General features: G+C 61.8%; 54 protein-coding genes (1 of these 54 only partly in view). 37 read left to right on the top strand and 17 right to left on the bottom strand.

The annotated features are described in order from the left end of the window. The 4 genes from glmU to F3H95_RS20205 all read left to right on the top strand — a co-directional run. Positions 1–1,122, top strand: partial view of a bifunctional UDP-N-acetylglucosamine diphosphorylase/glucosamine-1-phosphate N-acetyltransferase GlmU gene (gene glmU / locus F3H95_RS20220; protein ID WP_149747333.1) — the 3' portion only. The gene continues 246 nt to the left of window position 1, outside the view; the window shows 1,122 of its 1,368 coding nt (coding positions 247–1,368); its start codon lies off the left edge, out of view; the stop codon is at positions 1,120–1,122. Positions 1,123–1,233: 111 nt separating this feature from the next. Beyond that, positions 1,234–3,060, top strand: a complete 1,827-nt coding sequence (gene glmS, locus F3H95_RS20215) for a glutamine--fructose-6-phosphate transaminase (isomerizing) (protein ID WP_149747332.1) — start codon at positions 1,234–1,236, stop codon at positions 3,058–3,060. A gap of 130 nt (positions 3,061–3,190) precedes the next feature. Beyond that, positions 3,191–3,853 carry a DUF502 domain-containing protein gene (locus F3H95_RS20210; protein WP_142880872.1) on the top strand — a complete coding sequence of 221 codons (663 nt, stop codon included), beginning with the start codon at positions 3,191–3,193 and terminating at the stop codon, positions 3,851–3,853. A gap of 160 nt (positions 3,854–4,013) precedes the next feature. After that, positions 4,014–5,495, top strand: coding sequence for an esterase-like activity of phytase family protein (locus tag F3H95_RS20205; protein ID WP_149747331.1), 1,482 nt, complete (start codon positions 4,014–4,016; stop codon positions 5,493–5,495). 36 nt (positions 5,496–5,531) lie between these two features. On the opposite strand, the gene recG is transcribed toward F3H95_RS20205, so the two are convergent. Continuing rightward, positions 5,532–7,646 carry an ATP-dependent DNA helicase RecG gene (gene recG / locus F3H95_RS20200; protein ID WP_149747330.1) on the bottom strand — a complete coding sequence of 705 codons (2,115 nt, stop codon included), beginning with the start codon at positions 7,644–7,646 and terminating at the stop codon, positions 5,532–5,534. A gap of 93 nt (positions 7,647–7,739) precedes the next feature. Here recG and F3H95_RS20195 point away from each other — a divergent pair, with 93 nt between their 5' ends. Further along, the gene (locus tag F3H95_RS20195; RefSeq protein ID WP_149747329.1) at positions 7,740–8,069 is read left to right on the top strand and encodes a succinate dehydrogenase assembly factor 2; all 330 of its coding nucleotides are present in this window, start codon (positions 7,740–7,742) and stop codon (positions 8,067–8,069) included. Further along, entirely contained in the window at positions 8,066–11,581 is a 3,516-nt protein-coding gene (gene mfd / locus F3H95_RS20190) for a transcription-repair coupling factor (RefSeq protein WP_149747328.1), read from the top strand. Before F3H95_RS20195 ends, mfd begins: the two co-directional genes overlap by 4 nt. A 16-nt stretch (positions 11,582–11,597) precedes the next feature. Here mfd and F3H95_RS20185 read toward each other — a convergent pair whose 3' ends face one another. From F3H95_RS20185 to F3H95_RS20175, 3 genes are read right to left on the bottom strand one after another with little or no spacing between them, the layout of a single operon-like run. Further along, positions 11,598–12,533 carry a DMT family transporter gene (locus F3H95_RS20185; protein WP_149747327.1) on the bottom strand — a complete coding sequence of 312 codons (936 nt, stop codon included), beginning with the start codon at positions 12,531–12,533 and terminating at the stop codon, positions 11,598–11,600. A 58-nt stretch (positions 12,534–12,591) separates the two neighbouring features. Continuing rightward, a complete protein-coding gene (locus tag F3H95_RS20180) occupies positions 12,592–13,263 on the bottom strand; it encodes a DsbA family oxidoreductase (protein ID WP_149747326.1) in 672 nt (223 codons plus the stop codon). 39 nt (positions 13,264–13,302) lie between these two features. Continuing rightward, the gene (locus F3H95_RS20175) at positions 13,303–15,111 is read right to left on the bottom strand and encodes an extracellular solute-binding protein (protein ID WP_149747325.1); all 1,809 of its coding nucleotides are present in this window, start codon (positions 15,109–15,111) and stop codon (positions 13,303–13,305) included. Between the two features lie 274 nt (positions 15,112–15,385). On the opposite strand from F3H95_RS20175, the gene F3H95_RS20170 reads away from it, so the two are divergent. Continuing rightward, a complete protein-coding gene (locus tag F3H95_RS20170; RefSeq protein WP_142880962.1) occupies positions 15,386–16,018 on the top strand; it encodes an invasion associated locus B family protein in 633 nt (210 codons plus the stop codon). A 106-nt stretch (positions 16,019–16,124) separates the two neighbouring features. Here F3H95_RS20170 and hspQ read toward each other — a convergent pair whose 3' ends face one another. From hspQ to F3H95_RS20150, 4 genes are all read right to left on the bottom strand, one after another. Then, entirely contained in the window at positions 16,125–16,454 is a 330-nt protein-coding gene (gene hspQ / locus F3H95_RS20165; RefSeq protein WP_142880880.1) for a heat shock protein HspQ, read from the bottom strand. Between the two features lie 78 nt (positions 16,455–16,532). Continuing rightward, positions 16,533–17,459, bottom strand: a complete 927-nt coding sequence (locus tag F3H95_RS20160) for a DMT family transporter (RefSeq protein ID WP_149747324.1) — start codon at positions 17,457–17,459, stop codon at positions 16,533–16,535. Between the two features lie 123 nt (positions 17,460–17,582). Further along, a complete protein-coding gene (gene glnA, locus F3H95_RS20155) occupies positions 17,583–18,992 on the bottom strand; it encodes a type I glutamate--ammonia ligase (protein WP_142880882.1) in 1,410 nt (469 codons plus the stop codon). Between the two features lie 61 nt (positions 18,993–19,053). Next, positions 19,054–19,392 carry a P-II family nitrogen regulator gene (locus F3H95_RS20150; protein ID WP_062554525.1) on the bottom strand — a complete coding sequence of 113 codons (339 nt, stop codon included), beginning with the start codon at positions 19,390–19,392 and terminating at the stop codon, positions 19,054–19,056. A 330-nt stretch (positions 19,393–19,722) separates the two neighbouring features. Between F3H95_RS20150 and F3H95_RS20145 the strand changes: the two genes are divergently transcribed. After that, a complete protein-coding gene (locus F3H95_RS20145; RefSeq protein WP_149747323.1) occupies positions 19,723–21,216 on the top strand; it encodes an NAD(P)H-hydrate dehydratase in 1,494 nt (497 codons plus the stop codon). A gap of 5 nt (positions 21,217–21,221) precedes the next feature. On the opposite strand, the gene F3H95_RS20140 is transcribed toward F3H95_RS20145, so the two are convergent. From F3H95_RS20140 to uvrA, 3 genes are all read right to left on the bottom strand, one after another. Further along, entirely contained in the window at positions 21,222–21,770 is a 549-nt protein-coding gene (locus F3H95_RS20140) for a GNAT family N-acetyltransferase (RefSeq protein ID WP_149747322.1), read from the bottom strand. Next, entirely contained in the window at positions 21,770–22,573 is an 804-nt protein-coding gene (locus F3H95_RS20135) for a DUF72 domain-containing protein (RefSeq protein WP_142880885.1), read from the bottom strand. Before F3H95_RS20135 ends, F3H95_RS20140 begins: the two co-directional genes overlap by 1 nt. Positions 22,574–22,658: 85 nt before the next feature. Beyond that, positions 22,659–25,580 (bottom strand): excinuclease ABC subunit UvrA, encoded by a 2,922-nt coding sequence (uvrA, locus tag F3H95_RS20130; RefSeq protein WP_149747321.1) that lies wholly within the window; start codon positions 25,578–25,580, stop codon positions 22,659–22,661. Between the two features lie 265 nt (positions 25,581–25,845). On the opposite strand from uvrA, the gene F3H95_RS20125 reads away from it, so the two are divergent. Further along, positions 25,846–26,403 (top strand): single-stranded DNA-binding protein, encoded by a 558-nt coding sequence (locus F3H95_RS20125; protein ID WP_142880887.1) that lies wholly within the window; start codon positions 25,846–25,848, stop codon positions 26,401–26,403. 10 nt (positions 26,404–26,413) lie between these two features. On the opposite strand, the gene F3H95_RS20120 is transcribed toward F3H95_RS20125, so the two are convergent. Further along, on the bottom strand, positions 26,414–27,601 hold the full coding sequence (locus F3H95_RS20120; protein WP_149747320.1) for an HPP family protein: 1,188 nt from the start codon (positions 27,599–27,601) through the stop codon (positions 26,414–26,416). 113 nt (positions 27,602–27,714) lie between these two features. Beyond that, entirely contained in the window at positions 27,715–28,344 is a 630-nt protein-coding gene (locus tag F3H95_RS20115; RefSeq protein WP_149747319.1) for a MarC family protein, read from the bottom strand. Here F3H95_RS20115 and F3H95_RS20110 point away from each other — a divergent pair. The 7 genes from F3H95_RS20110 (at position 28,322) to tgt (ending at position 36,332) form a co-directional block, all read left to right on the top strand. After that, positions 28,322–28,564, top strand: coding sequence for a hypothetical protein (locus tag F3H95_RS20110; RefSeq protein WP_149747318.1), 243 nt, complete (start codon positions 28,322–28,324; stop codon positions 28,562–28,564). The two genes, F3H95_RS20115 and F3H95_RS20110, sit on opposite strands and share 23 nt — an antisense overlap. Next, positions 28,561–31,386, top strand: a complete 2,826-nt coding sequence (gene gyrA, locus F3H95_RS20105; protein WP_149747317.1) for a DNA gyrase subunit A — start codon at positions 28,561–28,563, stop codon at positions 31,384–31,386. The genes F3H95_RS20110 and gyrA overlap by 4 nt, the downstream gene beginning before the upstream one ends. A gap of 965 nt (positions 31,387–32,351) precedes the next feature. Then, on the top strand, positions 32,352–32,846 hold the full coding sequence (gene coaD / locus F3H95_RS20100) for a pantetheine-phosphate adenylyltransferase (protein ID WP_142880892.1): 495 nt from the start codon (positions 32,352–32,354) through the stop codon (positions 32,844–32,846). A gap of 27 nt (positions 32,847–32,873) precedes the next feature. Continuing rightward, the gene (locus F3H95_RS20095; RefSeq protein ID WP_142880893.1) at positions 32,874–33,440 is read left to right on the top strand and encodes a peptidylprolyl isomerase; all 567 of its coding nucleotides are present in this window, start codon (positions 32,874–32,876) and stop codon (positions 33,438–33,440) included. Positions 33,441–33,475: 35 nt separating this feature from the next. Further along, a complete protein-coding gene (locus F3H95_RS20090; RefSeq protein ID WP_142880894.1) occupies positions 33,476–33,991 on the top strand; it encodes a peptidylprolyl isomerase in 516 nt (171 codons plus the stop codon). A gap of 131 nt (positions 33,992–34,122) precedes the next feature. After that, a complete protein-coding gene (gene queA, locus F3H95_RS20085) occupies positions 34,123–35,208 on the top strand; it encodes a tRNA preQ1(34) S-adenosylmethionine ribosyltransferase-isomerase QueA (protein ID WP_149747316.1) in 1,086 nt (361 codons plus the stop codon). Further along, positions 35,208–36,332, top strand: coding sequence for a tRNA guanosine(34) transglycosylase Tgt (tgt, locus tag F3H95_RS20080; RefSeq protein WP_149747315.1), 1,125 nt, complete (start codon positions 35,208–35,210; stop codon positions 36,330–36,332). The genes queA and tgt overlap by 1 nt, the downstream gene beginning before the upstream one ends. A gap of 9 nt (positions 36,333–36,341) precedes the next feature. Here the strand turns inward: tgt and F3H95_RS20075 are convergent, their stop codons facing one another. Continuing rightward, entirely contained in the window at positions 36,342–36,767 is a 426-nt protein-coding gene (locus F3H95_RS20075; RefSeq protein ID WP_142880897.1) for a DUF4864 domain-containing protein, read from the bottom strand. 221 nt (positions 36,768–36,988) lie between these two features. On the opposite strand from F3H95_RS20075, the gene F3H95_RS20070 reads away from it, so the two are divergent. Together F3H95_RS20070 and F3H95_RS20065 are read left to right on the top strand one after the other, a co-directional pair. Further along, positions 36,989–38,215 carry an MFS transporter gene (locus F3H95_RS20070; RefSeq protein ID WP_188134443.1) on the top strand — a complete coding sequence of 409 codons (1,227 nt, stop codon included), beginning with the start codon at positions 36,989–36,991 and terminating at the stop codon, positions 38,213–38,215. A gap of 79 nt (positions 38,216–38,294) precedes the next feature. Continuing rightward, positions 38,295–38,858, top strand: a complete 564-nt coding sequence (locus F3H95_RS20065; RefSeq protein ID WP_149747428.1) for a J domain-containing protein — start codon at positions 38,295–38,297, stop codon at positions 38,856–38,858. 205 nt (positions 38,859–39,063) lie between these two features. On the opposite strand, the gene F3H95_RS20060 is transcribed toward F3H95_RS20065, so the two are convergent. The 3 genes from F3H95_RS20060 to F3H95_RS20050 all read right to left on the bottom strand — a co-directional run bounded on the left by F3H95_RS20060 (position 39,064) and on the right by F3H95_RS20050 (position 40,986). Continuing rightward, positions 39,064–39,279, bottom strand: coding sequence for a hypothetical protein (locus F3H95_RS20060; RefSeq protein WP_142880899.1), 216 nt, complete (start codon positions 39,277–39,279; stop codon positions 39,064–39,066). A 162-nt stretch (positions 39,280–39,441) separates the two neighbouring features. Further along, positions 39,442–39,636 carry a CrpP-related protein gene (locus tag F3H95_RS20055; protein WP_149747313.1) on the bottom strand — a complete coding sequence of 65 codons (195 nt, stop codon included), beginning with the start codon at positions 39,634–39,636 and terminating at the stop codon, positions 39,442–39,444. Positions 39,637–40,122: 486 nt separating this feature from the next. After that, a complete protein-coding gene (locus F3H95_RS20050; RefSeq protein ID WP_188134442.1) occupies positions 40,123–40,986 on the bottom strand; it encodes an FkbM family methyltransferase in 864 nt (287 codons plus the stop codon). Between the two features lie 203 nt (positions 40,987–41,189). On the opposite strand from F3H95_RS20050, the gene F3H95_RS20045 reads away from it, so the two are divergent. From F3H95_RS20045 to F3H95_RS19950, 19 genes are all read left to right on the top strand, one after another. After that, complete coding sequence (locus tag F3H95_RS20045; protein WP_149747311.1) at positions 41,190–42,284, top strand: GSCFA domain-containing protein; 1,095 nt, start codon at positions 41,190–41,192, stop codon at positions 42,282–42,284. A gap of 206 nt (positions 42,285–42,490) precedes the next feature. Beyond that, entirely contained in the window at positions 42,491–43,708 is a 1,218-nt protein-coding gene (locus F3H95_RS20040) for a site-specific integrase (protein WP_149747310.1), read from the top strand. A gap of 121 nt (positions 43,709–43,829) precedes the next feature. Continuing rightward, positions 43,830–44,015 (top strand): hypothetical protein, encoded by a 186-nt coding sequence (locus F3H95_RS20035; protein WP_149747309.1) that lies wholly within the window; start codon positions 43,830–43,832, stop codon positions 44,013–44,015. Next, complete coding sequence (locus F3H95_RS20030; RefSeq protein WP_149747308.1) at positions 44,012–44,356, top strand: hypothetical protein; 345 nt, start codon at positions 44,012–44,014, stop codon at positions 44,354–44,356. Before F3H95_RS20035 ends, F3H95_RS20030 begins: the two co-directional genes overlap by 4 nt. Continuing rightward, complete coding sequence (locus F3H95_RS20025) at positions 44,353–44,592, top strand: hypothetical protein (protein WP_149747307.1); 240 nt, start codon at positions 44,353–44,355, stop codon at positions 44,590–44,592. The genes F3H95_RS20030 and F3H95_RS20025 overlap by 4 nt, the downstream gene beginning before the upstream one ends. 622 nt (positions 44,593–45,214) lie before the next feature. Continuing rightward, entirely contained in the window at positions 45,215–45,562 is a 348-nt protein-coding gene (locus F3H95_RS20020) for a DUF6074 family protein (RefSeq protein ID WP_149747306.1), read from the top strand. A 53-nt stretch (positions 45,563–45,615) separates the two neighbouring features. Next, the gene (locus F3H95_RS27215) at positions 45,616–45,780 is read left to right on the top strand and encodes a hypothetical protein (RefSeq protein WP_188134441.1); all 165 of its coding nucleotides are present in this window, start codon (positions 45,616–45,618) and stop codon (positions 45,778–45,780) included. A gap of 1,078 nt (positions 45,781–46,858) precedes the next feature. Beyond that, positions 46,859–48,997: a tape measure protein gene (locus F3H95_RS20010; RefSeq protein WP_149747304.1), complete on the top strand. Its 2,139-nt coding sequence runs from the start codon at positions 46,859–46,861 to the stop codon at positions 48,995–48,997. Then, a complete protein-coding gene (locus F3H95_RS20005; protein ID WP_149747303.1) occupies positions 48,994–49,362 on the top strand; it encodes a hypothetical protein in 369 nt (122 codons plus the stop codon). The genes F3H95_RS20010 and F3H95_RS20005 overlap by 4 nt, the downstream gene beginning before the upstream one ends. Positions 49,363–49,600: 238 nt before the next feature. Then, on the top strand, positions 49,601–50,830 hold the full coding sequence (locus F3H95_RS20000) for a phage portal protein (RefSeq protein WP_149747302.1): 1,230 nt from the start codon (positions 49,601–49,603) through the stop codon (positions 50,828–50,830). Then, a complete protein-coding gene (locus F3H95_RS19995) occupies positions 50,817–51,317 on the top strand; it encodes an HK97 family phage prohead protease (protein ID WP_149747301.1) in 501 nt (166 codons plus the stop codon). The genes F3H95_RS20000 and F3H95_RS19995 overlap by 14 nt, the downstream gene beginning before the upstream one ends. Positions 51,318–51,320: 3 nt before the next feature. Further along, entirely contained in the window at positions 51,321–52,508 is a 1,188-nt protein-coding gene (locus F3H95_RS19990; RefSeq protein WP_149747300.1) for a phage major capsid protein, read from the top strand. A 10-nt stretch (positions 52,509–52,518) separates the two neighbouring features. Beyond that, the gene (locus F3H95_RS19985) at positions 52,519–52,947 is read left to right on the top strand and encodes a hypothetical protein (RefSeq protein ID WP_149747299.1); all 429 of its coding nucleotides are present in this window, start codon (positions 52,519–52,521) and stop codon (positions 52,945–52,947) included. A gap of 921 nt (positions 52,948–53,868) precedes the next feature. Next, the gene (locus tag F3H95_RS19975) at positions 53,869–54,081 is read left to right on the top strand and encodes a hypothetical protein (RefSeq protein ID WP_149747297.1); all 213 of its coding nucleotides are present in this window, start codon (positions 53,869–53,871) and stop codon (positions 54,079–54,081) included. Positions 54,082–54,297: 216 nt separating this feature from the next. After that, entirely contained in the window at positions 54,298–54,480 is a 183-nt protein-coding gene (locus tag F3H95_RS27210; RefSeq protein WP_188134440.1) for a phage gp6-like head-tail connector protein, read from the top strand. Further along, positions 54,459–54,935, top strand: coding sequence for an HK97-gp10 family putative phage morphogenesis protein (locus tag F3H95_RS19970; RefSeq protein ID WP_188134439.1), 477 nt, complete (start codon positions 54,459–54,461; stop codon positions 54,933–54,935). The genes F3H95_RS27210 and F3H95_RS19970 overlap by 22 nt, the downstream gene beginning before the upstream one ends. Beyond that, positions 54,932–55,345, top strand: coding sequence for a DUF3168 domain-containing protein (locus F3H95_RS19965; RefSeq protein ID WP_149747295.1), 414 nt, complete (start codon positions 54,932–54,934; stop codon positions 55,343–55,345). Before F3H95_RS19970 ends, F3H95_RS19965 begins: the two co-directional genes overlap by 4 nt. Beyond that, complete coding sequence (locus F3H95_RS19960) at positions 55,342–55,680, top strand: head-tail adaptor protein (protein WP_149747294.1); 339 nt, start codon at positions 55,342–55,344, stop codon at positions 55,678–55,680. Before F3H95_RS19965 ends, F3H95_RS19960 begins: the two co-directional genes overlap by 4 nt. Before the next feature lie 375 nt (positions 55,681–56,055). Beyond that, positions 56,056–56,514, top strand: a complete 459-nt coding sequence (locus F3H95_RS19950) for a hypothetical protein (protein WP_149747292.1) — start codon at positions 56,056–56,058, stop codon at positions 56,512–56,514. Positions 56,515–56,625: the final 111 nt, after the last annotated feature.

The following is a 56,625-nucleotide window of genomic DNA, read 5'->3' as shown; positions in this document are numbered from 1 at the left end:
ACCGGTCATGCGGTGCTGACCGCCCGGGAGACGATCGCAAAGGGCTACGACGATGTGCTGGTAACCTATGGCGACGTGCCGCTGGTGAAGCCGGAAACCTTCCTCGCCGCGCGGGACAAGCGTGCGGAGGGCGCCGACATCGTGGTGATCGGCTTCGAGGCGGCAAACCCCTTCGGCTATGGTCGACTGCTGGTCGAGAATGGCGAACTGCTGGCGATTCGCGAGGAGAAGGATGCCTCCGAAGCCGAGCGGCGGATCACCCGCTGCAACAGCGGCCTGATGGTGATCAACGGCGCCCGGGCGCTGGAATGGCTGGAAAAGATCGGCAACAGCAATGCGAAGGGTGAATACTACCTGACCGACATCGTCGAGATCGCCCGCGCTAACGGCGGCAGGGTGGTGGCGATCGATGCGCCGGAGGAGGAACTCGCCGGCTGCAACACCCGCGCGGAACTCGCCGGGCTGGAAGCCCTCTGGCAAAAGCGCCGCCGCCATGCGCTGATGCTGTCGGGCGTCTCGATGATCGCGCCCGAAACCGTGTTTCTCGCCCATGACACCGTGCTTTCGCCGGATGTGCTGATCGAACCGAATGTCGTGTTCGGCCCTGGCGTCACGGTGGAAAGCGGCGCCGTCATTCACGCCTTCTCGCATCTGGAAGGGGCGCATGTGGCGGAAGGCGCAACCGTTGGCCCGTTCGCGCGGCTGCGCCCGGGCGCGAACCTCGGTGAAGGCGCCAAGGTGGGCAATTTCTGCGAGGTAAAGAAGGCCGAGATCGGCGCGGGCGCCAAGGTCAATCACCTGACCTACATCGGCGATGCCTTTGTCGGCGCCGGCACCAATATCGGCGCCGGCACCATCACCTGCAATTATGACGGCGTGAACAAGCATGAGACCCGGATCGGTGCGCATGCCTTCATCGGCTCCAATTCCGCCCTCGTCGCGCCTGTCACGATCGGCGACGGCGCCTATGTGGCCTCCGGCAGCGTGATCACTGCGGATGTGCCGGCCGAAGCGCTCGCCTTCGGCCGAGCCCGCCAGGAGGTGAAGCCGGGGAGGGCGACGGCGGTGCGCGCGCGGGCGCTGGCGCTGGCGCTTAAGGCCGCACAGAAGGCGGAACGGTAACATTTTCTAGATTACCGTAAGAAATTGAATTTGACCCCCGCTGCCGTTGCGTCCTGCGTGCGGTGCGGTAGGAAACATGCGCCACGCAAACTTGGATAACATGAGGCTCATATGTGCGGAATCGTTGGTATCGTCGGCAGTAAACCGGTCGCGGAGCGGCTGGTCGATGCGCTGCGCCGGCTCGAATATCGCGGCTATGATTCCGCCGGTGTCGCCACCATCCATGATGGCGTGATGGATCGTCGCCGCGCCGAGGGCAAGCTGTTCAACCTGGAAAAGAAGCTGGCGAGCGAGCCGCTGCCGGGCCTGATCGGCATTGCCCATACCCGCTGGGCGACGCATGGCGCGCCGAACGAGACCAACGCCCATCCGCATTTCGTCGAGGGTGTCGCGGTCGTTCACAACGGCATCATCGAGAATTTTTCCGAGCTGCGCGACGAACTGCTTTTAGAGGGTGCCGTCTTTTCGAGCCAGACCGATACCGAGGTGGTGGCGCACCTGCTGGCGAAATTCACGCGTGAAGGCCTCGACCACAAGGCGGCGATGCTTTCCATGCTGAACCGTGTTGCCGGTGCCTATGCGCTGGTGGTGATGTTCAAGGACGATCCCGGCACGATCCTTGCTGCCCGCTCCGGCCCGCCGCTGGCCATCGGGCATGGCAAGGGCGAGATGTTTTTGGGCTCCGATGCGATCGCCCTTGCTCCCTTCACCAACCGCATCACCTATCTGGTGGATGGCGATTGCGCGGTGATGAGCGCCAGTGGCGTCTCGATCATGGATTTCTCCGGAAAGCCGGTGATTCGGCCCGTGCAAATCTCGCAGGCGGCGGCGCTGATGGTGGACAAGGGCAATCACCGCCATTTCATGGAAAAGGAAATCTACGAGCAGCCGGAAATCATCTCGCATGCGCTCAGCCACTACGTGGACTTTGCCGCCGGCACGGTGAAGCCGCTCGCGTCAGGCGTCGATTTTGCAGGCATCCGCAGTCTGGCGATTTCCGCCTGCGGCACGGCCTATCTTTCCGGCCTGATCGGCAAGTACTGGTTCGAGCGCTATGCCCGGCTGCCGGTCGAAATCGATGTCGCCTCCGAATTCCGCTATCGCGAAATCCCGCTGTCGAAGGATCAGGCGGCGCTGTTCATCTCGCAATCCGGCGAAACGGCCGATACGCTGGCCTCGCTGCGCTATTGCCGGCAGGAGGGGCTGACCATCGGCGCCGTGGTCAACGTGCGCGAATCGACGATTGCCCGCGAGGCCGATGCCGTCTTCCCCATTCTCGCCGGTCCGGAAATCGGGGTTGCCTCGACGAAAGCCTTCACCTGTCAGCTGGCCGTGCTGGCGGCGCTGGCGATCCAGGCCGGCCGCGCCCGCGGCACGCTGACCGCCGAAGACGAGAAGGCCATGGTCAGGCATCTGATCGAGATGCCGCGCATCATGAGCCGGGTTCTGAACCTGGTGGAACCGCAGGTGGAAGGGCTGTCGCGCGAGCTTTCGCGCTTCAAGGATGTGCTCTATCTCGGGCGCGGCACGAGTTTTCCGCTAGCGCTCGAAGGGGCGCTGAAGCTCAAGGAAATCTCCTATATCCATGCCGAAGGTTATGCGGCGGGCGAGCTGAAGCACGGTCCGATCGCGCTCATCGACGAGAATATGCCGGTCATCGTCATTGCCCCGCATGACCGCTTCTTCGAGAAGACCGTCTCGAACATGCAGGAAGTGGCGGCGCGCGGCGGCCGGATCATCTTCATCACGGATGAAAAGGGGGCTGCGGCCTCGAAGCTTGCCACGATGGCGACCATCGTGCTGCCGACGGTGGATGAGGTGATCGCGCCCATGATCTATGCCCTGCCGATCCAGTTGCTCGCCTATCACACGGCCGTCTTCATGGGCACCGACGTGGACCAGCCGCGCAATCTCGCCAAATCGGTCACGGTGGAGTGATCGGAAAACGCGGAAGTTGCAGCGCCCGCCTTGCCGTTATTTCATCCTTTCGCCCTTGCGAAGTGTGAAGGCCTTGGGCATTGTCCGGGTAACCCGTCCGTGCGGCGGTGCAGCATGAGCGGCGACGAGAATGACGGATACACCGGAACGCATCACGTTTTTCGGCCGCCTGAGGAATAACTTCCTTACCGGCCTGATTATCTGCGCGCCGCTGGCGATCACCATCTGGCTCACCTTCGCCTTCATCGACTGGGCGGACAGCTGGGTGACGCCCTACATTCCGCAGCGCTACAATCCGCAATATTATTTCGACATCACCATTCCGGGCCTCGGCCTGCTGATTGCCGTAGTGTTCATCACCGTGATCGGCTTTCTCGGCAAGAACCTGATCGGCCGGTCGGTGGTGAATTTCGGCGAATCGATCCTGCACCGCACGCCGCTGGTGCGCACGCTGTACAAGAGCCTCAAGCAGATCTTTGAAACGGTGCTGAAGGATCAGTCGACCTCCTTCAAGAAGGTCGGGATGATCGAGTTTCCGGGGCCGGGCAGCTGGGCCATGGTGTTCATCTCCACCGAGGCGCAGGGCGAGATTGCCGCCCGCCTGAACGAGGACGGCGAGGAAATGCTGGCCGTGTTCCTGCCGCCGACGCCGGTGCCGACGGCCGGCTTCCTGCTCTTCGTGCCAAAGAGCAAGGTGGTGATGCTGGACATGACACCGGAAGACGCGGCAAAGCTTCTGATTTCCGGTGGCCTGATTGCGCCCGCCTGGACGCCGAAAACCATATCCGAGTAAGATTCCGCCGTGCCTTGACGGCACATTTCATCTGGCGGTCACAATAGACTCCTAGACCACAGGGTGGGGGAGTGATCCCGCGTGAAGTATCGTCGGCGCGCCGCCTGGCAGCCATCTCGATCATCCAGACTTCTTTCCTTTCGCTCACAGGATCAGCAAGATGAAATTCGATTGCGTGACGTTCGGCCACCGCTTGAAAGCCGCTCTGGCAGCATCCGTCGTCCTTATTCCGGTCATGGCCTTTGCCGAGACGTCGGTTTCCGGCGCCGGCGTGACGGTGACCAACAAGGGGCTGGTGGCCATCGGTCGCATCCCGGCCAGCCAGCGCGACAAGTTCGGCGAGACCTTCGGCTCCGGCTCCGGCATGGCGATCGATCCGACCGCCTGGAAAAAGGACGGCGCAGGCTATACCGGCGCCCTGTGGTTGCTGCCGGACCGCGGTTACAATGTGGAAGGCACCACGGACTATAACGACCGCCTGAACCGCATCGAATTTCGCCTGACGCCGGCCACCGGCACGCCGGCCGCCGCCGACCAGCAGAAGGGCATGGAAGCAAAGCTCGCCGACACGATCCTGCTCCTGGACGACAAGGGCAAGAGCATGACCGGCCTCGATCCGGAATCGGGCGTGCGCGCCGCTGCCGGCAAGCTGCCGCCGCTGCCGGAAGCCCGCACCGGCAAGGTGTCGCTCGATCCCGAAGCCGTCGTCCGCCTGAAGGACGGCTCGTTCCTGATCAGCGACGAATACGGCCCCTACATCTATCACTTCGGCGCCGACGGAAAGATGATCTCCGCCACGCAGCCGCCGAAGGCGCTGCTGCCGATGCGCAAGGGCGAACTCAACTTCTCCTCCAACAACGTGGATGCCGGCGGCAAGAAGCCGGACCCGAAGGATCCCGATACCGGCCGCCAGAACAACCAGGGCCTCGAAGGCATGTCGATCACGCCGGACGGCAAGTTCGTCGTCGCGCTGTTGCAGTCCGCCACCCGCCAGGATGGTGGTGATTCGAGCGCGACCCGCATGAACACCCGCGCGCTGGTCTATGATGCCACCGACCTCGACAACCTGAAGCTGGTGCACGAATATGTCATGCCGCTGCCGACCTTCGACAACAAGGGCAAGGTCGCCGTTGCCGCGCAGAGCGAAATCCTCGCATTGTCCGACAAGGCCTTCCTGATGCTGGCGCGCGACAGCAACAACGGCCAGGGTCTCAAGGGCGACACCTCCGTCTATCGCAAGATCGACCTCGTCGATCTCTCGGCCGCCACCGACATCGCCAACAGCGAATTCGACGGCATGAAGCCGGTGGCGCCGAAGGGTGTGGTGGACAGTGCCGTGAAGGTCGCGGCGGTCACGCCATTCATCGACCTCAACGACAATGCCGAGCTTGGCCGATTCGGCCTGCACAATGGTGCGCCGAACGACAGGAACAACCTGTCGGAAAAGTGGGAAGCCATGTCGATCGCCCCGGTGCTCGATGCCTCCGCGCCGGACGACTACTTCCTGTTCGTCGCCAACGACAACGACTTCCTGACGCAGGACGGCTTCCAGGTGGGCGCGGCCTACAAGGCCGATGGCGGCGCGGACGTCGATACCATGTTCCAGGTGTTCCGCGTCACCCTGCCGGGCATGGCCAAGTAAGATCGACCGTGACGGGCGCCGCGACCGTGGCGCCCGTCATCCCGCGCGGAGATACCGGATCGCCTCGTCGCGGCGGTGCAGATAGAGAAGCACGCGCAGCGCCTGTCCGCGCTCGCTGACCAGCTCCGGGTCCTTTTCGATGAGATAGGCCGCATCCTTGCGCGCGATCTCCAGCAGGTCCGCATGAGCTTCAAGGCTTGCGATGCGAAAGCCGGGCGTGCCGGACTGGCGGGTGCCGAGCAGTTCGCCTTCGCCGCGCAGCTTCAGGTCTTCCTCGGCAATCAGAAACCCGTCCTCGCTGTCACGCAGGATGGAGAGCCGCGCCCGGCCTGTTTCCCCCAGGGGGCCTTTGTAGAGCAGGATGCAGGTGGAGGCCTCGTCGCCGCGCCCGACGCGACCGCGCAGCTGGTGCAGCTGGGCAAGGCCGAAGCGTTCCGCATGCTCGATGACCATGATCGTTGCATCGGGAACGTCAACGCCGACTTCGACCACGGTGGTCGCCACCAGCAGGCGCAGATCGCCGGCCTTGAAGGCGGCCATCACCGCATCCTTGTCGGCACCGTTCATGCGGCCGTGCACCAGCCCGACCTTTGTGCCGAACTGCGGGCCCAGCGCCTTTGTGAGAACCGCATGCCGTTCCTCCGCCGACATCAGCTCGGATTCTTCCGACTCCTCCACCAGCGGGCAGATCCAGTAGGCCTTCTTGCCTTCCGCGAGTGCTGCACGTAGGCGGGCGATGATCTCGTCGGTGCGTTCGGTCGGCACGGTCACGGTCTGGATCGGCTTGCGGCCCGCCGGCTTTTCCGTGAGCTTGGAGACATCCATGTCGCCGAAGGCGGCCAGCACCAGGGTACGCGGAATGGGGGTCGCGGTCATGACCAGCAGATGCGGCGCATCGCCCTTGGCCGTCAGCTTCAGGCGCTGATGCACGCCGAACCGGTGCTGCTCGTCCACCACCGCCAGCATCAGATCGTGATAGATGATGGCGTCCTGGAACAGCGCATGCGTGCCGATGACGATCTGGGCTTCGCCCGATGCGATGCGCGCCAGAACCTCCTCGCGCTCCTTGCCCTTTACCCGGCCGGTCAGCACCTCCACCTTCAGCCCGGCGGCGGCGCCGAACCGCTGGATCGTCGCAAAATGCTGGCGGGCGAGAATTTCGGTCGGCGCCATCAGCACCGCCTGGCCGCCGGCTTCCACGACATCGGCCATCGCCATCAGGGCCACCAGCGTCTTGCCGGCGCCGACATCGCCCTGCACGAGGCGCAGCATGCGCTCGCTTTTGGCCATATCGGCGCGGATCTCGGCAATCGCCGTCTGCTGGCTGCCTGTCAGGAAAAAGGGCAGGGCGGCGAGGATGGTGGCGCCCAACCGGCCCGGCACCGCAACCGGCCTTCCGGAGGCCTTGCGCATGCGCTGGCGCACCAGCGCCAGCGACACCTGGCCGGCAAGAAACTCGTCATAGGCCAGCCGGCGGCGGGCCGGCGCGCGGGGATCGAGATCCTGTGCATCGCGCGGATCGTGCAACTGGCGAAAGGCATCCGCGACATCCGGCAGGCCCTGTTTCTGCTGGAGCGCCGCATCCATCCATTCGGGAAAGCGCGGCAGGCGGGCAAGCGCGCCCTCCACGGCGCGGCGGATCACCTTCGGCATCAGGCCCGCCGTCAGCGGATAGACCGGCTCCACCAGCGGCATCTCGCCGGCTTCCGAAACCTTCACCATCAGGTCGGGATGCACCATGGAGGCGCGGCCGTTGAACCAGTCCACCTTGCCGCTGACCATCACCTGCTCATCGACCGGCAGCGCCTTGTCCAGCCAGTTGCCCTTCACCCGGAAGAAGGTCAGCGCCAGTTCGCCGGTCTCGTCCCGCAGGAAGACGCGGTAGGGCTGGTTCGTGTGAGCCGGTGGCGGCTGATGGCGGTCGACACGGCCTTCCAGCGTGACGATCGCACCTTGCGGAGCAAGCGCGATACCCGGCCGGTTGCGCCGGTCGATCAGCGAGGCCGGCGCGTGGAACAGAACGTCCACCACCCGGCAATCCTCGGCATCCTGCCGGTTCGTGACGCGGGCGATGAGGTCGGCGAGCTTCGGGCCGATGCCGGGCAGGCTGGAGACCGAGGCGAACAGGGGATCGAGAAGGGCGGGACGCATGGGGCGCAAAATGCGTCGGAATTTGCCTGCTTGGCAAGGCTGACATTCGCAAGTTTTCATCCTATATCAGCCGCGCAACAAGGTTTTACGCTCATGACAGGACTGTCGCGTTCAAGCGCCGATCTCGATCCCCGGCGCCGCAGAATTCTTTATCGCTGTTGGCATCGCGGCATCCGCGAGATGGATCTCGTCTTCGGCCAGTTCGCCGAGGAGCAGATCGCCACGCTTTCCGATGCCGATCTCGACGAACTCGAAGCTGTCATGGCCGAGGAAGACCAGGACCTGAACCGCTGGATCACCGGGGCCGATCCGGTGCCGCAACACCTGCAGACGCAAATGTTTCAGCGTATTGCCGCTTATCGGCCGGATTTCGACCTCGTGACGAAGGAAAGCCTCGACGAGAAGTTTGGGCGCAGCGAATGATTGCCGGTTTCAGCGCAAAGGCCGTCATCGCCTCGCCGGCGGGCCTCACCATTGCCAATGTGCAGGCCGGCATGGAGCCGCTGCTGCTGGCCGAGATCGCCCGCACCGGCCAGCCGGTCGCCTATGTGATGTCCGACGGCCAGCGCATGGCCGACATCGAACAGATGCTGTCTTTCGTTGCGCCCGACATTCCGGTGATGACGCTGCCGGCCTGGGACTGCCTTCCCTATGACCGCGTCTCGCCGAGCGCCGATGTGTCGGCCCGCAGGCTTGCCGCACTCTCCGGCCTGATCGCGCATGCGAAGAAGCCGCATCCGGCCATCGTGCTCGTCACCGTCAATGCGATGATGCAGAAGATTGCGCCGGCCGGTGTGATCGAAAGCCTCGCCTTTTCCGCCCGGCCCGGCAACACGATCCGCATGGACGACATTGCCGCAAGGCTGGAGCGCAACGGCTTCGACCGGGTGTCGACCGTGCGTGAAGTCGGCGAATTTGCCGTGCGCGGCGGCATTCTCGATGTCTTCGTGCCGGGCACCGAAGAGCCGGTGCGCCTCGATTTCTTCGGCGACACGCTGGAATCGATCCGCACCTTCGATCCGGCCAGCCAGCGCACGACGGGGCAGGCGCGGTCGCTCGACCTCAACCCGATGAGCGAAGTGACGCTGACGCCGGATACGATCAGCCGGTTCCGCAAGTCCTATCTCTCCACCTTCGGGGCCGCGACCCGCGACGACGCGCTCTATCAGGCCGTGTCCGAAGGTCGCCGCTATGCCGGCATGGAACACTGGCTGCCGCTGTTCTACGAAAAGCTCGATACCGCCTTCGAGTATCTGAAGGGCTTTCGGATCGTCACCGACCATACGGCGCGCGAGGCGGCGCAGGAACGCTCCAAGCTGATCCACGACTATTTCGAGGCGCGTCATACAGCTGGCCAGACCGGCAAGGCCGGCATGGCGCAGTCGACACCCTACAAGCCCGTCTCGCCCGGCCAGCTCTATCTGGATGGCTCCGCCTTCGTTCGGGAACTGGATGCCGCCAGCGCCATTCGCCTGACCCCCTTTGCCGAAATCGATGCGCAGGCCAAGCGCGTGGTGACGCTGGAGGCGCATGCCGGTCCGCGCTGGGCCAAGGCGCAGGCCGAGGCCGAACAGCAGAACCGTGACGAGCGGGTCAACGTCTTCGATCTGGTCGTCAAGCACATTGCCGACAAGCGGGCCGGCGGCGCCAAGGTTCTTGTCACCGGCTGGTCGGCGGGCTCGCTCGACCGCCTGCTGCAGGTGCTGGACGAGCACGGCTTGAAGCGCATCAAGCCCATCGAAAAGCTGTCTGATATCCGCAACCTCGCCAAGGGCGAGGCGGCATCCGCCGTGCTGAGCCTCGAAGGCGGCTTCGAGACCGGCGACCTCGTCGTCATCGGCGAACAGGACATTCTCGGCGACCGCATGGTGCGCCGCTCCAAACGCCGCAAGCGCGGCGCCGATTTCATCTCGGAAGTGGCCGGCCTCGACGAAGGTTCGCTCGTCGTGCATGCCGAACATGGCATCGGCCGCTTCGTCGGTCTGGTGACGATCGAGGCGGCCGGCGCACCGCGCGCCTGCCTGGAGCTGCATTATGCGGATCAGGCAAAGCTGTTCCTGCCGGTCGAAAACATCGATCTCCTGTCGCGCTACGGCTCGGATGCCGCCGAAGCCCAGCTGGACAAGCTCGGTGGCGGCGCCTGGCAGGCGCGCAAGGCCAAGCTCAAGAAGCGCCTGCTCGACATGGCGGATGCGCTGATCAAGCTTGCCGCCACCCGCATCACCCGCCGCGCGCCGGTTCTCGCGACGCCCGAAGGGCTCTATGACGAGTTCGCCGCCCGTTTCCCCTATGACGAAACGGAAGATCAGGCGAATGCCATCGATTCGGTGCGCGAGGACCTTGCCGCCGGTCGGCCGATGGATCGCCTCGTCTGCGGCGATGTCGGCTTCGGCAAGACGGAGGTGGCGCTGCGCGCCGCCTTCTTCGCCGCCATGAACGGCGCGCAGGTGGCCGTCGTCGTGCCGACGACGCTTCTCGCCCGCCAGCACTTCAAGACGTTTCGCGAACGCTTTCGCGGTCTGCCGATCCGGGTGGAACAGGCCTCGCGTCTGGTGACGGCCAAGGAACTGAACCAGACGAAGAAGGATCTCGCCGAGGGCAAGGTCGATATCGTCGTCGGCACCCATGCGCTGCTCGGCACCGGCATCAAGTTTGCCAATCTCGGCCTCCTCATCATCGACGAGGAGCAGCATTTCGGCGTGAAGCACAAGGAGAAGCTGAAGGAGCTGAAGAGCGACGTGCATGTGCTGACGCTGTCGGCAACGCCGATCCCGCGCACGCTGCAGCTTGCCATGACCGGGGTGCGTGAGCTTTCGCTGATCACCACGCCGCCGGTCGACCGCATGGCGGTCAGGACCTTCATCTCGCCGTTCGATCCGCTGGTCATCCGCGAAACGCTGATGCGCGAGCATTATCGCGGCGGCCAGAGTTTTTACGTCTGCCCGCGGCTGGCGGACCTGCCGGATATCCAGGCCTATCTGCAATCCGACGTGCCGGAGCTGAAGGTGGCGGTGGCCCACGGCCAGATGCCGGCGGGTGAGCTGGAAGACATCATGAATGCCTTCTACGACGGCAAATATGACGTGCTTCTCTCCACCACCATCGTCGAATCCGGCCTCGACGTGCCGACCGCCAACACGCTGATCGTCCACCGCGCCGACATGTTCGGTCTTGCCCAGCTCTACCAGCTGCGCGGCCGCGTCGGGCGCTCGAAGGTGCGCGCCTTTGCGCTGTTCACCCTGCCGGTCAACAAGCAGCTGACCCAGACCGCCGAACGCCGCCTGAAAGTGCTGCAATCACTCGATACGCTGGGCGCCGGCTTCCAGCTGGCGAGCCACGACCTCGATATCCGCGGCGCCGGCAATCTTCTGGGCGAGGAACAGTCCGGCCATATCAAGGAGGTCGGTTTCGAACTCTACCAGCAGATGCTGGAAGAGGCCGTGGCCGAGGTGAAGGGCGAGGACGAGGTGCTCGACACCGGCTGGTCGCCGCAGATCTCGGTCGGTATCACCGTGATGATCCCGGACAATTACGTGCCGGACCTGCATCTGCGCATGGGGCTTTATCGTCGCCTCGGCGAACTGACCGAACTTTCCGAGATCGACGGCTTCGGCGCGGAAATGGTCGACCGCTTCGGCCCGATGCCGGTCGAGGTGCAGAATCTTCTGAAGGTCGTCTACATCAAGTCGCTCTGCCGTATCGCCAATGTCGAGAAGCTGGAGGCAGGGCCGAAGGGCATCGTGCTGCAGTTCCGCGACAAGCAGTTCCCCAACCCGGCGGGCCTGGTCGGTTACATCGCCAAGCAGGGTACGATGGCAAAGATCCGCCCCGACCACAGCGTGTTCTTGACCCGCGACCTGCCGACGCCGGAAAAGCGTCTGTCGTCGGCCGCGCAGATCATGGCGCAGCTGTCGGGACTGGCGAAGGAAGGGTGACAGGCGGGGAGGGCGCTCAGCCCTCCTCTTCCGGCTTTACGGCAAGCGCTGCCTCGGTCTTCCCGGCAACCGGCGGCGGGAGAGCGGTGCCGCGCTTGCGTTCGCGCACCAGCGTCAGCAGGCCGGAGCCGACGATGAGGGCGATGCCGAGGCCCATCCACAGATCGACGCTGTCGCCGAAAATGAGATAGCCCAGCAGGATCGCCCAGAGCATCTGGCTGTACTGGATCGGCGTGACGATGGCTGCCGGCGCGTAGAAGGAAGCGACCATCAGCAGCACGGTGCCGACGGCGGCGAGCACGCCGAAAACGATCAGCAGCAACAGGTCTTTGGGGGTCGGCACCATCAGATGCGGCAGCATGGCGAGGCCGCAGACGACGAGGGCGCCCATCAGGCCCGCGCCATACATCGAGATGTTCTTCTCGCTCGGCCCCAGATAGCGGTAGATGATGACGGAAACGGCGCCGGTTAAGCCGGAGGCGAGCGCGGTCACATGGCCGAAGGACAGTTCGCGGAAACCGGGCCGAAGAACGATCAGCACGCCGATGAAGCCGACAATGACCGCCGCCCAGCGCTTTGCCCCGACCTTCTCCTTGAGGAAGATCACCGACATGATGGTGGCAAACGACGGCAGCAGGAAGATGAGGCAGAAGGCCTCCGCCATCGACAGTTCGGTAAAGGCGATGATGCTGCCGACGGTGCCGATCGAGGAGCAGAGAAAGCGGAGCAGCCAGAGCGGACGGTTGGTAGTGCGCACCATGTCGCGCCAGCTGTCGCCGCGCTTCAGGAGGAAGGGCACGGCGAGAATGCCGGCCAGCGTGCCGATGAAGCCGGCCTCGAAGGGCGGCACGCGGCCTTCCACCAGCTTCACGGCGGCATCGCTGAAGGAATAGGCGGCAAAGCAGAGAAAGGCGATCAGCACGCCCTTCAGGGTCGAATCGGAGGAGGACAAGCGCGGCGTTCCGGCAGGAGGGATGATCCTGCCGAATTAGGGCCGCATCCCGCGTGCGTCAATTCAGATTTGCACGCGCCTCGGCCTTGGCGGCGGCGATCTGGCGGAAGGCGTTTGCCAGCACGTCCGGCGTCTGGGCACCGCTGACGGCATATTGCTGGTCGATGATGAAGAAGGGTACGCCGTTGACGCCCATTTTCTGGGCCGCCTCGATTTCGCCGACCACCAGATCCCTGTCCGCATCGGAGGCGAGAAGGGTGGCGATCACCGCGCGCTCAAGCCCCGCCGCCTCGGCGATGTCGAGCAGAACGGCATGGTCGCCGACATTGCGGCCCTGTTCGAAATTCGCCTTGAACAGGGCGGTCACGACCCGGTCCTGGTGCTCGCGGCTTTCGGTCATCGCCCAGTGAATCAGGCGATGGGCGTCGAGCGTATTGGGGCCGATCAGGATCGCATCGAAATCATAGGCGATGCCCACCTCGCGGCCGAGATCGGTCAGCATGGCATGGGCGCGTGCCACGGCATCTGCGCCGCCGAGCTTGGCGGCGAGTGCGGCCTTCTGGTCGACGCCTTCCGGCGGATAGTCCGGGTTCAGACGGTAGGGGCGCCAGTTGACGTCGATGCCCACCTCGTCCTGCACCTCGGCAATCGCCAGTTCCAGCCGCGCCTTTCCGAGATAGCACCACGGGCAGACAACGTCGGAAACGAGGTCGATGGTCAGTCTTTCCATGGCAAGCGATCCTTTGGCTGGGGCGGACTTCGGCGCAAGTCACTGCGCGCGCTGATCCCACCAGGTTGGCAATTGATAGCCGTAAAGCGGCACGGCCTGTGGATGCGCGATCTGCTTCCAGCGCGCAACCCATTGATCGCCGATATGATAAAGAGGCACGAGATAGTGACCGGAGAGCAGCAGCCGGTCATAGGCGCGAACGGCAGTGGTAAAGTCGTCGCTGCTGCGGGCGTTCAGCATCGCGGAAATCACCCGATCGACATCGGGATCGGCAAGACCGGCAAAGTTGAAGCTGCCCGGGCGATCCTTCGAATCCGAGCCCCAGCGTCCGATCTGCTCGATGCCGGGGGACAGCGAGGAGGGATAGGACTTCATGATCACGTCGTAATCGAAGGTGCCGGAGCGGCTCTGGTACTGCGCGTCATCCACCGTGCGAATCGAGATCTCGACACCGATCATCTTCAGCGTACGCTGGTATGCGATCGCCACCTTCTCCTGATCCTGGTTCTGCGTCATGATCTCGAAAGCCAGCGGCACGCCCGCCGCATCGACCATTCTGCCGCCGCGGATCGTGTAGCCGCCAGCCTTCAGGAGATCGACCACCTGGCGCAGCACCTTGCGATCGCTGCCGGAGCCATCGGTGGCAAGCAGCGTCGGCTTGCCGGATAGAAGGTCCGGCGACATGCGCGCGGCGGCGGCACCCAGCAGGGCGCGTTCCTTCTCGTCAGCGGGATGGCCGAGAGACGAAAGCCCGGAATTCTGCCAGTAGCTCTGGGTGCGGCTGTAGGCGCCGTCGAACAGGTTGCGGTTCGCCCATTCGAAATCGAAGGCAAGCGAAAGCGCCTCGCGCACCTTGTCATTCTGGAAGAGTGGCCGGCGCAGGTTGAAGACGAAGCCCAGCATACCGGTCGGCAGTTCGGGCCGGAACGTATCCTTCACGACCTCGCCATTGGTGACGGCGGGGAAGTCATAGGCGCGCGCCCAGTGGGTCGGATTGCCCTCGAGATAGACATCGATCGCGCCCTTCTTGAAGGCTTCGAACAGCGAGCTTTCCTGCAGGAAATACTCGACCGAAATCTCGTCGTAATTGTCGAAGCCGATCTTGGAGGGCAGGTCCTTGCCCCAGTAATCCGGATTGCGCTCGTAGACGATCTTCTGGCCCGGAGAGACCGACTTGATGCGATAGGGGCCGGAGCCGATCGGCACCTGCAGCGTCGACTGGTCGAACGTGGCAGGATCAATGGCATGCCTGGGCAGGATCGGGGTCGCGAAGGCGAGAATCAGCGGGAACTCGCGGTCCGCCTTGTCGTTGAAGGTGAAGCGTACGCCATGCTCGCCGACCTTCTCCATCCTGTCGACCGGCTTCAGGCGGTTGCTGAAGGGCGTGCGGCCCTTGTCGCGCAACACCTCGAAGGAGAAGATCACGTCGTCTGGCGTCACCGGCTGTCCGTCCGACCACCTAGCCTTCGGGTTGAGGTTGAACTGGATATAGCTGCGGTTCTCGTCCCACTCGACGCTTTCGGCGAGAAGGCCATAGAGCGTGAAGGGCTCGTCGGCCGAGCGCACCATCAGTGATTCGTAGAGCAGGTTACCGAAGATATTGTCCCATATGCCGCGTGCGGTGGTGCGAATGCTCTTGAGATTGAAGGGGTTGAGGCTGTCGAAAGTGCCGACGACGCCGTAAGCCACCTTGCCGCCCTTCTTCACATCGGGGTTCACATAAGGAAAATGCGTGTAGCCGGCGGGGAGCGCCGGCGTTCCATGCATGGCAATGCCGTGGACCGGTTCGGCAAAGGCCTGGCCGGCAAGACAAAACAGGGCGAGGGAAAGGGTCATCAGACGGCGCATGGTCCTGTCTCCACTGCATTTCTTGATTCGCCGCACGGTAACCGATCGCATCTTCAAGACCAACATCGGCGAAATTTTCGCGCCGCGAAACGTGTCTTTGACACCGGAAACGAAAACTAGGACTGGATATCGCGGCCACTGCAATGTAACAGGTTTGGCCGGACGGGCGGGTCATTCAATTGCCTCATTTGAACGACAGGTGGTGATCCACGACCCCGGCATGGCGCGGCTTGCCGCTGCGCCGCAAAACCGCTTTCAGGAGACGGATCTCGGTATGATGCTCAAGGCAAACAAGGTTCTGCGGACAGCAATGTCTGCCCTCGCACTTTCCATCGGCGCTGCGCCTGTCGCTGCCCTGGCCCAGACTGCTGCACCGGCCGGTGGTCCGCCGCTCGGATGGTTCAAGACCTGCGACAAGCAGGACGACAGCGACGTCTGCGCCGTGCAGAACGTGATTCTCTCGCAGAACGGCCAGCTGATCACGGCCGTTGGCCTGATTACGGTCGAAGGCAAGGTCAACCGCAAGATCCTGCAGGTCTCCGTTCCGTCTGCTCGTCTCATCCAGCCGGGCGTGATGATGCAGATCGATGGCGGCAAGGGCCAGAAGATCGATTACGTGCTGTGCATTCCGGATCGCTGCACGGCCGAAATTCCGCTGACAGACCCGATGATCGCAAGCCTGAAGAAGGGCAATGAAGTGGTCTTCACCTCGGTGAACTTCCGCCGCGCCCCGAACCCGATCAAGGTTCCGCTGAACGGCTTCAGCAGCGCTTTCGATGGTGCGCCGATCTCGCAGTCGCAGCTCGCCGAAAGCCAGCGCAGCCTGCAGGAAAGCATGCAGAAGAAGGCTGAAGAGGCCCGCAAGAAGCTGGAAGACGCACAGAACGCTGCCAAGACCGGCAACTGATCCGTCCTTGGGACAGATCCAGACACTGGAAGAGACGATGAACGACGCTGCAGCCTGCAGCGTCGTTTTTTTATGGCCTGTCGAGTGACCGGCCCATATCCGGGCGTCAATGGGCCATGATTGCCTTCGGCTTCAACTGGCCGGTTGGCGCCTGCTCGAAGATCTGCGCGATCTGCGGGTTCTTCAGCGGCTCGTTGCTGTCGTCATGCACGAGATTCTGCTCGGAGACATAGGCGACATAGGCGGTCTCTTCGTTTTCCGCCAGCAGGTGGTAAAAGGGTTGATCCTTGTGCGGGCGGATCTCCGGCGGAATGGAATTCCACCACTCCTCGGTGTTGGCGAATTCGGGATCCACATCGAACACAACCCCTCGGAACGGGAAAACCCTGTGGCGAACGACTTCGCCGATCGTGAATTTTGCGTTTCGTTGTTTCATGGCGCGAACTTCCTTTCGCAGTCCATGTGGGAATTCACAAAACTGACATCAAGAGGGCAAGTCCAGCCACAAGCGAAATCATGCTTTGGCTTCAGCAACTTGGCGAGGTTGTGCCGTCGCCAGCACAACTCCGCCGGTGACCAGCAGAATGCCAAGCGCATGATAGGCTTCGAAGCGCTCGCCAAGGAACAGCACGGCCATGACGATCGAGACCGGCGGCATGAGGTAAAGGGTAACACCGGCCCGCGCCGCGCCGAACACCATGACCGAATGCTGGAAGGAATAGAAAGCGGCAACCGAAGCGAACAGGATGATGCCTGAAAGCTTGACCCATGCACCACCGGTATGGGGCAAGGGGGCGCCGGCAAGCACCTCGATCGCCGCCGGCGGAAACAGCACCACGGCACCGGCAGCTGCCAGAAGGGCAAACAGGGAGAACGGCGCAATGCCGCGAATGGCCGGCCGCCGCAACAGCATGGAATAGGCAGCAAAGGCGATGGCGGCCAGCAGGATGCCGAGATCGCCGATGTTGAAGGTGAGATGCATGAGTGCTGCGACATCGCCCTTCAGCACGATGGTGGCAACGCCGCAAAAGGCGATGATCATGCCGGCAACCTCCCGCAGCACCAGCCGGCGCCCCTGGAACAGCCACTGGAAGAGGATGATGAACAGGGACGAGGTCGTATAGATCAGCGTCGCATTGGAAGCCGTGGTCAGCGTCAGTGCCCAGTAGACGAAGCCGCCGCAGATGCCCATGCCGAGAATGCCAAGCGTCAGCCAGAGCAGCGTGTGGTGGCGCACGAAGGCCAAGAGCCCGCGCCAGTCTGCGATGACGAAGGGCAGGATCAGCAGCGTCGCGCCCATCCAGCGGATGAAGGCCGTGATGAAGGGGCCGATTTCTCCGGTGATGCCGCGCCCGAAGATCAGGTTGGAGGAGAAGAAAACGGGCGCGGACAGCAGGAGAACCCAGTCGATGGCGCTTGGCCGGCCTGCGGCATCCGTCATGGCAAGGGTCTCCGGTCTGGTGTTCAGGCAACCGTCCTTCCCTGAGGCCGGCCCAAAGAAAAACCGGCAGGCGTGCCTGCCGGTTCGGGATCCGAAAGTCGCCGAGGCGACCGCTGCGGCCGATCAGGCCGAATAGTACATGTCGAATTCGACCGGATGCGGGGTCATTTCGAAACGCATGACTTCCTGCATCTTGAGTTCGATATAGGCATCGATCTGGTCGTCATCGAAGACGCCGCCGGCAGTCAGGAACTTGCGATCCTTGTCGAGGCTGTCGAGGGCTTCGCGCAGACTGCCGCAGACGGTCGGGATCTTCTTCAGTTCCTTCGGCGGCAGATCGTAGAGATCCTTGTCCATGGCCTTGCCCGGATGGATCTTGTTCTTGATGCCGTCGAGGCCGGCCATCAGCATGGCGGCAAAGCCGAGATAGGGATTCTGGGCCGGATCGGGGAAGCGCACTTCGACGCGCTTGGCCTTCGGGCCGGAGCCGAACGGAATGCGGCAGGAGGCCGAACGGTTGCGCGCCGAATAGGCAAGCAGAACCGGTGCTTCATAACCCGGAACCAGACGCTTGTAGGAGTTGGTCGTGGGGTTGGTGAAGGCGTTGATGGCCTTCGCATGCTTGATGATGCCGCCGATATAGTAGAGGCAGCTTTCCGACAGGCCCGCATATTCGTCGCCGGCGAAGGTCGGCTTGCCGTCCTTCCAGATCGACTGGTGCACGTGCATGCCCGAACCGTTATCGCCGAAGATCGGCTTCGGCATGAAGGTGGCCGTCTTGCCATAGGCATTGGCAACCTGGTGCACGACATACTTGTAGATCTGCATCTTGTCGGCATTGCGCACAAGCGTGTCGAACTTCACGCCAAGCTCGTGCTGGGCGGAGGCGACTTCGTGGTGGTGCTTTTCGACGACCACGCCCATTTCGGCGAGAACCGTGAGCATTTCCGAGCGCATGTCCTGCAGGCTGTCGACCGGCGGAACCGGGAAATAGCCGCCCTTGACGCGCGGACGGTGGCCGAGATTGCCCGTCTCGTAATCGGTGTCGTCGTTCGACGGCAGTTCGGAGGAATCGAGCTTGAAGCCGGTATTGTACGGATCGGCCTTGTACTTGACGTCGTCGAAGACGAAGAATTCCGGTTCCGGGCCGACGAAGACGGTGTCGCCGATGCCCGACGCCTTCAGATAGGCTTCGGCCTTCTTGGCGGTACCGCGCGGATCGCGGTTATAGGCTTCGCCGGAGACCGGATCGAGAATGTCGCAGATGACGACCATGGTCGACTGCGCGAAGAAGGGGTCCATGTGCACGGTGGCCGGGTCCGGCATCAGCACCATGTCGGACTCGTTGATGGCCTTCCAGCCAGCAATGGAGGAGCCGTCGAACATGACGCCATCGGCGAACATGTCCTCGTCGACCGCCGAAACGTCCATCGTCACGTGCTGCAGCTTGCCCTTCGGATCGGTAAAGCGCAGATCGACGAACTTGACGTCGTTCTCCTTGATTTGTTTCATGATGTCGCTTGCGGTCGTCATGGTGTCTCCCTTGGATATTATGAGGTGATGCCGATACCCGGTTCTTTGCAGCCGGATTTGTCTAGATTGCGTCGACGCCGGTTTCGCCGGTGCGGATACGCACAACTTCCTCGACGTTGGATACGAATATCTTGCCGTCGCCGATGCGTCCAGTCTGGGCGGCGTTGCGGATGGCATCGATGACGGCATCGACGTTCTCGTCGGCCAGCACGACCTCGACCTTCACTTTCGGCAGAAAATCAACGACGTATTCGGCGCCGCGATACAACTCCGTATGCCCCTTCTGGCGGCCGAAACCCTTGGCCTCCGTTACCGTGATCCCCTGCAGTCCGACCTCTTGAAGCGCTTCCTTAACTTCGTCGAGTTTGAAAGGCTTGATGATCGCTTCGATCTTTTTCATGAGAAAATGTCTCTCCGCTTCTCCCTTGGGAACGGGCCCATACCCGATCGCCCATCATGATGCAGGTATCGTGCCAAACAGGGACGGGCTTTGCCGGAAAATCCCGTGACTTGCGGCAAGGCCTCCTCCGCCTTTGTGATCCCGAAGGCAGGCTAGGGTTTCCCGCGACCGGTTGCAAGAGGCGTCGCGGGCGTGACGGTGCGGCGGGATAACATGACCAAATTGATGGCAAGACATAATGCGCAATTTGTCGTCAAATGCATATTTTATAATCATAATTGCCATAAATTATCCTCTTGCGTTTTAAGACCGGTCCGTTTCAATGGCCATATGCTTTCAAATGCGACAGCTCTTCTGACACCGGGTGAAATGGCGCGCGTCGATGCGGCAGCGGCGGCATCCGGCCTTTCCTCCTTCGGCCTGATGGAGCGCGCAGGGCAGGCGGTGGCTGCGGCCGCGTTGAAGGCCTATGCGTCAGCGCTGCGTTTTGCCGTGCTGTGTGGGCCCGGCAACAATGGCGGCGATGGTTATGTGGCTGCGCGGGCGCTGCGTCAGGCCGGCGCGGACGTGGTGGTGCACGTGCTCGGCGACCCCGACAGACTGCCGGCAGACGCGCGCCTTGCCTTCAATCTCTGTCCGATCCCAGGCCAGCCGCTGGCGGACTATCGGCCGCGCCCCGGCGACGTGGTGATCGACGCGCTCTTCGGCGCCGGCCTGTCACGCGATGTGCCGCAGGCGGTGGCCGATATCATTACGCGGGTGGCTGACGCGGCATGTCCGGTGCTTGCCGTTGATCTTCCCTCCGGTCTCTGCGGCGCGCGCGGGCTGGTTCTCGGCAGCGCCTTCCGGGCCGCGCGGACAGTCACCTTCATGACGAAAAAGCCCGGTCATCTGCTGATGCCGGGACGCGACCTGTGCGGCACGATCGAGGTTTTCGATATCGGAATTCCCCGCCGCATCGTTGCGGCGGAGGCCGGCCAGATGGCCATCAACGGGCCGGCCGTGTGGGGAAAAACCATGCCAAGGCTTCAGGGCGAAACCCACAAGTATCGGCGGGGCCATCTCGCGGTCTTCAGCGGCCCTGCCGCGCAAACCGGGGCCGCCCGTCTCTCCGCAACCGCCGGCCTCAATGCCGGGGCAGGGCTGGTCACCGTAGCGGCCCCGTCTGGTGCGCTTCCCACGCTGGCAGCGACGCTGACCGCAGTGATGGTTCGACCGATTGACGGCACGGCGGCGCTGGGCCAATGGCTGCAGACGGCCAAGCTCTCCGCCTTCGTCATCGGCCCGGGATTTGGTGTGGGCGAGCGGGCAAGGCAGTTCGTCGCTATGCTGTCGGAGCGTCCGCTGGTGCTGGATGCCGATGCCATCACCTCCTTCGCGGCCTGCCCTGAGGATCTGTTTGCGCTGTTTCGGACAGGCCCTGCACGCCTGGTGCTCACGCCGCATGAGGGGGAGTTCGGGCGTCTTTTCCCGGATCTTTCCGCCGACGGACGGCGCGGCAAGCCCGAAAGGGCGCTGGCGGCAGCAGAACGATCCGGCGGCGTGATCGTCTGCAAGGGGGCGGATACGGTGATCGCGGCACCGGATGGACGCATTCTCATCAATGACAATGCGCCGCCCTGGCTTGCCACCGCCGGTTCCGGCGACGTGCTGGCCGGTATCGTCGGCGCGCTTCTCGCGCAGGGCGTGCCGGCCTTCGAGGCCGCCGCCGCCGGTGTATGGTTGCATGGCGCTGCTGCCGTTCATGGAGGGCCGGGCATGACGGCGGAAACGCTGGTGCAGCAGGTCAGACCCTTCGAGGCTCTTTCCATGCATTCCGGCTGACCGGTTTATCCGGCAAAGTCGAGCAGCATCGCACAACGCCGGGCGGGATCGAGGCCCTTCAACCTTTCGCTGTCGAGGATCTGCCCAAGTCTCTCCGGAACGGCAGCACCTTCCACCATACGGAAGCCGAGGTTTGCATAAAAAGGCGCGTTGAATGGCGCAAGACGATCCGTCGTCAGCGAAGCGCCGCAAAGCCCCCGGGACATTGCCTGCGCCAGCAGCGCCTGCATCAGCCGCCGGCCGATGCCGCGGCGCTGCCAATCCGGATGAACATCCATTTCGCCGACATGCAGCCGGCCCTCCAGAAGAGTGCCACCGGCATAGCCAACGGGTTTTGCGCCATCAAAGGCGGCGACGAGAAACCCCGCATCGAGATAGGCTTGCAGTTCTACATCGCTGCTGGCGGCCGGTTCGCCGTACACAGCGCCCGCACGCCGCAACGTCTCGAAGGCGGCGAGTTCCACGGCGCGCAGCGCGGCAAAATGCTCCTTGCCGGCCGGAGCCACACGCACGTCTGCCTCTGCCGAAGCGGCGGCATTCTCCGTCGCGCCCATCACCCGACCGCCTTCTGCAACAGGCGTGCGCCATCCGGCGCATTCACCTTGCCGCCGGTGATGAAGAAGGCAAAGACATCGCGCGGGTTCTTTTCCGCGTGCCGACCCGGAGCGTTGAGCGGCAGGTCGGGCGGCACCTCGCCCGACGCATAGACCTTCAGGCGCTCGCCCCAGCCGGCGACGGCCTCCGGCGGGTAGCAGGTGGCAACCTCATCACTGCCCTTCTGCAAACGTGCATAGACGAAATCCGCCGTAACATCGGCAAACATCGGGTAGTCGGCGTGATCGGCACAGACGGCCGCCACCTTGTATTTCGCCAGCAGTTCGACAAAGTCAGGCGTGCAGAAGCTCTCGTGCCGCGGCTCCACCACATGCCGCAATGGCAGACCGTCGAGCGACGGCGGCAGCAGGGCGAGAAAAGCCTCGAAATCCTCCGGCTCGAATTTCTTGGTGCCCATGAACTGCCAGAGGATGGGGCCGAGATGCGGGCCGAGTTCGGCAATGCCCTGGCCGAGAAACTTTTCGATCGACGGGCCGGCCTCGGCCAGAACCTTCCGGTTGGTACAGAAGCGGCTCGCCTTCAGCGAAAAGACAAAACCGTCCGGCACGTCCGACGCCCATTTGGCAAATGTTTCGGGCTTCTGGCTGGAATAATAGGTTCCGTTCACCTCGATGGCGGTCAGTTCGCGGCTGGCAAATTCCAGCTGCCGCTTCTTCGGCAGCTTTTCCGGATAGAAGCGGCCCTCCCATGGATCGAAGGTCCAGCCGCCGATGCCGGTACGGATGATGCCGGATTGGGTCATGACAAGCCTCCCGTGGGACGATGACGCGCAAGCATTCATGCACGCCCCGCATCTCGAAATGTCGACATCTACGGGAGACGGCGGATCACTCCGCCGCCTCGACCTTCTTCACCGGCCGTCGTGCCAGCAATTCCTCGAGGAACTGGCCGGTATAGGACCGCTTTTCCTTGACCACATCCTCCGGTGTGCCGATGGCCACGACCTCGCCGCCGCCGGTGCCGCCTTCCGGGCCGATGTCGATGATCCAGTCGGCGGTCTTGATGACCTCCAGATTGTGCTCGATCACCACCACGGAATTTCCCTGGTTGACCAGTTCGTGCAGCATTTCCAGAAGCTTTGCGACGTCATGGAAGTGCAGGCCGGTGGTCGGCTCATCGAGAATGTAGAGCGTGCGGCCGGTGGAGCGTTTCGACAATTCCTTGGCGAGCTTGACGCGCTGCGCCTCGCCGCCGGACAGCGTATTGGCCTGCTGGCCGACCTTGATATAGCCGAGCCCCACCTCGAACAGCGCCTGCAGCTTGTCGCGCACGGCTGGCACGGCGGAGAAGAACTCCACGCCTTCTTCCACCGTCATGTCCAGCACGTCGGCGATCGACTTGCCCTTGAAGGTGACGTCGAGCGTTTCGCGGTTGTAGCGCTTGCCGTGGCAGACATCACAGGTCACGTAGACGTCCGGCAGGAAGTGCATCTCGATCTTGATGACGCCGTCGCCCTGGCAGGCCTCGCAGCGGCCACCCTTGACGTTGAAGGAGAAGCGGCCCGGCTGATAGCCGCGCGCCTTGGCCTCCGGCAGCCCCGCGAACCAGTCGCGGATCGGCGTGAAGGCGCCGGTATAGGTGGCCGGGTTGGAGCGCGGCGTGCGCCCGATCGGCGACTGGTCGATGTCGATCACCTTGTCGACGAATTCCAGGCCATCGATCCGCTCGTGCTCGGCCGGGATTTCGCGCGCGCCCATCACCCGGCGGGCCGCCGCCTTGTAGAGCGTCTCGATCAGGAAGGTGGACTTGCCGCCGCCCGACACGCCGGTCACCGCCGTGAACAGGCCGAGCGGCACCGAGGCCGTCACGTTCTTCAGATTGTTGCCGCGCGCGCCGACAACCTTGATTTCCTTGCCCTTCTTGGGCTTGCGCCGCTCCGCCGGCACCGCCACGCCGAGTTCACCGGAGAGATACTTGCCCGTCAGCGATTTCGGATTGGCCATCACCTCCTTCGGCGTGCCGGCCGCCACCACCTGGCCACCATGCACGCCGGCAGCCGGGCCGATATCGACGACGTAATCGGCCGTCAGGATCGCATCCTCGTCATGCTCGACCACCAGCACGGTGTTGCCGATATCGCGAAGGTGCTTCAGCGTATCGAGCAGGCGTGCATTGTCGCGCTGGTGAAGACCGATCGACGGCTCATCCAGCACGTAGAGAACACCGGTCAGGCCCGAGCCGATCTGAGAGGCAAGCCGGATGCGCTGGCTTTCGCCGCCGGACAGCGTGCCGGAAGAACGAGACAGGCTCAGATAATCGAGGCCGACATCGTTCAGGAAGCGCAGGCGGTCGCGGATTTCCTTGAGAATGCGCACCGCGATTTCGTTCTGCTTCGCCGTCAGCTTGTCCGGCAGGGCCTCGAACCAGTCGCGCGCCACCTTGATCGACATGTCGGTGACTTCGCCGATCTGCAGGCGGTCGATCTTCACCGCCAGCGCCTCCGGCTTCAGGCGAAAGCCGCCGCAGGCGGGGCAGGGCGCGGCCGACATGTAGCGCTCGATCTCCTCACGCGCCCAGGCGCTGTCGGTCTCTTTCCAGCGGCGCTCCAGGTTCGGCACGATACCCTCGAAGGTCTTCGTGGTCTTGTAGGAGCGGGCGCCGTCGGCATAGTTGAACTCGATCTTCTCCTCGGTGCCGTGCAAAATGGCCTTCTGCGCCTCCTTCGACAGCTTCGACCAGCGGTCGGTCAGCTTGAAGCCGAAGACCTTGCCGAGCCCCTCCAGCGTCTGGTTGTAATAGGGCGAGCTGGATTTGGCCCAGGGCGCGATCGCGCCGTCCTTCAATGTGCGATCCTGCTCGGGGACGATCAGGTTCTCGTCCACCTTCTGCTGCGCCCCCAGACCGTCGCAGGTGGGGCAGGCGCCGAAGGGATTGTTGAACGAGAACAGCCGCGGCTCGATCTCCGGAATGGTGAAACCGGAAACGGGGCAGGCGAATTTTTCCGAAAACAGCACCCGCTCGTGGGTTTCGTTCAGCGATTTGTTGGCCGAACCGCCGGCCGCCGTTTCCTCCGGCGGCAGAGGCTTGTCGGCAAATTCCGCCACGGCCAGGCCATCGGCGAGCGTCAGGCAGGTTTCCAGACTGTCGGCAAGGCGCGCACCGATATCGGGGCGCACCACGACGCGATCCACCACCACGTCGATGTCATGCTTGTATTTCTTGTCGAGCGCCGGGACCTCCGCGATCTCGTAGAACTGGCCATCCACCTTGACGCGCTGAAACCCCTTCTTCATCAGCTCGGCGAGTTCCTTCTTGTACTCGCCCTTTCGCCCGCGCACCATCGGCGCGAGAATATAGAGGCGGGTGCCTTCCTCGAAGGCCAGCACGCGGTCGACCATCTGGCTGACCGTCTGGCTTTCGATCGGCAGACCCGTGGCCGGCGAATACGGCACCCCGACGCGCGCGAAGAGAAGGCGCATGTAGTCGTAGATCTCGGTGACGGTGCCGACGGTCGAGCGCGGGTTCTTCGAGGTGGTCTTCTGCTCGATGGAGATCGCCGGCGACAGGCCGTCGATCTGGTCGACATCCGGCTTTTGCATCATTTCGAGAAACTGCCGGGCATAGGCCGACAGGCTTTCGACATAGCGGCGCTGGCCCTCCGCATAGATCGTGTCGAAGGCCAGCGAGGACTTGCCCGATCCCGAAAGGCCGGTCATCACGATCAGGCTGTTGCGGGGCAGATCGAGATCGATGCCCTTGAGGTTATGCTCGCGGGCGCCGCGAATGGAAATCGTCTTGAGTTCGCTCATCGTGAAAAGCTCTTTGGGAGGACAAGCCCCTTATTTAGTGATCCGGTGGCTTCTGTCGAGGCAAGACTGCCGCAAGATCCGGGCTTCGACTCGCTCCTACGCAGCAGGCTGTTGACAGGATCATAGCGGAATACTAGAACAAAGAAAGAACAAATTTGCCTGTGGATTAAGGCAGCATCCTTTCCTGCGGGCGGGAGGGATGGTTTACACTGCTTCATCCAACGGAATTGAAGTGCCGCGCGATGGCGGCAGACAAGGTGATGAGATGGCTGGCAGCGTCAACAAGGTAATCCTGGTCGGGAACGTCGGGGCGGATCCGGAAATCCGTCGCACGCAGGACGGCCGGCCGATCGCCAACCTGCGCATCGCGACGTCCGAAACCTGGCGCGACCGCAACAGCGGCGAACGCCGGGAAAAGACGGAGTGGCACACGGTTGTGGTGTTCAACGAGGGCCTCTGCAAGGTTGTCGAGCAGTATGTGAAGAAGGGCGCCAAGCTTTATATCGAAGGCGCGCTGCAGACCCGCAAGTGGCAGGACCAGAACGGCAACGACCGCTACAGCACGGAAGTGGTGCTGCAGGGCTTCAACTCGACGCTGACCATGCTGGACGGTCGCGGCGGCGATGGCCCAAGCATGGGCGGCGGCAATGCCGGCTATGGCGGGGGTCGCAATGTGGGCAACAGCGGCGGCGGCGATTTCGGCGGCGGCTATGACGATTATGATCGCGGTGGCCCGTCCTCCGGTTCCGGTTCCAGCCGCGGCGGCGCCTCGTCCGGTGGCGGTGGTTTCGCCCGCGATCTGGACGACGACATTCCGTTCTGATCGATCCGTTTTACGGGTTCACGGTGGCCGGCGAAGCACTGCTTTCGCCGGCCTTTCTGTCTTCGAGCATGGCCACCAGCGCATCGGATTGCGAGAGGATGCCGGCCAGTCGGCTGTCGTCGCGCACCACGGGCATGTCATGAAGTCCGCCTTCGGCAAAGGCGATGATGGCATCGGCAATTGGCGTGTCCGGCCGCACGGTCCTGACCGGCGAGGTCATGATGTCCTTGACCGTATCGTTTGGCGCGCTGGCACCGGCAAGGATCAGTCGCAGGCGTTGTCCGAACGCGATACGCGGGCGCCCCGCAACCCAGCGCGGCTTGTGCAGGAAATCCGTCTGTGTGACGATGCCGACCACTCGCGCATGGTCGTCGGTGACGGGCAGGGCGCGGAACCGGTGCCGGCGCATCAGCTCATGCGCTTCCCGCAGACTGGTATCCGGCGCGACGGCCACCACGTCGCGCGACATGATGCTGGCACACTCCACGTGCCGGGCGCGGCGGCGATAGGAGCGCAGTTCGGTGCGCCGCAGGATGGTTTCCAGATCGCCGCGGTCGACATCGAGAAACTGGTCATAATCCTTCAGCACCGCGTCGAGATCCTCGCTGGCAAAGCCGATGCGGGCGAACGGGGCAGGATCCGCTGTCGCGTGGGAACGCGCCGACGGTCGCAGCCGGTGCGGATAGACACCGCCCGTCAGGCGGTGAAATAAAAGTCCCGCGACGAGCAGCAGCAGGGAATTGCCGATGACGGGCCAGAGCGCAAAGCCGAAGCCGAGTTCGCGCACCGCCGCACCACCGACCACGGCCGTCAGCGCCACCGCGCCGCCCGGCGGATGCAGGCAGCGGCAGGCCGTCATGACGGCTATCGCCAGAGCGACGGCAAGCGCCGAGGCGAACAGGGCATCCGGTACCAGCATGGCCGCGGTGACCCCGACGACCGCAGAGAGGCCGTTTCCGCCGAGAACGGACCATGGCTGCGCCAGCGGACTGGCGGGTGCCGCAAACACAAGGACCGCAGAGGCACCCATCGGCGCAATCAGGGCCGGCGCAGGCAGGCCTTGCCTGAGGGCAAGCAGACCACCGGCCGCCGTCAGCGCGATGCCGGCGAGAGCCCCAAGCGGCGCACGGATGCGCTCGCGCAGGCTGAGAGGCATCGGGGAAGGCAGGAAGCGGTTGAGACGGGAGAGCAGCGTCATGTCGGAAGGTCTTCGATTGCAGGCAAAGGGGCAGGACGGGTGAGACTCTGCCATCATATAAGCGGGCGGCAAGCAACGACGAGGGCGAGTTATGGTGTGGTTGCAGCCACTTGTCAGAGGGCAAAGGCCGAGCGGATGCCATCCACCACGAACTGTACCGAGAGGGCGGCCAGCAGCACCCCGAGCAGGCGTGTCAGCAGCGCGCGACCGGTGACGCCGAGGAAACGATCGAGCCGCTGCGCCACCATCAGTGCCGCAAGCACCGTTCCCATGGCGATTGCCAGCATCACGATCAGGAGCGCCCGATCAAGCGGAGCAGCGAAGGAGCCGGCCAGAAGCACGGTAGCGGAGATCGCGCCCGGCCCCGCAATCAGCGGCAGGGCCAGAGGAAAGACGGCGATATTCTGGATGTGATCGATGGTGATTGCCACCTTGGAGGTCTCCTCCTTGCGGTCATTGCGGCGCTGGAAGATCATCTCGAAGGCGATCCAGAACAGAAGCAGGCCGCCGGCAATGCGAAACGCGCCCATGGAAATGCCGAGCACGGAAAGAATACCGGCGCCGAACAGGGCAAAGACCGTCAGGATCGAAAAGGCGATCAGGGTTCCGCGCAGCGCCACCTGCCGCCGCTGGGCGGTATCGAGCCCCGCCGTCAGCCCGAGAAAGATTGGCGCCAGTCCCGGCGGATCGAGCGTGACGAGAAGTGTCGTGAAGGCGCTCATGATGCTGTCGGCGCTGGTCATCAACGGACCTCCTCTCGCTTGGCTGCCCCGGCTTGCTTGCCGCAATGGCTCCACATTGATAGAACACATCCATGAAGGAAAGGCTTCATTGCGCCAAATGGCCCCGGCGCATCCCGAAGGCGCAAAAGCCTGTTTAAAACCGACCCGCAAATTGGCGTTTGCGCTGCCCTTCCGCTATAAAGAAACAACTGATTCCGAACAGAGATCGTATCCGATTTGACTGAGCAGAGCACCCCCGGCGGCGGAAAGCTGCCTCCCGGCATCGAACCTATTTCCATCATGGAGGAGATGCAGCGCTCCTACCTCGATTACGCCATGAGCGTGATCGTGAGCCGCGCGTTGCCCGATGTGCGCGACGGTTTGAAGCCGGTTCATCGTCGCATCCTCTACGGCATGTCCGAACTGGGCATCGACTGGAACAAGAAATACGTCAAATGCGCCCGCGTGACCGGCGACGTGATGGGTAAATACCATCCGCACGGCAATGCGGCGATCTATGATGCACTGGCGCGCATGGCGCAGGACTGGTCGTTGCGTCTGCCGCTGATCGACGGTCAGGGCAATTTCGGCTCGATTGACGGCGATCCGCCTGCGGCCGAACGCTACACCGAATGCCGCCTGCAGAAGGCGGCCCATTCGCTGCTCGACGACCTCGACAAGGAAACCGTCGATTTCCGCGACAACTACGACGGTACGCTGTCGGAACCCGTTGTTGTGCCGGCTAAGTTTCCGAACCTTCTGGTCAATGGCGCGGGCGGTATCGCCGTCGGCATGGCCACCAATATTCCGCCGCACAACCTCAGCGAAGTGATCGACGGCTGCATCGCCATCATCGACAATCCGGCCATCGAACTGCCGGAACTGATGCAGATCATCCCCGGTCCGGACTTCCCGACAGGCGCGCTGATCCTTGGCCGTTCCGGCATCAAGGCCGCCTACGAGACCGGTCGCGGCTCGGTGATCATGCGCGGCAAGGCCCGGGTCGAGCCGATGCGCGGCGACCGCGAGCAGATCATCATTTCCGAAGTTCCCTACCAGGTGAACAAGGCGACGATGATTGAAAAGATTGCCGAATTGGTGCGCGAAAAGCGCATCGAAGGCATTTCCGACCTGCGCGACGAAAGCGACCGCCAGGGCTATCGCGTGGTGATCGAGCTGAAGCGCGATGCCAATGCCGAAGTGATCCTGAACCAGCTCTACCGCTACACGCCGCTGCAGACCTCGTTCGGCTGCAACATGGTGGCGCTGAATGGCGGCAAGCCGGAACAGCTGACGCTGATCGACATGCTGAAGGCCTTCGTGACCTTCCGGGAAGAGGTCGTTAGCCGGCGCACGAAGTATCTTCTTCGCAAGGCGCGCGAGCGCGCCCATGTGTTGGTGGGCCTCGCCATTTCGGTTGCCAACATCGATGAAGTGATCAACCTGATCCGCCGCGCGCCGGACCCGCAGACGGCCCGCGAGCAGCTGATGGAGCGGCGCTGGCCGGCCCATGATGTCGAGTCACTGATCCGCCTGATCGACGATCCGCGCCACCGCATCAACGAGGACGGCACCTACAATCTCTCGGAAGAGCAGGCGCGCGCCATTCTCGAACTGCGTCTGGCCCGCCTGACAGCGCTCGGCCGCGATGAAATCGCCGATGAGTTGAACAAGATCGGCGCCGAGATCAGCGATTATCTCGACATTCTCTCCTCGCGCCTGCGCATCCAGCAGATCGTCAAGGATGAGCTGACCGCCGTGCGCGACGAGTTCGGCACGCCGCGCCGCACCGAGATCATGGATGGCGGCCCGGACATGGACGATGAGGATCTCATCGCCCGCGAGGAAATGGTCGTCACCGTCTCGCATCTCGGCTATATCAAGCGCGTGCCGCTGACCACCTATCGCGCACAGCGTCGCGGCGGCAAGGGCCGCTCGGGCATGGCGACGCGCGATGAGGATTTCGTCACCCGCCTGTTCGTGGCCAACACCCACACGCCGGTGCTGTTCTTCTCCTCACGCGGCATCGTCTACAAGGAAAAGGTCTGGCGCCTGCCGATCGGCACCCCGCAATCGCGCGGCAAGGCGCTGATCAACATGCTGCCGCTGGAACCTGGCGAGCGCATCACCACCATCATGCCGCTGCCCGAGGACGAAAAGAGCTGGGAGAACCTCGACGTGATGTTCTCCACGACGCGCGGCACCGTGCGTCGCAACAAGCTCTCCGACTTCATCCAGGTCAACCGCAACGGCAAGATCGCCATGAAGCTGGAGGAAGAGGGCGACGAGATTCTGTCGGTCGAAACCTGCTCGCCGCCGAGCCCGGAACTCAATCTGCCGGGTGATGACGTTCTGCTGACCACGGCGCTCGGCCAGTGCATCCGCTTCCCCGTCGATGATGTGCGTGTGTTTGCCGGCCGCAATTCGATCGGTGTGCGCGGCATCACGCTGGCGGACGGCGACCGCCTGATCTCCATGACCATCGTCAGCCACGTGGATGCGGAGCCCTGGGAGCGTGCTGCCTATCTCAAACGTTCGGCCGCCGAGCGTCGTGCCGCCGGCGTCGATGAAGAGGACATCGCTCTCGTCGGCGAAGAGGTGACCGAAGAGGGTCAACTCAGCGACGAGCGCTATGACTATCTGAAGGCGCAGGAGCAGTTCGTCCTGACGATCTCCGAACGCGGCTTCGGCAAGCGCTCCTCGTCCTACGATTTCCGTACCTCGGGTCGTGGCGGCAAGGGCATCCGCGCCACCGACACCTCGAAGACAGCGGAAATCGGCGAGCTGGTCGCCGCCTTCCCGGTCGATGACAAGGATCAGCTGATGCTGGTCTCCAATGGCGGCCAGTTGATCCGCGTGCCGGTCGACGGCATCCGCATCGCCAGCCGCGCCACCAAGGGCGTCACGATCTTCTCCACCGCCAAGGACGAGAAGGTGGTGTCCGTCGAGCGCATCAGCGAGCCGGAAGGTGATGACGAGGCAGGCGGCTTGCCGGAAGACGTGACCACGGAAACCGGAGATCCCGGTGCAGCCGCGCCGGAAGGCGAGGGCGGGGCCGAGTAAAGCCCGGCCCACCGCTTGCAGCCTCTGCTGCGGAAACACGAACCACATGCAAAAAGGGCCGCGCTTCGAAAGAGGCGCGGCCTTTTTCATGTCTGGAAGAGGCGAGTGTCATGCTTTGGCCACCAAGCGCTTTTTGCACTTGAAATGCTGAAACCGCGGCATGAAAAAAGCCGGGGCCCGAGAGCCGCCGGCTGTTTGTTTTCAAAACCGGCATCTGCCGGTTCCTCATGTCATCAGAACGCGCTGTGCCGGCGGGCAAAATCACGGAGATTTTGCCGTTCGCGACGAAGGTCTGCGATGGTGGAGCTCACGGATGCGACGAACATGGTGCTGATGGAACCGGCAAGCACAATCATCGTAACGTACATCGGAACTCCTTTCATCGATGCCGACCTCAGTAGTAGGGCTGCTCCACCACGTGGCCGGTCATCTGGGTAAACTGTGCGCTGGTGGGGTTGGACTTCCCCTGGTAGAGCGTCACGGTAGCAGTCATCATGACTGCGATCACGGCCGTCCATACCACGTTGATCATGGTAATCGTGTCGGGCATGACCGTTTTTCTCTTGGCGAACATTTCCAACTTCCTTCTTCGCTGACCAGAACGCGGATCGCGTCGCTGGGTTCCCTGTTATCGTGACTACGACTTACAGAAACGCCTCTGAAGCCTCCCTGAAAGCGCCGTTCATCTGGCGTTCAGGATTCGGTAAGGTTTTGGGCGCGGCTGCGGATCGAGGAACAGGATCTCGACCACGAGCGAGAGGGCGGCGGCTGTCAGCATCATGATGACAAGCATTGTTTTTCCCCTCTCGGCTTGGGGCGGTACCCCTGTTTCGATGGGTCGATAACAACATGCGGGGGCTGAAACGGCCTTGAACGGGTCATTCATCCGCCGTTCACCCTGGCTCACCGCTTGCACGCGGCGGGCGTCCGTGACACAAGGCGTGCAGACCGTCAGGCGAGGTGCAATGAGGACAGCCTTCTATCCGGGATCCTTCGATCCGATGACGAACGGCCATCTGGATGTGCTCATCCAGGCGCTGAACGTGGCCGACCGGCTGACGGTGGCGATCGGCGTTCATCCGGGCAAGGTGCCGATGTTTTCCTTCGAGGAACGCGCAGACCTGATCCGTCTGTCACTGGAGGCCGTGCTGCCGGAACGGGCGGCCATGCTGGATGTGGTGGCCTTCGACGGGCTGGTGGTGCAGGCGGCGCGCGAACATGGCGCGACGCTTTTGATCCGCGGCCTGCGCGACGGCACCGATCTCGATTACGAAATGCAGATGGCGGGCATGAACGCGCAGATGGCGCCGGACATCCAGACCGTTTTCCTGCCCTCCGGCACGGCGTCGCGGCCCATTACGGCCACATTGGTTCGCCAGATCGCCGCCATGGGCGGTGACGTCAGGGCCTTCGTGCCGTCTCCCGTTCTCGACGCCCTGAACCGGAAGCTGAAGCGCTGAGCGCATTTTGAAACACGGAGTTCCCGCATGAAACTTGTCACCTTTGCCCTGGCCGGCGCACTCGCCGCTGCATCCTTCGCCTCGAGCGCGCTTGCCGCTGCCAGCGAATTCCTGACCATCCAGCTGAAGGACGGCCCGGTGGTCATCCAGCTGATGCCGGATGTGGCGCCGAAGCATGTTGCCCAGGTCAAGAAGCTTGCAGCCGATGGCAAGTATGACAATGTTGCCTTCCACCGCGTGATCGATGGCTTCATGGCCCAGACCGGCGACGTTCAGTATGGCAACATGGCCAAGGGTTTTGACGCGCGCCGTGTCGGCACCGGCGGTTCGGACCTGCCCAACATCCCGGCCGAATTCTCGAAAGTGCCCTTCGAACGCGGCACCGTCGGCATGGCCCGCAGCCAGGATCCGAATTCCGCCAATTCGCAGTTCTTCATCATGTTCGATCAGGGCTCGTTCCTGAACGGCCAGTACACCGTCATCGGCAAGGTCGTGTCCGGCATGGAAAATGTCGACAAGATCAAGCGCGGCCAGGGCGGCAATGGCGAAGTTTCCAATCCCGACCGGATGATCAAGGTCAGCGTCGGGAAATAACGGGCGGCACGCCCCAACATCTCAAGGAGAGACACATGGCCGAGATCAAGGATCCGGAAAACACCATCATCATGGAAACCACGAAGGGCAAGGTCGTGATCGCCCTGATGCCGGATCTCGCACCCGGCCATGTGGCCCGCATCAAGGAACTGACCCGCGAAGGCGCCTATGACGGCGTGGTCTTCCACCGCGTCATCGCCGATTTCATGGCGCAGACCGGCGACGTGAAGTTCGGCAAGAAGGGCGGCGAAAGCTTCAACCCGGGCCGTGCCGGCATGGGCGGTTCCGACAAGCCGGACCTGAAGGCCGAATTCTCCGCCGTTCCGCACGTGCGCGGCACCTGCTCCATGGCCCGCTCGCAGAGCCCGAACTCGGCCAATTCGCAGTTCTTCATCTGCTTCACCGACGCTCCCTGGCTGAACAAGCAGTACACCGTCTGGGGCCAGGTCACCGAGGGCATGGACGTGATCGATCAGGTCAAGAAGGGCGAGCCTGTTTCCGATCCGGACTCGATCGTGTCGATGAAGGTCGCGGCCGACATCGCAGCCTGATCCGTCTCCATGATCATCATCGGGCGCTCCGGTTCTGCCGGGGCGCTTTTCTTTTGCCGCATCTCGCTTTATCAGCAGCGCAAGGCCCGTGACGGCCAGATGACACCCGCCAGGAGCACCCGGATCCCCCCATGCGCGTAGACCTGTTCGATTTCGACCTGCCGGAGGACAACATTGCGCTGAGGCCCGCAAGCCCGCGTGACAGTGCCCGGCTGCTCGTCGTCCAGCCGGACGGAGCGACCGTGCTGCAGGATCACGTGGTGCGCGACCTGCCGTCCTTCCTGCGGCCCGGCGATGCGCTGGTCTTCAACGATACAAAAGTCATCCCCGCCCAACTGGAAGGCATCCGCTCGCGCGAGGGCGCACCGGATCTGCATGTTTCGGCAACGCTGCACATGCGCGTGGCGCCCGATGCGTGGAAAGCGTTTGCCAAGCCCGGCAAACGGCTGAAGATCGGCGACCGCATCCGTTTCGGCTATTCCGGCAAAACCTGCGCGCTCGGTACACTCGATGCCGTTCTGGAGGAAAAGGGCGAGGGCGGCGAGGTGCTGCTGCGCTTCGATCTCTCCGGCCCCGCGCTTGACGAGGCGATCATGGCCGTCGGACACATTCCGCTGCCGCCTTACATTGCTGCAAAGCGTCCGGAAGACGAGCAGGACAGCCGCGACTACCAGACGATCTATGCCCGCGAGGAGGGCGCCGTGGCAGCGCCGACCGCCGGCCTGCATTTCACGCCGGACCTGTTTGGGGCGCTCGATGCTGCCGGTATCGAACGTCACTTCGTGACGCTGCATGTCGGGGCCGGCACATTCCTGCCGGTCAAGGCGGATGACACCACCGAACACAAGATGCATTCCGAGATCGGCCATGTCTCCGCCGCCACCGCCGAGGCACTGAATGCGGTGAAGGCGCGGGGAGGGCGGATCGTCTCGGTCGGCACCACCTCGCTGCGGCTGCTCGAAAGTGCTGCGGAGGCCGATGGCACCCTGAAAGCCTGGTCCGGCGCGACCGACATCTTCATCACGCCCGGCTATCGCTTCCGCGCCGTCGATGTGCTGATGACCAATTTCCACCTGCCGCGTTCGACGCTCTTCATGCTCGTGTCCGCCTTTGCCGGGCTCGATACTATGCGCACAGCCTATACCCACGCGATTTCCACGGGCTATCGCTTCTATTCCTACGGCGATTCCAGCCTGCTTTTCCGGAAGACCACCTGATGACCACCGAAAACTTCCAGTTCACCCTGAAGGCCACCGACGGAAAGGCACGCCTCGGCGAAATCTCCATGCCGCGCGGCGCGATCCGCACGCCGGCCTTCATGCCCGTCGGCACGGTCGGCACGGTCAAGGCCATGTATCTCGATCAGGTGCGGGAAGGCGGGGCCGACATCATCCTCGGCAATACCTATCACCTGATGCTGCGCCCGGGTCCTGAACGCGTCGCCCGGCTTGGCGGCCTGCACGAACTGATCCGCTGGCCGGAGCCGATCCTCACCGATTCCGGCGGCTTCCAGGTGATGTCGCTGTCCGGCCTGCGCAAGCTCGATGAGAAGGGCGTCACCTTCAAGAGCCATGTGGATGGCAGCACGCACCACATGTCGCCGGAGCGCTCCATCGAGATCCAGGGCCTGCTCGACAGCGATATCCAGATGCAGCTTGACGAATGCGTGGCGCTGCCGGCGGAGCCCAAGGAGATCGAGCGGGCGATGGAACTTTCGCTGCGCTGGGCCGAACGCTGCCGGGTCGCTTTCGGCAACCAGCCGGGCAAGGCGATGTTCGGCATCGTGCAGGGCGGCGACCAGCCGGCGCTGCGCATCCGTTCGGCCGAAGGACTGAAGCAGCTCGACCTCAAGGGCTATGCGGTCGGCGGTCTTGCCGTCGGCGAGCCGCAGGCGGTGATGCTCGATATGCTGAACATCACGCTGCCGGTGCTGCCGACGGAAAAGCCGCGCTACCTGATGGGTGTCGGCACGCCGGACGACATTCTGAAATCCGTCGCCTGCGGCATCGACATGTTCGACTGCGTGATGCCGACCCGTTCCGGCCGCCATGGTCTGGCCTTCACCCGCAAGGGCAAGGTCAACATCCGCAATGCAAAGCATGCCGAAGACATGCGGCCGCTGGACGAACAGTCGAGCTGCCCGGCAACGCGCGATTACTCCCGCGCCTACCTGCACCATCTGGTGCGCTCCAACGAGGCGCTGGGCGGCATGCTGCTCTCCTGGAACAACCTCTCCTACTATCAGGAGCTGATGCAGGGCATCCGAAAGGCCATCGCCGAGGGCCGTTACGCGGATTTCATGGCCGAGACGCAGGACGCCTGGGCGCGCGGCGACGACTGAACGAACGCCTCAGATGCCGGTGCTGCTGGTTCTTTGCAGCACCCGCACGCCGTTGACCTTGTAACTGCCGTCATCCTGCAGGCGCATTTCGTAGATCGCGCTCCAGTCTTTCGCGCCGCGGCCGGTGACGATCACCTCCTGCAGCACCATCTCGCCGCCCGCCACCGCCTTGGCACGGCCGAAGGCATAATGACCGGGCTCGGACAGCGGCGTGTAGGACCGCCGCACCATGTCGAAAAAGCCTGCTTCACTCGGAAACAGGCTGCGGATGGCGGGCGAGGCGAAACTGTAGGCCTCACGCGCATTGCCGGCCATCAGGGCCGTGATCTGCCGGGAAATCACCGTCTGGGCATCGGCAACCGGATCCTCGGCGCCGGCAGGATGGGCAAGCATGAGCCCGAGCAGCAGAACAGCATGAAAAGGTCGAAACGCCATGCGCACAGTCCTCCTCGTGATCGCGTGAGAGAACGCGATGTCGCCGCGCGGGGAAGGGAGGCTGCCCTTTCCGGGCGTCGCCTTCACCCTACGCGACTGTCGCGATGCAGTCACTACGCCCACGATAGTGCAACCGATCACCGGCCCGCCTCCGTTCCGCCCTTGTTCTTGCCATGGACGAATGCGACAGAAGATCGCCTCTCCCGCCCCGGACATTCCCCATGATGATTCTCGCGCCGCCCGCGCTTCTCTTCTTTTGCAACGCGCTGCTGTTCGTGTCGCTGTTCACCCGCCTGCCGGAGATTCAGGAAACGCTTGGCGTCGACAAGGCCGTGCTCGGGCTGGCGCTGCTCGGCGCCCCGGTCGGCACCTTCATGGCGCTGCCGCTTGCCGGGCGGGTGACGGAACGGCTGACGCCACGCGTTGCCGCGCCGCTGATGCTGGCGGTGGCCGGTCTCATCACCCCGGCGCTCACCGTGGCACCCGTCTGGGGCTTCTTCCTGCTGTTCCTGCTGTTCGGCTTCTTCCGCACCATTCACGACGTCGCCGCCAACATGATTTCCACCGGCATCGAGAAGCGCACGGGCCAGAAGGTGCTGTCGCGCAGCCATGGCTTCTGGTCGATCGGTCTGCTGGTCGGCTCGCTGATCTCGGGCGTACTGGCGGGACGCGAGGTCTCGCCGCTGCTGCACCAGTGCGGCGCAGCCATCGTGGTGGTGCTCTGCTGTCTCGTCGTCCTTAACATTGCACCCGTTGAACCTCCGCAGGCACGGGTCCCCCTGGCCGGCGGCCGTCGTCCGGTCTTCGTGTTGCCGGACCGCATCATCATCCTGATCTGCATCATGGTGTTCGGCATCGGCATCAGCGAAGGCGCCGTCTATGACTGGGGCATTTTCTACCTGCGGGAGATCCTGCATGCCGATGCGACGACGGCCGGCGTGCTTTATGCCGGCTTCACCGTCGGCATGGGCGCCACGCGAATGGTGGGTGACAGGCTGCGCGAACGCTTCCGGCCGCTGCTGCTGGTGCGCGGTTCGGCCACCTGCGTCGCCATCGGCCTTGCGATCCTGCTCTCGACCAGCGGCCTGCCGCTCGCAGCCCTCGGCCTCTTCCTGATGGGCTGCGGGGTAGCGCTCGGCTTTCCGCTGGCGGTTGCCACCACGATCGAGCTGGGGCGCGGTCCGGCGGCGGACAATCTGGCGGCTCTGTCGCTGACGCTTTTGCTCTCCAGCATCGGCGTGCCGCCGCTCCTCGGCTTTGTGGCCGAACATGTGGGGCTGACGGCAAGCTTTGCCTTGCTCTTGCCCTTCCTGTGCCTCAGCTTCATCATGGCTCCGGTCGCGCAGGGGCGGGTGCCGCGGTCGCTGCAGCGATTCGTGCCGGTGGCAAAGCCTGGGGAAAAGGACGCGCCGGCCCCTGTTTCGCCACAGGATGCGGTAAGGGGTTGAACCCTTCCGGCGAGTGAGACGACGAGAGGTAACCTTGGACAGCCAGACGCCCGGTGGAACCGTGACAGACCCCTACAAGATGCTTGGCGTGCCGCGCGATGCCGATGGGCAGGCGATCAAATCCGCCTATCGCCACCGTGCCAAGACTGCGCATCCGGATTCCGGCGGCGACGTGGAGACCTTTTCCAAACTGAAGGCTTCTTACGAACTGTTGCTCGATCCCGTTCGCCGCAAGATCTACGACGATACAGGCTTCGATCCGCAGCTGACGGATGCCAAGGATCTGGAAGGCCTGATGATGCTCGATGCTCTCGTCAACGACATCATCCTGGACGAGCGGCAGCCCGGCAGTTTCGATCCCGTGGCCGCCATGCGCCGCAAGCTGACCGACCGCATCGTCAACACGCGCTTTCACATTCTGGAGCTGGAGCGGCACCGGGGCCGCATTCGCAACCACATGGACCGCATCGGCCGCCGGCCGGAAAGCGACGTGCTGGGCCGCATGCTGTCTGCCCGCTGCGACGCGATTGCCGATGCGATGAGCAAGGCGGAGGCCGAGATCAAGGTGATCGAACAGGCCTATTCCATGCTGGAAGGCTATTCCTACGAACTGGATGCGGAACTGCCGAAGGCGGCAGAGTAAGGACTGCGCCCCTCAGGGCTGTCGTTACAGGAGGCTGGAACCGGGCCGGACGGGTGGGAAGCTCGCCTGCCAATTCGTTGGCCATGGGCAGAAAGCGGAAAAATGCCCATGTTCTTCATCGCCGTCGCGTCCGCTTGACACAGCCCGGTTTCCGCGTTCCGAACCGCCAAGGCAGCCTCCCGTTCCCGCGACGCGCGGAACGCCGTCACTGATAGAACAGCATATCGTCGCTGTCGGCGGATTTCTGCGCCAGCCGCAGGACATAATCTTCCGCAGCATCCGCCAGCGTCAGCGCGATTTCCGCCTGGTCCAGTCCTTTTGCGCGAAGGGCGGCGATCATGTCCAGCATGGCCGCCTCCACCTGAAAGCGGCGGCAGATATCGAGTTCGGCCTCTTCGGCCGGGGCGTGTCTTTGGCCCATGGACGTAAGCTCCTTGTCCCTGACGAGACGATGACACAGGTGGATTAGCTTACAAGCGCATCATTTCCAAAAGGTTAACCGAACGCGGTCCTGTCTCATCACGAAACACATCTGCACGCATGACCTGCAATTTTCTAGCCTGTTCCGCAAAATGACGCAGGTTCAGTTGCGGCTGGCATCCTCGATGCGCCAGCCGAAAGCCCAGGCCTCACACTTCGCCTGCCATTCCGCCAGCGGCGCACCGTGACGGGCAGGGCGCTTGTCCAGCAGCGGATTGTCTCCAGGACGCAGCCCCAGAACGCGGGCACTCATGCCCCGCTGCTGCCAGTCGAGTACGAGATCCATTTCATTCAGCATGCGCGATCCTCATGATCCAACCGTCGTCCACAGACGCGTTTTTCCGACACATAATCAGATGATTGATCAAGCTTGCGCGAAACTGATCTTTGATCGTTTTTTTGGGTTGCATGACAAGGGCGCGGGAACCCATGCGGCCATACGCTGTTTCGCCATCGCCGACGGCCTGCTGACAGAGCTGGGGCAAAGGCAAGCGGAGGATCCGGAAGGGGGGCGACTCCTCTCTCCGGCTGGTCGCATGCTTCCACCGCGACAAGGGAGGAACTGACGCCTTCGGACAGGCCTTTGAGGCATGCAGTGGTCGAGCCGGAGGAGAGGATCAACGCAGCCGAATACCGCACGGGTCGAGAAGCCGACCAGCATGGCGCATGCGGGCACAACAATCCGGCCGTCGGCTTAGGCAGGCGTGCCGCAGGTCCGTGTCGGAACCTGTGTGCTGTCCGTCAGCGCCGACGAAACGCCTGCCGGAGGGAGTATCGGGTCTGCTTAGTCAGTCGGCACCACCACGTAGTCTGCGTTGACCAGTGGCTCGTTGATCCCGCATGACACAAGATCCGTGCGATAAACAAGGCCAGCAACAAGGCGCGTGTGGAAGCGAAACAGCGTGAAGGGGAACGGAATGACGGAAATCAGCCCCCCATAGTCGGAAAACCGCGCGATCGTGGAGTCCGACACTTCAAACCAGATGAGAGGACGGCTTGCCTGAAGCGATTGCCGCAAACCCGACAGGACCTGCGGCTCGAAACCCTGTACGTCAATCTTGACCGCATCCACGCGCGCGGCGAGTCCCTGCTCACGCAGGATCTCGTCACCTATTCGGACCGGCAGACAGACCTCCCGGGCGCCATCCACCTTGAAGGATGGATCGAAGGTACCAGTCCCCTGGTTCGCGTGCGTCGGCTGATAGAAGAGCAATATGTCGTCACGGTCAGACAGGCCGATATTGAAGGTCGTGATGTTTCCGTCAGCCCCGGTTTCAACGTTGCGCACCAGACGCTCATAGACCGCCGGATTAGGCTCGAAGGCGAAGACACGGTCAAAATGCTCGCCAAAAGTCAGCGAATGCATGCCGACATTGGCTCCGACATCCAGAACCAGACCCGCGCGTCCCCGACTTTCCGCGAGCTGACAGAACAGCCTCTTCTCCTCACCCTCATAGTCACGAAAGAGAAGTACGTTCCATTCGACGTAAGAACCTGGATCAAGATCGACAGTCCCGCGAGATCGACGAACCCTGATGTTTTGATGAGGATTACGATCAGGACTGTTGAGAATAAGACAAAACCGCATCCAGCCTCGAAGTTGTCGAAGGGGAGCGAATTTCGGAAGAATGCTGAGAGCGACATGCATGGCCAGGCTCCGGCATCTGAAAGTATTTCTAAGACGATACTTACAATCAACCGAAACGTGCATCAATGAGAAAATGTGGCCAAGCGGATCGCCCTTGTGATCCGTGTCCAGCCAGACCGGCAATCAGCGAGCAAGCCCCTGAAATTTCATTGCCCGAACGTCGAGCTTCTGGCACTGATGCGCCGAAGACATGAGGGAATGCAATGGCAATCAGGACGTTCAGCGGGCAGGCGGCATGGCAGACGGCAGCCAGAGCAGAAGTGGCTCGGTGGCAGGAACATATCGATCGCTTTTCGCAGGAACTGGTGGAGGTCGTCCATACGCCGAAATTTCGTCTGGGGCAGGATGAGCGCGTCTTCTGCATCGGCTCCTGTTTTGCCCGCAGCATCGAGGAACACCTGATCTACCAGAACATCTCCGTCCTCAGCCGGAAGATCATCTGCCCGCAGGAAGAGTGGTCGAGCAGGCCCACGGGCATCGTCAACAAGTTTACCACCCAGTCCATGCGCAACGAGGTGGAATGGGTGCTGGAGCAGCCTCAGATCACCCCTGCGCTCTTCGAGGAGCGGGCCGACGGCTGGCGCGATCTTCAACTTTGTCCGGGGACACGTCCTGTACCGCTCGAGCGGGCGATGGAGAGACGCGCGTATATCATATCCGATTATTTTGCACGGCTGCAGCAGGCCACTACCGTGATCATCACGCTTGGCCTGAATGAAGTGTGGTATGATACTGAAAGCAGGCGATATATGAATGCCGCCCCCGGATTTCATTCCACACGGACAGCCCCTGAGCGCTATGAGCTTCGGATTATGGACGTTGCGACAACCCTTGAGGATCTCGATCGCATCCGCACGCTGCTGATGCAGCTGAATCCAGACATGCGGATCATCGTCACGGTATCGCCGGTTCCCCTGCACGAAACCTTCTCAGGACGCGACGTCATGACGGCCAACATGTTGTCCAAATCCACACTCAGAGTTGCAGCAGATCTGTTTGCCCAGGATCACGATAACGTCGATTACTTTCCCGTCTATGACATGGTGGCGATGTCACCACGCAGCAGCGTCTTTTCGTCCGACCACCTTCATGTGGCGCACGAAGCCGTGGAGCGTATCATGGCGATATTCCTGCGCCTGTACATGGGTATCGAGGCACAGCCCTCACCCTTTCGCGAGCGCTATTATCTGCTGGCCAATCCCGATGTTGAAGCCGCGGTGCGCCGCGGTGAGTTGGGCTCCGGCTATGAGCACTGGATGATTTTCGGTCAGGCGGAAGACAGGCCCCTGCATCCCTAGGCAACAGACTTCAGAAGCACTCGAGAACTGGCGGAAGAGGTGTCCTCTAAACTTCCCCTTTCAGGAATTTTCAGACGCTTAAATAAGAACATATTTTTCAACGCATTACAGTAATCTTGAATATTTGCGATGGCTCGCGACATTGCGTGATCGTCAATCCTAAAGTAGGACCGGAAGTGTGACCGGCGAAAGTAGGACTGGCGGAAATGGCAAGGGCGAAACACAAACTCACCGCGAAACTTGCAGCGAAGTTGGCGAAGGTCGACGGGCGCTACAGCGATGGTGATGGCTTGTATTTGCGGGTGGCTGGTGCTTCTGCAAAGTGGACACTTTTGACCACCCTGCAGGGCAGGCGGAGGGAATTCGGACTTGGCGCTTACCCAGACGTGGACCTCACCACCGCTCGCGCCAACGCGGAGGAAAAGAAGAAGCAGATCGCGGCCGGTGATGTTGCCGCCAAAGTTCGCACCAAGCCGCAGACGTTTGGCGAATTCGCGCTTTCGTATGTAAACGGCCAAGCCGATGGATGGCGGAACGGTAAGCACGAAGCGCAATGGCGCATGACCCTGAGCGTTCAGCAGGACGATGAAGGGCGGTGGCTTGATTCCGGCTACTGCATTTCCATTCGTGACTTGCCACTCCCCGCTATCGGTCAGGAAGAGGTCTTGTCGATCCTTCGCCCTATCTGGCTGGAAAAGGCCGAGACGGCAGCCAGGACGCGCGCACGGCTCGAAACCGTGCTTGGCGCCGCCATTGCAGCGAAGCTCCGCCCCGGGCCAAATCCTGCCGTTCTTCGTGGATCTCTTGAATACTTCTTGCCGAAGCGCACGAAGCTTCAGCGAGGCCACCACGCCGCGGCTGAAATCGATCGGGTGCCGTCGATCTATGCCCGCCTCCGAGACAGCGCCTCATCTTCACCGCTCGCGTTGAGTTTCCTCATCCTGACCGCCGCGCGTACGGGCGAAGTCATCGGTGCGACATGGCAAGAGATCGATTTTCAGCGCGCTACGTGGACGATACCGCCCGAGCGCATGAAGGCGGGCCGGGAGCATGTCGTGCCGCTCTCCGCCGCTGCAATCGCTATTCTCAGGGAAATGAAGCCAAGGGAGGAAGGATTTGTCTTCCCCAGTCCGAAAGGAAAGGCGCTTTCGGTCATGGCTTTGACCATGGCGCTTCGGCGGATCACAGGGGAGGGCGATCCACATGTGACGGTGCATGGTTTCCGCTCATCCTTCCGAGACTGGGCTGGTGACCGCACATCGTTCCAGCGCGACGACATCGAGCAATGCCTAGCTCACGTCGTTCGTGACCAGACAGAAAGGGCCTACCGGCGAGGCACCGCACTCGATAAGCGACGGATTATAATGGAGCAGTGGGCCAACTTTGTCACAAACACTATTGACAGTTCGGAAACCATAGTGTAAGTACGAATCATCACCGGCCAATTGCGGCCATCCGGAAAGACGGGGTGATGCCTTGCCGACGCAGGGAATCCGTCTTTCTCTGGGTGGCGCGTCGGATCCATCCTCAACAATAGGATGGACTATGACCGAATTCCTCACCGCAAAACAGATTCAGACAGAGCGCCAGATCTCTGAGCCCTCGTTCTATCGCCTCATTCGCCTCGGCGTTCTGCCTCAGGGTGAACGTGTCGGCCTGCGCGGCCGCCGCTGGCGTCGCGACGTGATTGAACGTGCTTTCGCTGCTCTCAATTCGAGGGACGCAGCATGACGCAAACCCCAACGCTTTCCACCGTTTCCAACCGGCAGCACAAAGCCGACATTCTCGCCGCCGTTCTTGGGTATGTCGCGGCCCGCACTTCCGAGGTGCCTTACTGTTTTCTCCAATACGAAATTGCCGATCAGTTCGGCGTAGGTGAGGACGTAATCACGCTCGAGGTGATGCACGCGCTTTCAGCGCTAGGTTGGGCTGGCGCGGTAGAGATCAATACTAAACTGCATGGCGTTTACTACTTTGGTGCAGACACCACCATCCGCGCGTCTGGCGCCATCTGTGGCTATACAAACTTCGACCGGCGGCCAGGACCAGATGACGAGGAGGAAGCAGCTTGAAGGACGCGGCAAAGAATCTTGGTGATCTCGAAGCTATCGTGCGCGACACGCTTGAAGGCAATCGCCCGATGGACACCGAGAAAATGGGGGAGGCGCTGGGGGCCATAGTATTGGCAGAGGCGCTGATGGAGGCAGCCCTTTACATCCCGAGTGATAAACGAGCGGCACTTGCGTCAGTGCTCGCGACCAAGCTCGAAGCAGTCTTGTCGAAGCTCGAAACCCCAAAAGCCAACTAAGAGGCGAAAATAGGCCGGCTGGACCCTGTCCGATCCGCCGGCCAATAATCTGGAAATCATGGATGAAGATAACTCGAAAGCTCGCTCGCGACAAGGCGGACGAGTTTGCCTACTCGAACGAGGACATCACCGGTTGGCTTGTCGGATTGGCTGTTTCGAAGCTTCCGGCGAGTGCGCTCAGTGTTGGCGTTCTACTAGTCGCCAAGTTTCTGAACCGCAAAAGCGGGCGCTGCTATCCTTCCATCCCGAAGATTATGGCAACGCTCGGAAGGCCAGAGTCGACTGTGAAGGATGGCATTCGGGCTCTCGTCGGCGCGGGCCTATTATCGGTAGAGTCACGCGGGGCAGGGAAGTCTAACGAATACAAGCTTGAGATCGATCGCGCGTTTGTTATGGCGATGGAGACAGGGGGGCGAAATCTCGACGGGTCGGGGGGGCGGAATTTCGACGGGTGGGGGGTCGGAATTTCGACCCCAGAACCTGAGAATGTAACCTGCGAAGTTGAACCTAGTGGTATCGTGCCGTGTGGCCCGCCGTCGCAGTCGCTTCGCTCCGCTGGGTTCGATTCTTCCTTTCAGTCAGAATCTCACGCGACGGCTAATATAGTAGGAGCACGATCCCGATGAAAAAGGACGATGATCTTCCATTGTTGAAATTCGACTTCACACCTCAGCCTTGTGAGGTGATCGTCTTCCCCCTGGGAAAGCGAGTAGGGAAAGCGCGGCATATCGCCGGAAAGCTGATTGAGATGGAGAGGGCGGGGAAGGAAAAGGTCCGCACGAACTATTGGAATGAGCGCGTGAAAGATATCGCGTCGGAACTCTACCGTCGGGGATTGAGCGAGGCGGAAATCGATGTCGAGATCGCGGCTTTCAGGGAGACGGTGATTGCCGAGATGAAGAAATCAGCCGCCATCGCCAACCAGTCGCCACGGCCGGCAGAATGGGACGACGGGCCGCGAAGAGCATAATCTCAGACGTCATGGGAATTTCCCACAACGATCAGGAACGAAGGAGGAAGGGAATGGAAGTGCAGGATATGGTGAAGGAAGTTGAGGATAGCCTTCGCGACATGATTGATGCCGGGCTCGTGACGAGGGTCACCTTCTACGGTCAACAAACTGGCACACAGTCCGGAGAATGGAAGGTGGTGCCCTGGTTGAATCAGAAAAAAGCCCGAAGCACTTAAGACGATGGTGGAGATCCAGAAAAGAACGAAGGGTATCGGGTTCAAGGTCGATCCGGCCATTGAAGAGAACTGATGCCTTCATGCGTGGCCGAGGCGCCCTGCCAGATTAAACCTCGCAAACAAAAAGAAACCCCGCCACGCTTGTTATCGCTTTGGCGGGGTCTGCCTCCTCGGAGGTCTTGAGGCTGAACGACTCTCATCGCCAGCGATCACGTCTAATATGGTGGTCTGAACTTTAAGGTCAAGTTAAATTCCAAGGCCAGCGCGCACGCCGCAAAGGATCCTTTGAAAAGTCTCCTCGTCCATGCGCGGTTTGATATATTTCCGCCTACCTTGGTTATCCCGCCCCTCCCGGAAAAGGTCCAATCTATCGAAGCATACTGTCGCAACCATATCGCACTTCGCCCACATAGTCGCCGAGTCAAATGGCGGCGGTAGCGGGCTTGGCAGACTGAACTCTACCACATACTCCACTTTATCCGCTGGTGGCGACGTCGACAGAGGTATGACTGTGCAGAGACCGTCTCTGTGAGGCAGCCTAGGGGAAATAACAATTGCTGGTCGTCGTTTGACCATTTCGGGTGGGCGGAAGCCACCTTTCGAATAGTCACACAATAATATTGTTCTCGGAGCGACGGGGTAAAGAATCGGCATCGTTGGATTCTATACGAGTTACCACACTCTATGCGGTTAGCTTTGGAATAATCCCCAACTTGCCGCGATGAGTTGAGCGGCAGCCAATCTCATTAAGCTCATGTTTGCGTCGAGCAAAAGCATCGTGTGGTTTACGCAATCGGCCCAAAATGGTCGGAAATCTGACCAAATCCCGCCATTTGAAATTTTCTTAACCAACAAAATTCAAGAAAATGAGCGGTCGAAAGCATCAACAAAATATGGCGTAAGCAACGAATTGCGGGTGTTGTTTCGATTTATTCAATATTGGGACGTGTTGACAGAATAGCGAAAACCGAGTCAGAAAAATAGCCGAATCATACTGGTGGAATAGCCACCGAATCAAAACCGCCCGGGAAACTGAGGCGGATTTTTCTTTGTCTGCACTGAAATTCTGGGGGCTATCATGGCGGCAAAAGTCGGTTCGTTGTATGCCGAACTCACAGTCGATTCCGGTCGCTTCAGCAAGGCCCTCATTGACGCTGGCGTCAAAGTGCGGGGCTTCGAGTCGAAGACAAACCAATCTTTCCGGAGGATCGACAGCACCGTGTCGACCAGCTTGGGCGGCATGGCGACCGCGCTTGCCGGGGCCTTTAGCGTCCAGCAGATCGGCAAGTTCATCGACAGCGCGACAAAGATTCAAAATGCGCTGAAGGTGGCAGGCCTTGAAGGTTCCGAACTAAAGACCGTGTATGACGGTTTGTATTCGTCGGCACAGAAAAATGGCGCGCCCCTAGAAAGCTTGGCAGTACTTTACGGAAAAGCTGCACAAGCGCAAAAAGAGCTAGGGGCAAGCACATCTGATCTTATCGCATTCACCGATCGTGTAGCGCTCTCACTTCGCACGAGCGGCACGGACGCCACCGCAGCCGCTGGCGGATTGCTGCAACTCGGTCAGTTGCTTGGGTCGGGGCGGGTGCAGGCGGAGGAATACAACAGCGTTCTGGAGTCGATGCCGACCCTGATCAAAGCCGTTGCCGCCGGCATGAAGGAAGCGGGCGGATCTGTCAGCAAACTTAAGAGCTTGATCATCGACGGCAAAGTTTCGTCGGAGGCGTTTTTCCGGGCATTCGAGGCCGGCGCTCCTATTCTGGAAGGCATGGCCGCTTCTTCGACGCTGACGCTGTCCCAGCGGTTCACACAGCTTCAGAACGTGATTACCGATGCAGTCGGCAAAGTTAACGAGGCGACCGGCGCCAGCGACAAGCTGGGCAACGAACTTCAGGAACTGGGAAAGTTCGTCACCGCAATGGGCAATGCGTTCGTCGCGGTGGCGGAAAGCGATCTCGGTAAGTTTGTTGGCAAGCTTTACGAAGCGCTGGAGGTCGCGCGCCAAGTCAAAGACTTCATGGGTGGGTTCGTCGGCACCTTCAAAGTAATGAACGAGACGATGTTTGATGCCGTCAATGGCAAGGCGCTCGGTACGACGACGGTCAATCGCGTTCAGGACGACGCCCTTCGACAGAGGTTCGATGCAGCATTTTCGACCGCAGCGCCCAAGATGGGGAGAGTTCAGCAGCAGCCGTCCGCAGCGTCAGCGACAGTGAATCCCGTCAGCTTGGCGGACTTCAAAGCACCGGTCTCGAAATCTGGTGGCGGCGGCTCCAAACTGAACGATTACGAGCGGCAAGCCCGATCAATCAAAGAAGCGACAGACGCTCTTTTGCTGGAGAATCAAGCGCTTCAGTCTGTCAGCGGCGCCACGGGCGGTCTCGAAACCGCTCAGGCCAGGGCACGCGCTGAGGCTGATTTGCTGGTCGCTGCGCAGCGGGCGGGCTTGCAGATCACCCCGGAACTTCGGGAATCGATCGGGCAACTCGCGAGTGGGTATGCAGAAGCGGAAGCCGCCAGCCGACGGCTTCAGGAATCGCAAGAACAAGCCGCGCAGGCTGTCGAGGACTTCAAAAGTTCCGCCGCAGACGTGACGAGCGGCTTCATCTCCGATTTGCGATCCGGCAAATCCGCAGCCGATGCGCTCAGCAACGCGCTCAACAAGATCCTGGACCAACTGATTGAAATGTCGATCAAATCGGAATTTGGTGTTGGGCAGACGGGGTCAACGGGCATCCTTGGCGGCCTCTTCAAAGCTCTCGGGCTTTTCGACCGCGGGGGTTACACAGGCCCCGGCGGCAAGAATGAGCCCGCCGGCATCGTCCATCGCGGCGAATTCGTGTTGACGAAAAAAGCGACAGAACGGGCGGGGGTCGGAAACCTCACCGCGCTGATGAGCGCTCTGGAGACGGGCCGATTGCCCGGTTATGCAGATGGCGGCTTGGTCGGATATTCCGCTCCATCGCTGCCAAACCCGGCTTCCAAGATGCAATCCTCTATCCCGGATTATGCTCAAGGCCTGTCGTCTCGTGATGTCACTGTCCATCTGGACTTCGACAAGCGTAACGGCAACCTAAAGGCTTACATCAGCAATCAGGTCGGCGCTTCAGAGGCCCGCACTAATGCCACGATCGCGAAGAACCAGCGCGGCGAGGCAAGGCGCGTTGCCGCCTACAATGAAGACCTGAAGCAGCGAAAGAGGAGACCTCTGTGAACATTCTTTGCGCATTAGAAATTCATCAATCACTCGCCGACATGGCTCCCGGCCGCACGGTCGCGGATTGGGCCATCCGCAAGACTGAGATGGCGGATCTTCTCACCCGCCGCGTTCCCATCGCTGAAATCGCGGGTGCCTCGATTGGCTACAGCTTCCAGAACATCGAGCGCCTGCGCGCCACGGTTGGCAGCAACTGGCTTGCGATCGTCGCAGAAGGCCTTGACCTCCGAGACCCCGACATCATCCGACCGTTGGTCGAGATCGGGGCGCATGGCGCTGATGCTGACATGATCCTGCAGGCCGTACCAGTCGAAAAGCTTTGCGATTACATCTTCTTAGCCCTGATATGGCGCATGAAGTGACGAATTGACGGGGCGTTCTGCCAGGTTCTTCCCGTCTCCCCGGCCCGCGCATGGTCGGGGACGCCAAAGCGCAACTCCTCGCGCTCCCGATGGGGCGGGAAGGCCCCAATGGCGTCAATAATTGGGGCACCCCTCTCAATAAAATTCCCGTCGAGCGCAATCGGCATCGCGCTCCGGGATGGCCCCGGCCTCCGGCAGTCTTCACCGTTGAGGCCGGGGCACTTCCAAGGAAAAATCCATGAGACTTTTTCGACGCTCGAACCCCGAGCCGGCGCCGGAGACGCGCGCGCTGACGTGGGAAGACTTCCCCATCGGCTTGCTTGCTCCTCCTACTTCTTCCGTTGTGAACATTTCGCCGCAAGTCGCGCTCCAGAGCCCGACCACGCTTGCGGCCGTTCGCGCGATCTCAGAAACGGTCGGAATGTTGCCGATCGCCATCCGTCGCGACACCGGGGAGGGATGGCAGCGGGACAGGTCGCATCCTGCATCGCGGGTTTTGAACCAGTTCGCGAATCCCTGGACTGCCGCGACGGATCTCCGGACGGCCTTGACACTTGACGCGCTATTGCACGGCCACGGCTTTGCACGGGTGATCAGGGTCAACGGCGAGGTCCGCGAATTGCAAAGATTGCTGCCGTCTGCCGTCGCCGTCGAATACGCCGATATCTATTCGGATGAGCCCACATATGTCGTGAGTACGGCAAACGGTCAGATTCGCTTGTCGTGGCAGGATGTTCTTCACATCGCAACGCCAGGCAGCGCGCGCGACCGGAAGATGGCTCTTATCCACCTCGCGCGCGAGGCCATCGCCCTTGATATCGTCATGGCGCAACATCAGGCGAAGACGTTCAAATCGGGTGGCCTTCCGCGCGTGATCCTGTCCCCCGCGAGCGATGATGCCGGCGGGAAGCAGGGGCCTGAAATCATCAAGAAATCTTTGAAATTTCTCAGGGAACAGCTTTCCGATAACAGCAGCGATCCCATTATCCTGCCGTCCGCCTTCAAGGAGTCGATCACCTCCTTCGGCTTGGCCGATATGCAGTTCCTCGAATTGCGGCGGCTGGTAATCGAGGACATTGCCCGCGCTTTGCGAGTTCCCGCCACCGTTGTCGGCGACCTGAGCAAGGGCACTTTCAACAATACGGAACAGATGGGCCGGCAGTTTTTGCAGCTATGCTTGCTGCCATGGCTCGAAGTTTGGGAAGGCGCCATCACGCGCGCCCTGATCCGGCCCGAGGAACGGGACACCGTCGAGGCGGAATTCATCGTTCGCGACCTCCTCCGCGGCGATTTCCAAGGCCAGGCAACCGCGTATCGTCAGGCCACGGGTGGCTCGTACATGACAGCCAACGAGGCTCGCGACCTGGAAGGAATGCCTCCGCACCCCGACGGCGACAAGCTCATCATGCAGGCGGGCCAGACCGGCGCCGGATCTTCCCCCGAGGGAACGCAAAATGCATCACCATGATTTCGAATGCCGATTTGCATCCGACGATGCCGGGGCAATCGAAGCTGTCGCGGTGCGGTTCAACACCGTGGACAGCTACCGCACCACCTTCGATCCTGAAGCCTTCGGGCAGATCGAGGGCCGAATCCCGATGCTCTGGAGCCATGACCCGTCGCAAGTCATCGGATCATGGACCAGCTTTCGGGCAACAAAGACCGAGCTTCGCGCGGTTGGCTCCCTCAATCTCGCCATCGCTCGCGCCGTCGAAGTGCGGGCGATGCTGACAGCCGGCGACATCTCCGGCGTCTCGATCGGCTTCGAGACTGTTTCGGATTCGATGCGCCCCGGTGGCGTTCGCCACATCACCAAGGCTCGCCTTCGCGAGCTTAGCCTCGTTGCTTTCGCGTCCGTTCCGGGTGCGCGGGTGACATCAGCGCGATCCGACAGCGCCGCCGCGTCGGAAATGATCATTGCGCTCAATTCAGCGGCGAAACACCTCAGAGGTTAATCTATGAACATGAATATCAAACTCGAAACCCGGTCGGAACAGACCGGGAACGAAGACCCGACTCTCGAAGTCCGAAATGCCGTCGCCGAACTGCGTTCCGCAGCCGATGCCCACGCCGCCCGCCTTGCCGAACAGGTCACGGCGCTGCAGACCCGCCTGGATGCGGTTGAAGTTCGCTCGCAGCGCATCCCCCAGCAGCAGGAACAGACAGCCGTTGCCGAAACGCGAGCACTGGCTTCCTTCATCCGCACCGGCAATGATGCGGAAATTCGTGCAGCAGCCACAGACAATAACGTTGATGGCGGTTGGTTCGTCCTTCCCACGGTCGATACCTCCATTCGCGAACTGATGACCGATCTGTCGCCGATGCGCGGCCTCGCCGAAGTCGTGACGATCTCGACTGCCAGCTATGAGCGCTTTTACAGCTTCGGCAAGCGTGGCGCGACCTGGACCACGGAACGCAGTGAGCGCCCGCAGGACACCGCAAGGCCGGAACTGAAAAAGGCGACTTACGGTGTCGCGGAAATGTATGCAGCGCCGGCAGCTACCCGGACCATGCTTGATGACGCCGCTATCGATATTTCGGCATGGCTCATCAACAACGCTACCCATGATTTCGCCGAAACCGAAGGCGAAGCATTCATGACCGGCGACGGCGTCGACAATTCACCTCGGGGATTGCTGACCTACCCGACCGCTCCCGAGAAGGATTTCGACCGCGCTTGGGGCTCGTTCCAGTACATCCCAACGACTACGACGGGCGATATGACGATTGCGCAATGGACCCTTGCGCTCGTCAAGCTGATCAACGCACTGCGGCGCCCCTACAAATCCAATGCCGTTTTCATGATGAACCAGAACACGGCCACCGTTATTCGCACGCTCGTGGACGCGAACGGTCGTTACCTTTGGGCACCGACAGGCAACCTCATCGAAGGCGTCGATCATCCACTGCTCGGCTATCGCGTCGAGATTGACGAATCCATGCCTGATCTTGGCGTCGCAGGTGTAACGCCCGTTGCCTTCGGCGACTTCCGCCAAGGCTACGTGATCGTCGATCGCCAAGGCATCCGCGTCGAACGCGATTCTGTGACCCAGAAAGGCAAGGTGCTTTTCGACACCTACAAGCGAGTGGGCGGCGGTGCAGGAGACTTCAACGCCATCAAATTCTTGAAGAATTCCGCATCGTAAGGAGGATGAGATGAAGGACATTTTCAGCGATATCGGACTCGCCATCGCGATCCCGTCGGCCACCTATGCGGCTGACAACACACCGGCCGCCATCGACCTTCGCGGCTTCAACTCCGCCGTGATCGCCCTTTCAATCGGTGTCGGCGGCATCACCTTTTCAGCATCCAACAAGATCGAGTTCGTGCTGACCCATTCGAACGATGGCGTCACCTACGAAGCGGTAACCACGGATGATGTACAAGGTGTCACAATCGCCAGCGGCGGCATCATCAAAGCCCTGACCGCAGCACACGCGGCCGCAAGCCTGACGAAAATCGGCTACGTCGGTGCGAAGCGCTATTTGAAGCTTCTTGCGGATTTCAGCGGCACGCACGGCACCGGTACACCGATTTCCTCCCTCGTGATCAAGGGCCATCCCTCGCTAGCTCCGGTTGCGTAATGGTCGATAAGGTCAAGATCCGGCGTTCGGTAGATACACCATCCGAACGCGACGACGAGGTAACGGCCGCCGAGCTTTGTCGCGGTCTAGGGACCGATACCGTCTATCACCCTGAAACAAGCCTCACCCTGACTGCGAAGCATCAAGGCAGGATGATCATCCTGACTAGCGCGTGTATCGTTACCGTTCCCTCTGATCTCCCCGCGGGGTTCTCTTGCGGATGGGCGCAAGGCGGAACAGGTGCGGTATCTTTCCAAGCCGGTAACGGTGTTAATCTCCGATCCCTGGATGGCCGACTCCAATCAGCCGGCCAATATGCGCTTGGTGGTTTGGGACGCGTGGCCGACGGCGATGTGTGGCTCTACGGTGCGCTCCAATGAGCCAATCCCCAAGCCGCTTGTGCGGCTGTGGCCTCAAGGTGGCACATGGGCAGAAGTGCCCATGTGCCGTTGCCCGCGCAGCCAAGGCCAAGGCCCGCCATGATGCGGCACGGCCATCATCGAAGGATCGAGGCTACGACGCCGCATGGCGAGCATGTCGCAAGCAGTTCCTTGCCGCCTATCCCATATGCTCAACACCCGGATGCGGCGAAGCCGCGACGGATGCGGATCACGTCAAGAGCGTGGTCGAACGTCCAGACCTTCGGCTTAGCTGGAGCAACTTGAGACCGCTTTGTCATAGTTGCCATAGCCGGCGCACCGCCCGCGATCAGGGTTTTGCTCGCCCTCGCAAAGCCACCTGACATCCTCACACAGCGCGATTGTCTCGCGAGGCTACCTAACCATCAGAACAAAGACGGAACGCGCTCCTGACAAGCCAGAAGGCCGGGGGAGGGGGTTCCAAAGGTTTTGGGCTGGCTTTGGGACCGACACGGGGTCCGATCTGCGCATTTTAATCGTAAAAATCGAAAAGTTGACCGCCATGACGATGACAAGCCTCATCTGCACCGTCGAGCCGTCCATTGCGGCGGTCGATGATGCTACAATTTATGCCCACCTCTCTTCGATTATTGAGGACGGCGAGACCGCACCGGACGACGCTGAACTGATCGCCGCCTATCTGGCTGCTGCTACATCACGGCTGCACGGGCCGAATGGGTTGCTTGGCCGCGCGCTTCTCGAAAGCACCTGGTAAGCCAAGTTTGATCGCTGGCCGACGGAATTTCGTATTCCGTTACCACGTTGTTTCGAGATCGTTGGCGTCGAGTACATCCCGTATTCCGAAAATGCTCCCGTCGAATTACCGCCTTCCCAATATATCGCCTATGGTCTCGGCACCGATGCCGCCCGCATCCGCCCCGCATCGGGGGTGACATGGCCGGCGATCGCGGATCATCCCGAGGCCATCACCGTGACCTTCCGCTCGGGATGGACGCAACAGACGCTGCCCGCGACGATCAAGCATGCAATCCTCGAAATGGTCGCGACCGCATACGCGCACCGCGAGAACGTTGCCTACAGCAGCGCTTCCTTCGGGGTTCTCCCGTATTCCGCCAGCCAGGCGCTGCGCGATTGGGTCATCTGGAGCGCTTGACCATGGCAAAATCACGAATGACCGGGGCCGATGGCATCGTCAAGGCTTTCCGACAGGTGACTCTCAACCTGAAAACGCCCATTCAGCAGGCCTCTCGCAAGGCGCTGAAGCCGATCCTCCAAGAGGCGAAAGCCAATCTGACGGAAGGTCATGGCGTCGAGACCGGGCATCTGAAGAAGCTTCTGACGATCAAGCCGGACCCGAAGAACAAGGCCGCCATGCACGTCGGCCCAAACTCTGACGACCCGCATTATCGCGTTGCGCACCTTGTCGAATTCGGAACTCAACCGCACGACATTGATGGCGCAATGCATCCCGGCGCTGAGGCGAAGCCGTTCCTGACGCCCGCATTCGAAGCCAAGGCCGATGAAGCGTTGAAAATCTTCGGGCAGGAAATCGGGCCGGCGATCGAGAAGGCTGCGGAGCGCGCTGCAGCGAAGGCCACGAAAAAATGACGACCTCAATCCAGCTTGCTCGCGCGCTTCTTTCGCAGGCCGCCGCAGTCACCTCCGTTGTGTCCGACAGGATCTATATCGGGCAGATCCCGCAAGGGGCGTCGGCGCCTTGCCTGGTGCTTCGCTCTGTCTGGTCGGAACCTGAATATCAGGTAGCCGGCGTCTCCCCAGCCCGAAACAGCCGTGTCCGCGTCGAATGCATCGGGAAATCCGCTTCGGCCGTTGATCTTCTCGCGGAATTTGTCGGCGCCGCCTTGCGCGATGTTGCCCACCAGTCTGTCAGCGCAGACGGCGATCCTCTGAGTGACAGCGTCACGATTTGGCAACTCGGCACCCATGAGAGCGATGTTGGCGACGACCGCACTTATCATCGTGTCACGCTTGAGTTTCGAATGAGGTGGTTGCAATGAGGGCTGGCGATCTCAATAGGACTATCACCATCCTGCGCAAGGTGCAGATCGGCGCGCCGAACGATTACGGCGAGTATGAAACGATCTGGCAGATCGTCCACCGTCTCCGGGCGAATGTGAAATGGGGGGCTGTGGCTGAACGCCTGGACGGCACGGCAAATCAGCGCTTCGCCGCCGGCACAGTCGCCTTCAAGGTGCGTTGGTTCGCGGATCTTCATCCCACGGACGTAATCGGCTTCGACGGCAAGTTCTACAACATCGTTGGTTCAACCGAGATCGGCCGCCGCGTCGGACTCGAGATCACCGCGACGTGGCGACAGGGGGAATTGCAGTGAAGGGACAGCGACCGCACCTTTCCGCTTTGCAGGGGTCTCTCCTCAAAGCACCCCCGATGCCCGCGACATTGCCCGCGGAAGCGGCCGATGACTGGCAGACAGTTGCGGCGGATCTCGTCGGCCGTGGTCTCCTGCCATCGTCCTGCATCCCAGTCCTTGAGACCTACGTCGGCGCCCTGCATGTCGCGCGTAAATGCCGGGAAGCGCTCGCGGAACATGGCGTCCTGGTCACCGCTAGGGGCGGTCAGCTTAAGCCCAACCCTGCCGCCGCGATGCTCGCCAAGGCTAACGAGACTATTGCGCGCCTCGCCGCTGATCTGGGCATAAGCCCGACCGGGCGCTCCCGATCCGGAATTAGGGAGCAAGTCTCTCAGCATGACAAAGAAATCGACCCGTTCGCGGAGTTCGACATCTGACCATTCGGCCGTCATGAAGGGCCTTGAATGGCTCTATGACGGCTCCGAAATTCCCGACCCTCATGGACGCGCAGAACGCGCTATTCGCTTCCTCCGTCTCCTTAAACACTCGAAAAGCCGCCTGCCGGCGCAACAGCTTCAAATCGATCCATGGCAGGAACGGATCATTCGCCGAATTTACGGCCCATCCGACGAGTTCGGCAACCGTCTCATCAGGCAGGTTTACCTGCAAGTCGGCAAGGGCAGCCGCAAGACAAGCCTGTCAGCCATCCTCGCCGCCCTCCATCTCGTCGGGCCGGAGCGGGTTAATCGCGGGCAATCCTTCGTGGTCGCACACGCCATGGAGAACGCCAAGGAAGCTTACAACGAGCTTGAGGACATCTGCACCACGACGCCGCAGCTAGAGCACGTCCATTGAACTCGGAATCGGATTAAGGATTCCGTTACGGTGCAATTTCTGATTCCATGATCCGACTGGTGATTTGGTCGGAGGCAATATGACCCGCGCTTTCAGCGATGATCTTCGCAG

Source organism: Rhizobium sp. RU35A (assembly GCF_900156005.1).
Lineage (GTDB): Bacteria > Pseudomonadota > Alphaproteobacteria > Rhizobiales > Rhizobiaceae > Neorhizobium > Neorhizobium straminoryzae.
This window is presented reverse-complemented; position numbering and strand designations above follow the sequence as displayed.

Excerpts from the sequence above, each read along its gene's own strand:
- glmS (WP_149747332.1), top strand. The coding sequence starts at position 1,234 with ATGTGCGGAATCGTTGGTATCGTCGGCAGTAAACCGGTCGCGGAGCGG.
- F3H95_RS20210 (WP_142880872.1), top strand. The coding sequence starts at position 3,191 with ATGACGGATACACCGGAACGCATCACGTTTTTCGGCCGCCTGAGGAAT.
- F3H95_RS20205 (WP_149747331.1), top strand. The coding sequence starts at position 4,014 with ATGAAATTCGATTGCGTGACGTTCGGCCACCGCTTGAAAGCCGCTCTG.
- recG (WP_149747330.1), bottom strand. The coding sequence starts at position 7,646 with ATGCGTCCCGCCCTTCTCGATCCCCTGTTCGCCTCGGTCTCCAGCCTG.
- F3H95_RS20195 (WP_149747329.1), top strand. The coding sequence starts at position 7,740 with ATGACAGGACTGTCGCGTTCAAGCGCCGATCTCGATCCCCGGCGCCGC.
- mfd (WP_149747328.1), top strand. The coding sequence starts at position 8,066 with ATGATTGCCGGTTTCAGCGCAAAGGCCGTCATCGCCTCGCCGGCGGGC.
- F3H95_RS20180 (WP_149747326.1), bottom strand. The coding sequence starts at position 13,263 with ATGGAAAGACTGACCATCGACCTCGTTTCCGACGTTGTCTGCCCGTGG.
- F3H95_RS20175 (WP_149747325.1), bottom strand. The coding sequence starts at position 15,111 with ATGCGCCGTCTGATGACCCTTTCCCTCGCCCTGTTTTGTCTTGCCGGC.
- F3H95_RS20170 (WP_142880962.1), top strand. The coding sequence starts at position 15,386 with ATGATGCTCAAGGCAAACAAGGTTCTGCGGACAGCAATGTCTGCCCTC.
- hspQ (WP_142880880.1), bottom strand. The coding sequence starts at position 16,454 with ATGAAACAACGAAACGCAAAATTCACGATCGGCGAAGTCGTTCGCCAC.
- F3H95_RS20160 (WP_149747324.1), bottom strand. The coding sequence starts at position 17,459 with ATGACGGATGCCGCAGGCCGGCCAAGCGCCATCGACTGGGTTCTCCTG.
- glnA (WP_142880882.1), bottom strand. The coding sequence starts at position 18,992 with ATGACGACCGCAAGCGACATCATGAAACAAATCAAGGAGAACGACGTC.
- F3H95_RS20150 (WP_062554525.1), bottom strand. The coding sequence starts at position 19,392 with ATGAAAAAGATCGAAGCGATCATCAAGCCTTTCAAACTCGACGAAGTT.
- F3H95_RS20145 (WP_149747323.1), top strand. The coding sequence starts at position 19,723 with ATGCTTTCAAATGCGACAGCTCTTCTGACACCGGGTGAAATGGCGCGC.
- F3H95_RS20140 (WP_149747322.1), bottom strand. The coding sequence starts at position 21,770 with ATGGGCGCGACGGAGAATGCCGCCGCTTCGGCAGAGGCAGACGTGCGT.
- F3H95_RS20135 (WP_142880885.1), bottom strand. The coding sequence starts at position 22,573 with ATGACCCAATCCGGCATCATCCGTACCGGCATCGGCGGCTGGACCTTC.
- uvrA (WP_149747321.1), bottom strand. The coding sequence starts at position 25,580 with ATGAGCGAACTCAAGACGATTTCCATTCGCGGCGCCCGCGAGCATAAC.
- F3H95_RS20125 (WP_142880887.1), top strand. The coding sequence starts at position 25,846 with ATGGCTGGCAGCGTCAACAAGGTAATCCTGGTCGGGAACGTCGGGGCG.
- F3H95_RS20120 (WP_149747320.1), bottom strand. The coding sequence starts at position 27,601 with ATGACGCTGCTCTCCCGTCTCAACCGCTTCCTGCCTTCCCCGATGCCT.
- F3H95_RS20110 (WP_149747318.1), top strand. The coding sequence starts at position 28,322 with ATGATGCTGTCGGCGCTGGTCATCAACGGACCTCCTCTCGCTTGGCTG.
- F3H95_RS20115 (WP_149747319.1), bottom strand. The coding sequence starts at position 28,344 with ATGACCAGCGCCGACAGCATCATGAGCGCCTTCACGACACTTCTCGTC.
- coaD (WP_142880892.1), top strand. The coding sequence starts at position 32,352 with ATGAGGACAGCCTTCTATCCGGGATCCTTCGATCCGATGACGAACGGC.
- F3H95_RS20095 (WP_142880893.1), top strand. The coding sequence starts at position 32,874 with ATGAAACTTGTCACCTTTGCCCTGGCCGGCGCACTCGCCGCTGCATCC.
- F3H95_RS20090 (WP_142880894.1), top strand. The coding sequence starts at position 33,476 with ATGGCCGAGATCAAGGATCCGGAAAACACCATCATCATGGAAACCACG.
- queA (WP_149747316.1), top strand. The coding sequence starts at position 34,123 with ATGCGCGTAGACCTGTTCGATTTCGACCTGCCGGAGGACAACATTGCG.
- tgt (WP_149747315.1), top strand. The coding sequence starts at position 35,208 with ATGACCACCGAAAACTTCCAGTTCACCCTGAAGGCCACCGACGGAAAG.
- F3H95_RS20075 (WP_142880897.1), bottom strand. The coding sequence starts at position 36,767 with ATGGCGTTTCGACCTTTTCATGCTGTTCTGCTGCTCGGGCTCATGCTT.
- F3H95_RS20070 (WP_188134443.1), top strand. The coding sequence starts at position 36,989 with ATGATGATTCTCGCGCCGCCCGCGCTTCTCTTCTTTTGCAACGCGCTG.
- F3H95_RS20065 (WP_149747428.1), top strand. The coding sequence starts at position 38,295 with ATGCTTGGCGTGCCGCGCGATGCCGATGGGCAGGCGATCAAATCCGCC.
- F3H95_RS20060 (WP_142880899.1), bottom strand. The coding sequence starts at position 39,279 with ATGGGCCAAAGACACGCCCCGGCCGAAGAGGCCGAACTCGATATCTGC.
- F3H95_RS20055 (WP_149747313.1), bottom strand. The coding sequence starts at position 39,636 with ATGCTGAATGAAATGGATCTCGTACTCGACTGGCAGCAGCGGGGCATG.
- F3H95_RS20050 (WP_188134442.1), bottom strand. The coding sequence starts at position 40,986 with ATGCATGTCGCTCTCAGCATTCTTCCGAAATTCGCTCCCCTTCGACAA.
- F3H95_RS20045 (WP_149747311.1), top strand. The coding sequence starts at position 41,190 with ATGGCAATCAGGACGTTCAGCGGGCAGGCGGCATGGCAGACGGCAGCC.
- F3H95_RS20040 (WP_149747310.1), top strand. The coding sequence starts at position 42,491 with ATGGCAAGGGCGAAACACAAACTCACCGCGAAACTTGCAGCGAAGTTG.
- F3H95_RS20035 (WP_149747309.1), top strand. The coding sequence starts at position 43,830 with ATGACCGAATTCCTCACCGCAAAACAGATTCAGACAGAGCGCCAGATC.
- F3H95_RS20030 (WP_149747308.1), top strand. The coding sequence starts at position 44,012 with ATGACGCAAACCCCAACGCTTTCCACCGTTTCCAACCGGCAGCACAAA.
- F3H95_RS20020 (WP_149747306.1), top strand. The coding sequence starts at position 45,215 with ATGAAAAAGGACGATGATCTTCCATTGTTGAAATTCGACTTCACACCT.
- F3H95_RS27215 (WP_188134441.1), top strand. The coding sequence starts at position 45,616 with ATGGAAGTGCAGGATATGGTGAAGGAAGTTGAGGATAGCCTTCGCGAC.
- F3H95_RS20010 (WP_149747304.1), top strand. The coding sequence starts at position 46,859 with ATGGCGGCAAAAGTCGGTTCGTTGTATGCCGAACTCACAGTCGATTCC.
- F3H95_RS20000 (WP_149747302.1), top strand. The coding sequence starts at position 49,601 with ATGAGACTTTTTCGACGCTCGAACCCCGAGCCGGCGCCGGAGACGCGC.
- F3H95_RS19995 (WP_149747301.1), top strand. The coding sequence starts at position 50,817 with ATGCATCACCATGATTTCGAATGCCGATTTGCATCCGACGATGCCGGG.
- F3H95_RS19990 (WP_149747300.1), top strand. The coding sequence starts at position 51,321 with ATGAACATGAATATCAAACTCGAAACCCGGTCGGAACAGACCGGGAAC.
- F3H95_RS19985 (WP_149747299.1), top strand. The coding sequence starts at position 52,519 with ATGAAGGACATTTTCAGCGATATCGGACTCGCCATCGCGATCCCGTCG.
- F3H95_RS19975 (WP_149747297.1), top strand. The coding sequence starts at position 53,869 with ATGACGATGACAAGCCTCATCTGCACCGTCGAGCCGTCCATTGCGGCG.
- F3H95_RS19965 (WP_149747295.1), top strand. The coding sequence starts at position 54,932 with ATGACGACCTCAATCCAGCTTGCTCGCGCGCTTCTTTCGCAGGCCGCC.
- F3H95_RS19960 (WP_149747294.1), top strand. The coding sequence starts at position 55,342 with ATGAGGGCTGGCGATCTCAATAGGACTATCACCATCCTGCGCAAGGTG.
- F3H95_RS19950 (WP_149747292.1), top strand. The coding sequence starts at position 56,056 with ATGACAAAGAAATCGACCCGTTCGCGGAGTTCGACATCTGACCATTCG.